The 57,671-nt window shown below is 69.5% G+C and carries 43 protein-coding genes, 2 tRNA genes and 1 pseudogene (1 of these 46 running past the window's edge); 32 read left to right on the forward strand and 14 right to left on the reverse strand.

The features are described 5' to 3' along the window. Nucleotides 1-110: 110 nt before the first annotated feature. Complete coding sequence (gene pepN, locus ABT001_RS14935; RefSeq protein WP_351276807.1) at nt 111-2,699, reverse strand: aminopeptidase N; 2,589 nt, start codon at nt 2,697-2,699, stop codon at nt 111-113. Nucleotides 2,700-2,832: 133 nt separating this feature from the next. Between pepN and ABT001_RS14940 the strand changes: the two genes are divergently transcribed. Beyond that, a complete protein-coding gene (locus ABT001_RS14940) occupies nt 2,833-3,483 on the forward strand; it encodes a mycothiol-dependent nitroreductase Rv2466c family protein (RefSeq protein ID WP_351276809.1) in 651 nt (216 codons plus the stop codon). Nucleotides 3,484-3,546: 63 nt separating this feature from the next. On the opposite strand, the gene ABT001_RS14945 is transcribed toward ABT001_RS14940, so the two are convergent. Both ABT001_RS14945 and ABT001_RS14950 read right to left on the reverse strand, forming a co-directional pair. Then, complete coding sequence (locus ABT001_RS14945; RefSeq protein WP_351276812.1) at nt 3,547-3,756, reverse strand: tautomerase family protein; 210 nt, start codon at nt 3,754-3,756, stop codon at nt 3,547-3,549. Nucleotides 3,757-3,858: 102 nt separating this feature from the next. Further along, nucleotides 3,859-4,620 (reverse strand): SDR family oxidoreductase, encoded by a 762-nt coding sequence (locus tag ABT001_RS14950; protein WP_351276815.1) that lies wholly within the window; start codon nt 4,618-4,620, stop codon nt 3,859-3,861. Between the two features lie 86 nt (nt 4,621-4,706). On the opposite strand from ABT001_RS14950, the gene ABT001_RS14955 reads away from it, so the two are divergent. Further along, on the forward strand, nt 4,707-5,567 hold the full coding sequence (locus ABT001_RS14955; RefSeq protein ID WP_351276818.1) for a helix-turn-helix transcriptional regulator: 861 nt from the start codon (nt 4,707-4,709) through the stop codon (nt 5,565-5,567). A 130-nt stretch (nt 5,568-5,697) separates the two neighbouring features. Here ABT001_RS14955 and ABT001_RS14960 read toward each other — a convergent pair whose 3' ends face one another. Together ABT001_RS14960 and ABT001_RS14965 are read right to left on the reverse strand one after the other, a co-directional pair. Next, a complete protein-coding gene (locus ABT001_RS14960) occupies nt 5,698-6,339 on the reverse strand; it encodes a superoxide dismutase (RefSeq protein WP_351276821.1) in 642 nt (213 codons plus the stop codon). A gap of 97 nt (nt 6,340-6,436) precedes the next feature. Then, nucleotides 6,437-7,501, reverse strand: a complete 1,065-nt coding sequence (locus ABT001_RS14965) for a glycerophosphodiester phosphodiesterase family protein (protein ID WP_351276823.1) — start codon at nt 7,499-7,501, stop codon at nt 6,437-6,439. A 126-nt stretch (nt 7,502-7,627) separates the two neighbouring features. On the opposite strand from ABT001_RS14965, the pseudogene ABT001_RS14970 reads away from it, so the two are divergent. Then, nucleotides 7,628-7,813 (forward strand): annotated as a pseudogene (locus ABT001_RS14970) (GNAT family N-acetyltransferase); the annotation flags it as partial. Between the two features lie 45 nt (nt 7,814-7,858). On the opposite strand, the gene ABT001_RS14975 reads toward ABT001_RS14970, so the two are convergent. The 3 genes from ABT001_RS14975 to ABT001_RS14985 all read right to left on the reverse strand — a co-directional run bounded on the left by ABT001_RS14975 (nt 7,859) and on the right by ABT001_RS14985 (nt 11,461). Next, on the reverse strand, nt 7,859-8,506 hold the full coding sequence (locus tag ABT001_RS14975) for a CatB-related O-acetyltransferase (protein WP_351276826.1): 648 nt from the start codon (nt 8,504-8,506) through the stop codon (nt 7,859-7,861). Between the two features lie 36 nt (nt 8,507-8,542). Further along, nucleotides 8,543-9,949 (reverse strand): amino acid permease, encoded by a 1,407-nt coding sequence (locus ABT001_RS14980; protein WP_351276828.1) that lies wholly within the window; start codon nt 9,947-9,949, stop codon nt 8,543-8,545. Nucleotides 9,950-10,069: 120 nt separating this feature from the next. After that, nucleotides 10,070-11,461, reverse strand: a complete 1,392-nt coding sequence (locus ABT001_RS14985) for an amino acid permease (RefSeq protein WP_351276830.1) — start codon at nt 11,459-11,461, stop codon at nt 10,070-10,072. 264 nt (nt 11,462-11,725) lie between these two features. Between ABT001_RS14985 and ABT001_RS14990 the strand changes: the two genes are divergently transcribed. Continuing rightward, nucleotides 11,726-12,319: a biotin transporter BioY gene (locus ABT001_RS14990; protein ID WP_351276833.1), complete on the forward strand. Its 594-nt coding sequence runs from the start codon at nt 11,726-11,728 to the stop codon at nt 12,317-12,319. 96 nt (nt 12,320-12,415) lie between these two features. Here the strand turns inward: ABT001_RS14990 and ABT001_RS14995 are convergent, their stop codons facing one another. Further along, nucleotides 12,416-13,861, reverse strand: a complete 1,446-nt coding sequence (locus tag ABT001_RS14995) for an amino acid permease (protein ID WP_351276835.1) — start codon at nt 13,859-13,861, stop codon at nt 12,416-12,418. 238 nt (nt 13,862-14,099) lie between these two features. Here ABT001_RS14995 and ABT001_RS15000 point away from each other — a divergent pair, with 238 nt between their 5' ends. Together ABT001_RS15000 and ABT001_RS15005 are read left to right on the forward strand one after the other, a co-directional pair. Next, nucleotides 14,100-14,588, forward strand: a complete 489-nt coding sequence (locus ABT001_RS15000) for a ribose-5-phosphate isomerase (protein WP_351276837.1) — start codon at nt 14,100-14,102, stop codon at nt 14,586-14,588. Between the two features lie 74 nt (nt 14,589-14,662). Continuing rightward, on the forward strand, nt 14,663-15,469 hold the full coding sequence (locus tag ABT001_RS15005) for an Fpg/Nei family DNA glycosylase (RefSeq protein ID WP_351276840.1): 807 nt from the start codon (nt 14,663-14,665) through the stop codon (nt 15,467-15,469). 173 nt (nt 15,470-15,642) lie between these two features. On the opposite strand, the gene ABT001_RS15010 is transcribed toward ABT001_RS15005, so the two are convergent. Then, nucleotides 15,643-16,875, reverse strand: coding sequence for a GNAT family N-acetyltransferase (locus tag ABT001_RS15010; RefSeq protein WP_351276843.1), 1,233 nt, complete (start codon nt 16,873-16,875; stop codon nt 15,643-15,645). Nucleotides 16,876-16,980: 105 nt separating this feature from the next. On the opposite strand from ABT001_RS15010, the gene ABT001_RS15015 reads away from it, so the two are divergent. Next, nucleotides 16,981-18,126 carry a PP2C family protein-serine/threonine phosphatase gene (locus tag ABT001_RS15015; protein ID WP_351276845.1) on the forward strand — a complete coding sequence of 382 codons (1,146 nt, stop codon included), beginning with the start codon at nt 16,981-16,983 and terminating at the stop codon, nt 18,124-18,126. 146 nt (nt 18,127-18,272) lie between these two features. Here ABT001_RS15015 and ABT001_RS15020 read toward each other — a convergent pair whose 3' ends face one another. Then, entirely contained in the window at nt 18,273-19,451 is a 1,179-nt protein-coding gene (locus ABT001_RS15020) for a cation:proton antiporter (protein ID WP_351276848.1), read from the reverse strand. Nucleotides 19,452-19,604: 153 nt separating this feature from the next. Between ABT001_RS15020 and ABT001_RS15025 the strand changes: the two genes are divergently transcribed. Then, nucleotides 19,605-20,105, forward strand: coding sequence for an HD domain-containing protein (locus ABT001_RS15025; protein WP_351276851.1), 501 nt, complete (start codon nt 19,605-19,607; stop codon nt 20,103-20,105). Between the two features lie 48 nt (nt 20,106-20,153). Here the strand turns inward: ABT001_RS15025 and ABT001_RS15030 are convergent, their stop codons facing one another. Then, nucleotides 20,154-21,314, reverse strand: coding sequence for an acyltransferase family protein (locus ABT001_RS15030; protein ID WP_351276853.1), 1,161 nt, complete (start codon nt 21,312-21,314; stop codon nt 20,154-20,156). Nucleotides 21,315-21,792: 478 nt separating this feature from the next. On the opposite strand from ABT001_RS15030, the gene ABT001_RS15035 reads away from it, so the two are divergent. Next, nucleotides 21,793-21,987, forward strand: a complete 195-nt coding sequence (locus tag ABT001_RS15035) for a hypothetical protein (RefSeq protein WP_069172794.1) — start codon at nt 21,793-21,795, stop codon at nt 21,985-21,987. A 230-nt stretch (nt 21,988-22,217) separates the two neighbouring features. Here ABT001_RS15035 and ABT001_RS15040 read toward each other — a convergent pair. Continuing rightward, nucleotides 22,218-22,291: transfer RNA gene (locus ABT001_RS15040), tRNA-Gly, on the reverse strand. Between the two features lie 179 nt (nt 22,292-22,470). On the opposite strand from ABT001_RS15040, the gene ABT001_RS15045 reads away from it, so the two are divergent. The 5 genes from ABT001_RS15045 (at nt 22,471) to clpX (ending at nt 27,207) form a co-directional block, all read left to right on the forward strand. Next, nucleotides 22,471-22,547 (forward strand) — tRNA-Pro (locus tag ABT001_RS15045). A gap of 150 nt (nt 22,548-22,697) precedes the next feature. Beyond that, nucleotides 22,698-24,113, forward strand: coding sequence for a trigger factor (tig, locus tag ABT001_RS15050; protein WP_351276856.1), 1,416 nt, complete (start codon nt 22,698-22,700; stop codon nt 24,111-24,113). Between the two features lie 282 nt (nt 24,114-24,395). Beyond that, on the forward strand, nt 24,396-25,001 hold the full coding sequence (locus ABT001_RS15055) for an ATP-dependent Clp protease proteolytic subunit (RefSeq protein ID WP_351277207.1): 606 nt from the start codon (nt 24,396-24,398) through the stop codon (nt 24,999-25,001). 67 nt (nt 25,002-25,068) lie between these two features. Next, a complete protein-coding gene (locus tag ABT001_RS15060; protein WP_030122564.1) occupies nt 25,069-25,752 on the forward strand; it encodes an ATP-dependent Clp protease proteolytic subunit in 684 nt (227 codons plus the stop codon). 156 nt (nt 25,753-25,908) lie between these two features. Beyond that, on the forward strand, nt 25,909-27,207 hold the full coding sequence (gene clpX / locus ABT001_RS15065; RefSeq protein ID WP_351276859.1) for an ATP-dependent Clp protease ATP-binding subunit ClpX: 1,299 nt from the start codon (nt 25,909-25,911) through the stop codon (nt 27,205-27,207). Nucleotides 27,208-27,954: 747 nt separating this feature from the next. On the opposite strand, the gene ABT001_RS15070 is transcribed toward clpX, so the two are convergent. Then, entirely contained in the window at nt 27,955-28,917 is a 963-nt protein-coding gene (locus ABT001_RS15070) for a hypothetical protein (protein WP_351276862.1), read from the reverse strand. A 137-nt stretch (nt 28,918-29,054) separates the two neighbouring features. Between ABT001_RS15070 and ABT001_RS15075 the strand changes: the two genes are divergently transcribed. The 18 genes from ABT001_RS15075 to ABT001_RS15160 form a co-directional block, all read left to right on the forward strand. After that, nucleotides 29,055-31,676, forward strand: a complete 2,622-nt coding sequence (locus ABT001_RS15075; RefSeq protein WP_351276864.1) for a valine--tRNA ligase — start codon at nt 29,055-29,057, stop codon at nt 31,674-31,676. 123 nt (nt 31,677-31,799) lie between these two features. Continuing rightward, the gene (folC, locus tag ABT001_RS15080; protein WP_351276866.1) at nt 31,800-33,323 is read left to right on the forward strand and encodes a bifunctional tetrahydrofolate synthase/dihydrofolate synthase; all 1,524 of its coding nucleotides are present in this window, start codon (nt 31,800-31,802) and stop codon (nt 33,321-33,323) included. Nucleotides 33,324-33,326: 3 nt separating this feature from the next. Continuing rightward, nucleotides 33,327-33,695, forward strand: a complete 369-nt coding sequence (locus ABT001_RS15085; RefSeq protein ID WP_351276868.1) for a DUF4233 domain-containing protein — start codon at nt 33,327-33,329, stop codon at nt 33,693-33,695. Between the two features lie 86 nt (nt 33,696-33,781). Then, complete coding sequence (gene ndk / locus ABT001_RS15090) at nt 33,782-34,195, forward strand: nucleoside-diphosphate kinase (protein WP_351276870.1); 414 nt, start codon at nt 33,782-33,784, stop codon at nt 34,193-34,195. Nucleotides 34,196-34,488: 293 nt separating this feature from the next. Continuing rightward, nucleotides 34,489-35,508 carry a rod shape-determining protein gene (locus ABT001_RS15095; protein WP_351276872.1) on the forward strand — a complete coding sequence of 340 codons (1,020 nt, stop codon included), beginning with the start codon at nt 34,489-34,491 and terminating at the stop codon, nt 35,506-35,508. Nucleotides 35,509-35,605: 97 nt separating this feature from the next. Beyond that, nucleotides 35,606-36,649: a rod shape-determining protein MreC gene (gene mreC / locus ABT001_RS15100; RefSeq protein WP_351276874.1), complete on the forward strand. Its 1,044-nt coding sequence runs from the start codon at nt 35,606-35,608 to the stop codon at nt 36,647-36,649. A 10-nt stretch (nt 36,650-36,659) separates the two neighbouring features. After that, a complete protein-coding gene (gene mreD / locus ABT001_RS15105) occupies nt 36,660-37,322 on the forward strand; it encodes a rod shape-determining protein MreD (RefSeq protein ID WP_351276876.1) in 663 nt (220 codons plus the stop codon). Nucleotides 37,323-37,386: 64 nt separating this feature from the next. Next, entirely contained in the window at nt 37,387-39,561 is a 2,175-nt protein-coding gene (gene mrdA / locus ABT001_RS15110) for a penicillin-binding protein 2 (protein ID WP_351276879.1), read from the forward strand. Further along, nucleotides 39,561-40,754: a rod shape-determining protein RodA gene (gene rodA, locus ABT001_RS15115; protein WP_351276881.1), complete on the forward strand. Its 1,194-nt coding sequence runs from the start codon at nt 39,561-39,563 to the stop codon at nt 40,752-40,754. Before mrdA ends, rodA begins: the two co-directional genes overlap by 1 nt. 51 nt (nt 40,755-40,805) lie before the next feature. Beyond that, a complete protein-coding gene (locus ABT001_RS15120) occupies nt 40,806-42,344 on the forward strand; it encodes a CYTH and CHAD domain-containing protein (protein WP_351276883.1) in 1,539 nt (512 codons plus the stop codon). A 50-nt stretch (nt 42,345-42,394) separates the two neighbouring features. Next, complete coding sequence (locus tag ABT001_RS15125; RefSeq protein WP_351276885.1) at nt 42,395-44,320, forward strand: TIGR03960 family B12-binding radical SAM protein; 1,926 nt, start codon at nt 42,395-42,397, stop codon at nt 44,318-44,320. A gap of 397 nt (nt 44,321-44,717) precedes the next feature. Next, nucleotides 44,718-45,497 (forward strand): TIGR03936 family radical SAM-associated protein, encoded by a 780-nt coding sequence (locus ABT001_RS15130; protein ID WP_351276888.1) that lies wholly within the window; start codon nt 44,718-44,720, stop codon nt 45,495-45,497. 229 nt (nt 45,498-45,726) lie between these two features. Continuing rightward, complete coding sequence (locus ABT001_RS15135; RefSeq protein WP_351276891.1) at nt 45,727-49,992, forward strand: Rne/Rng family ribonuclease; 4,266 nt, start codon at nt 45,727-45,729, stop codon at nt 49,990-49,992. Between the two features lie 330 nt (nt 49,993-50,322). After that, complete coding sequence (locus ABT001_RS15140) at nt 50,323-51,441, forward strand: DegT/DnrJ/EryC1/StrS family aminotransferase (protein ID WP_351276894.1); 1,119 nt, start codon at nt 50,323-50,325, stop codon at nt 51,439-51,441. After that, a complete protein-coding gene (locus ABT001_RS15145) occupies nt 51,438-52,451 on the forward strand; it encodes a Gfo/Idh/MocA family protein (protein WP_351276896.1) in 1,014 nt (337 codons plus the stop codon). The genes ABT001_RS15140 and ABT001_RS15145 overlap by 4 nt, the downstream gene beginning before the upstream one ends. Nucleotides 52,452-52,556: 105 nt before the next feature. After that, the gene (locus ABT001_RS15150; protein WP_351276899.1) at nt 52,557-55,145 is read left to right on the forward strand and encodes a glycosyltransferase family 4 protein; all 2,589 of its coding nucleotides are present in this window, start codon (nt 52,557-52,559) and stop codon (nt 55,143-55,145) included. 23 nt (nt 55,146-55,168) lie between these two features. Beyond that, nucleotides 55,169-56,755 (forward strand): glycosyltransferase family 4 protein, encoded by a 1,587-nt coding sequence (locus tag ABT001_RS15155; protein ID WP_351276902.1) that lies wholly within the window; start codon nt 55,169-55,171, stop codon nt 56,753-56,755. Continuing rightward, nucleotides 56,752-57,671 carry the 5' portion of a glycosyltransferase family 2 protein gene (locus ABT001_RS15160; protein ID WP_351276904.1) on the forward strand. It continues 712 nt past the right edge of the window, so only the first 920 of its 1,632 coding nucleotides appear in the window; its start codon is at nt 56,752-56,754; its stop codon lies off the right edge, out of view. Before ABT001_RS15155 ends, ABT001_RS15160 begins: the two co-directional genes overlap by 4 nt.

The raw sequence follows: 57,671 nt of genomic DNA on the forward strand, positions 1-57,671 counted from the left end.
TCCACACCCCCCTCATATTGCGGGGCTTTTGTTTGGCCGATCGGGGGGGCCCCCCCCGGGTTGGGGCGGCGCGCCCCCCCCCGGGGGGGGGGGGCCCCGCGCCCGGAGAGTCATGCCCTCGCGTCGCGCTCCTGACCCCGCAGCGCGCGGGCCAGATCGTCCCGCGCCTCCAGGACCAGCCGCCGCAGCGCCGGTGCCGCGTCCGGGTGCGAGGTCAGCCACGCGTCCGTCGCGGCGAGGGTCGCGGGGTCGTCCTGCAGACCGGGGAACAGGCCCCTGACCACGTCCATGCCGATCTGGATGGACCGCTCGGCCCACACCCGCTCGATCGCCTCGAAGTACGAGGCCGTGTACGGCGCCAGCAGCTCCCGCTGCGAGGGCTGCCCGAAGCCCGAGATCGTCGCCTCGACGAGCGCGTTGGACAGCTTGTCCGACTCCACGACCACCGCCCATGCCTGCGCCTTGACCGCGGCCGAGGGCCTGGAGGCCAGGCACCGCACGTGGTGCCGCTTGCCCGACGCCGTGTCGTCCCGGGCGAGTTCGGCGTCGATCACCGCCTCGTCGGCCTTGCCGTGCGAGGCCAGCGGGGCCAGGAACGCCCACCGCAGCTCCTGGTCGACGTCCAGACCGTCGATCACGGCCGAGCCGTCGAGCAGCCCGCCCAGCAGCTTGAAGTCCGCGTCCGACACCGCGACGGCGGCGAAGAACCGGGCCCACGTCAGCTGGTGCTGGCTGCCCGGCTCCGCGCGCCGCAGCTCCGCCAGCGCGCCCTCGGCCAGTGCCCGGCCGCCCTCCTCGCGCCAGGCCGGCGCCGCGTAGTGCACCAGTGCCGACTGCGCCCAGGCGTGCAGCATCTGGAGCACGCCGATGTCGCTCTCCCGGCCGGCGTGCGCCAGCACCAGGGCGACGAAGTCCCGGGCGGGCAGAGCGGCGTCCCGCGTCATGTTCCACAGCGCGGACCAGCAGAGCGCCCTGGCGAGGGGGTCGCCGATGTCACCGAGGTGCGCGCGCAGGGCGGCCAGGGACCCCTCGTCGAAGCGGATCTTGCAGTAGGTGAGGTCGTCGTCGTTGACCAGCACCAGGTCGGGCCTCTCCGACCCGGCCAGCTCCGCGACCACGCTGCGCTCCCCGGCCACATCGGTCTCGGCGCGGGCGTACCGCACCAGCCCGCCCTCCGGGGACAGCCGGTACAGACCGACCGCGACCCGGTGCGGCCGCAGTTCCGGGTGCGAGGCGGCGGCCTCCTGGGTCACCGCGAGCTCCGCGACGCGGCCCTCGTCGTCGTACGTCACGACCGGGGTCAGGACGTTGACCCCCGCGGTCTGCAGCCATGCGCGCGACCAGGCCGTCATGTCGCGCCCCGACGTCTCGGCCAGCACCGAGAGCAGGTCCCCCAGCCGGGTGTTGCCGAAGGCGTGCTGCTTGAAGTAGCGGCGGGCGCCCTCCAGGAACGCGTCCCGTCCGACGTACGCCACGAGCTGCTTGAGCACCGAGGCGCCCTTGGCGTACGTGATGCCGTCGAAGTTCAGCTTGGCGTCCTCCAGGTCACGGATGTCGGCCGTGATCGGGTGCGTGGACGGCAGCTGGTCGGCGCGGTAGGCCCAGGCCTTGCGGTTGTTGGCGAAGGTGATCCAGCCGTTGGTGAAGCGGGTCGCCTCGACCATCGAGAACGACCCCATGAAGTCGGCGAAGGACTCCTTCAGCCACAGGTCGTCCCACCACTGCATGGTGACCAGGTCGCCGAACCACATGTGCGCCATCTCGTGCAGGATGACGTTGGCGCGGCGCTCGTAGGAGGCCGAGGTGACCTTGCCGCGGTAGATGTACTCCTCGCGGAAGGTGACCAGGCCCGGGTTCTCCATCGCGCCGAGGTTGTACTCCGGCACGAACGCCTGGTCGTACTTCCCGAAGGGGTACGGGTAGTCGAAGTGGTCGTGGAAGAAGTCCAGGCCCTGCTTGGTGATCTGGAAGACGTCGTCCGCGTCGAAGTGGCGCGCGAGCCCCTTGCGGCACATCGCGCCGAGCGGGATCTCCAGCGTGGTGCCGTCGTCGAAGGTGCGGGAGTAGTGGTCGCTCACGTAGTGGTACGGGCCCGCGACGACCACCGTGATGTACGTCGAGATCGGCAGGGTCTCCGCGAACCGGTGGACCTCGCCCTCCTGGGACTCCTCCGCGCCGTTGCTCCAGACCCGCCAGCCCTCGGGGGCCGTCACTTCGAAGCGGTACGGCGCCTTGAGGTCGGGCTGTTCGAAGTTGGCGAAGACGCGCCGGGCGTCGGCCGGTTCGTACTGCGTGTAGAGGTAGACCTCGCCGTCCTCCGGGTCGACGAAGCGGTGCATGCCCTCGCCGGTCCGGCTGTAGGCGCACCGCGCGTCCACCACCAGGACGTTCTCCCCGGCGGCGAGGTCCTCCAGCGCGATCCGGGTGCCGTCGAAGACGGCCGCGGGGTCGAGGTCCTCGCCGTTCAGCGTGACGGCGTCCACGGACGGGGCCAGCAGATCGGCGAAGGTCGAGGCCCCGGCGCGGGCGGCGCGGAAGCGGATCGTGGTCTGCGAGCGGAAGGTGCGCGGACCGGCGTCGTCGCCCCCGTCGGGCTCACCGACGGCGGAGCGGAGGTCGAGGGCGACCTCGTAACCGTCGACGGTCAGCAGCTCGGCCCTCTCGCGGGCCTCGTCGCGGGACAGGTTCTCACCGGGCACGGAGCACTCCTTTGTGTCTCGATCGAAGACCTTTGATCCTCCCATGCGGCAATCGGCGCCGGCGCGCGGGAATGGCGGGAGGGGCCCATGGTGTTCCGCCTCACAGGCGCAGACCGACCTCACGAGGAGAGACATGCCCGAGAACAGCACGGCCGCGAGCAAGGTCCCGGCCGATTTCTGGTTCGACCCGCTCTGCCCTTGGGCCTGGATGACCTCCCGCTGGATGCTGGAGGTCGAGAAGGTCCGCGACGTGGAGGTGCGCTGGCACGTGATGAGCCTGGCGGTGCTCAATGAGCCCAGGCTCGACGAGCTGCCCGAGGAGTACCAGGAGATGATGCGCACCCAGGCGTGGGCACCGGTCCGCGTCGTCGTCGCCGCCCAGCAGAAGCACGGCGACGAGATCGTCGGTCCGCTCTACACGGCCCTCGGCACCCGCTTCCACAACAACGGCGAGGGCCCCACCCGTGAGGCGATCGCGGGCGCGCTCGCCGACGTCGGCCTGCCGGCCGAGCTCCTGGAGTACGCCGACTCCGACGCGTACGACAAGGAGCTGCGCGCCTCCCACCAGGAGGGCATCGACAAGGTCGGCCAGGACGTCGGCACCCCGGTCATCGCGGTGCCCGGCGCCGACGGGGAGCAGATCGCGTTCTTCGGCCCGGTCGTCACCCCCGCCCCGAAGGGCGAGGAGGCCGCGAAGCTCTGGGACGGCACACTGCTGGTGGCGTCGATCCCCGGCTTCTACGAGATCAAGCGGACCCGCACGCAGGGCCCCGTCTTCGACTGACCCGGCCGACCGGCACGATCAGGCCCCTGGTGACTCACCGGGGGCCTTCCTCGCGGGTGAGGGTCAGGCGTCGCCGTTGAGCAGGGCGGCGGTCAGGACCTCGCCGCCGACACCCCAGCCGCCGTCGACGACTTCGTCGACGAGCACGACAGTCGTGGGACGTGCACGCTCACCGAAGATCTCCACGTACAGATCGGTGGTGCGCTCGACGATCTTCTTCTTGTCCTCGGCGGTGACGGTGTGCGCGGGGACCTTGAAGTGGGCGAAGGGCATGGGTGTCTCTCTCCTGGAGTGGGTCTTCTCCCCGGGCGGAAGCCCGAGGGCATGGTCACGGGGCTGTTCGTCCGCTGAGGCCGGTGCCGTCCGGCCGTGTCGTCACACCAGGCCCCCGTTGGCCCGCAGGATCTGGCCGTTCACCCAGCGCCCCGCCGGGCCGGTGAGGAAGGCGACCACTCCGGCGATGTCCTCCGGGGTGCCCAGCCTCTCCAGCGGCGGTGCCGCGGCGAGCTGGTCGATCTGCTCGGGCGTCTTGCCTTCGAGGAACAGGTCCGTGGCGGTGGGACCGGGAGCCACGGTGTTCACGGTGATGTCCCGTCCGCGCAGCTCGCGGGCGAGGATCAGCGTGATCGACTCGACGGCTCCCTTGCCGGCCGCGTAGGCGCCGTACCCGGGGAGCTGGGTGCCGACCACGGAGGTCGAGAACCCTACGAACGAGCCGCCCGCACGCAGGCGCCGGGCGGCCTGCTGGGCGACGACGAAGGTGCCGCGGATGTTGGTGCGGTGCAGGGCGTCGAGCACCGCCAGGTCGAGATCGGCGATGGGCGACAGGGCGAGCCGGCCGGCGCAGTTGACGACGACGTCCACGCCGCCGAACTCCTGCTCCGCCCGGTCGAACAGCGCGGCGACCGCATGCTCGTCCGCCACGTCGGCCCGCACGCTGATCGCCCGCCCGCCGGCGGCGGTGATCGCCGACACCGTCTCCTCGGCCGCAGCCGCGTCGCGGGCGTAGTTCACCACGACGGCCAGGCCGTCCCGGGCCAGCCGGCAGGAGACCGCCCGGCCGATGCCGCGTGATCCGCCGGTGACGATGGCGACCCGTACGGTCGCAGGTGTGTGAGCGGGGTGATTCGTGGTCATGCCCTCCACGATGCGCCGCATCGGCCGGCGGAGCCAGGGGACGCCATCCCCTGGGTCGGGGGCCCGGCCCGGCGCACAATGGGGACATGGGTTCTGTGAAGTACACCGAGCTGGGAGCCTTCCTGCGTTCGCGGCGTGACCGCATCCGCCCGGCCGACGTGGGCCTTCCCTCCGGGCCACGGCGCCGGGTGTCCGGGCTGCGCCGCGACGAGGTCGCCCAGCTGGCCGGAGCATCGGTGGACTACTACAACGAACTCGAACGCGGAGCCGGCTCCCAGCCGTCCGAGCAGATGATCGCCGCGCTGTCGAGGGCACTGCGCCTGACCGCTGACGAGCGCGACTACCTCTATCGCCTGGCGGACCGCCCGGTGCCCGTGCACAGCACGCCCGCCGCACACGTCCATCCCGGCATGCTCGATCTGCTCACCCGTCTGACATCGACGCCCGCACAGGTCATCACCGACCTGCACGTCACCCTCGTGCAGAACCCGCTCGCCGTGGCGCTGCTCGGGGACCACTCCGGCCTCCGCGGCCTCCGGGCCAGCTTCGTCCACCGGTGGTTCACCGACCCCGACTCCCGTCGGCTGTATCCCGAGGCCGACCATGAGCGTCAGTCGCGGGCCTTCGTCGCCGACCTGCGGGCCGCTGCCGCCAGACGGAGTGCCAAGGACACCGAAGCCCGCTCGATGATCGACGCGCTGCTCGGCATCTCCCCCGAGTTCGCCGCTCTGTGGGCCGACCACGACGTGGCGTTCCGGCGCGATGACCGCAAGCGCCTCCAACACCCCACCCTCGGCCTGATCGAGGTCAACTGCCTCCACCTGTTCAGCGAGGACGGACGGCAGCGGCTGCTCTGGTTCACTCCCGCGGTCGGCGCCGACAGCGCCTCTCTCCTCGAGCTGCTCGCCGTCATCGGGACCCAGGAGATGGCCGAACCGGCACGCTGAAGCTGTCGGCGCGGGCGCGGTCATGGGAGAGCCCCCGCGAGTCATGTCCTCGCGGGGGCTCTCCGTCCATCCGCCTGCCCGGTGAAGGTTGAGAAGACGATCACGAGGCAGGACGCCCGGGGGCTCGCCGTCAGGGGGCGAGCAGCAGCACGTCCGCGCGCTCCTTGGCGGCGGCGTAGCGCTTCGCCACGTCCTGCCAGTTGACGACGCGCCACATGGCCTCGATGAAGTCCACCTTCTGGTTCTTGTACTGCAGGTAGAAGGCGTGCTCCCAGGCGTCGAAGACCAGGATCGGGACCGAGCCCTGGCCGACGTTGCCCTGGTGGTCGTAGACCTGCTCGACGATCAGCTTGCCGCTGACCGGTTCGTAGGCGAGGACGCCCCAGCCGGAGCCCTGCGTGGTCGCCGCGGCCTTCGTCAGCTGGGAGGTGAAGCCGGCGTAGGAGCCGAAGGACTCCGCGATCGCGTCGGCCAGGTCGCCCACACCGTCCGCCGCGAGGGGCTCACCGCCGCCGTCACCGCTCATGTTGTGCCAGTAGATGGAGTGCAGGATGTGGCCGGAGAGATGGAACGCGAGGTTCTTCTGGAGGCCGTTGATCGCGCCCCAGGCCCCCTTGTCGCGGGCCTCCTCCAACTGCTCCAGGGTGTCGTTCGCACCCTTGACGTACGCGGCGTGGTGCTTGTCGTGGTGGAGCTCGACGATCTGCGGGTTGATGACCGGTTCGAGCGCCGCGTAGTCGTAGGGGAGTTCCGGGAGCGTGTACGTGGCCATGAGTTCGAACCCTCCAACTGCTCACTGATTGTTATTGCAAGTCGTTCGCAATTGCAGGCTAGCAGGAGGAGGGGCCGGAAGTGATCAGTCCTCGGTCCTAGGCGCGCAGACCGTCGCGTGCGTCCGCGGCCAGGTCGGGGAAGTCCGTCACGACGGCGTCCACGCCCCGGCCGAAGTGGAAGGCGTACTCGGCGAAGGCGTCACCGAAGCCGTTCGGCGCCGTGCCCTTCCGGTACGCGGCCGGGAGGTACTGGTTCTCGGCACGGAAGGTGTACGCCCCGACCTTGAGCCCCGCCGCATGGGCGTCCTCCAGCAGGGTCGACGGCGGCACCAGCGAGGACTTGTCCGGACCGATCCACCCCGCGTACGAGGCGATCTCACGCAGCCCGGCCGGCGTCATCATCTCCTTGTACGTCGCCGGGTGGCCGTACGGTCCGCCGCTCGTCCCGAGCGCCTGCCACAGCGGGAGGCCGAGGCGCGCCGCGGCCACCTCTCGGAGGCTGGACGGGTCGAAGGACTGGACCACGCAGTCGCGGGCGGTCAGCCGGTTGCGGCGGACGAGCCGGATGAGCTCCGGCTCCAGCGGCAGGCCGATCGAACGGAAGTACACCGGGTGCTTCGTCTCCGGGAAGACCGTGATCCGGCGGCCGTGCTCCTTCGAGAGGGAGCGGGCCAGATCGACGACCTCCTGGAAGGTCATGACCCCCTCGCGGCCGTCGAAGACCGTGTTGCGGTCGCGGACCAGGGGGAGGCGCTCCACGGCACGCAGCGTCTTCAGCTCGGCGAGGGTGAAGTCCTCGGTGAACCAGCCGGTGACGGCGCGCCCGTCCACCGTCTTCGTGGTGCGGCGGCCGGCGAACTCCGGGTGCCGGGCCACATCCGTGGTGCCGGAGATCTCGTTCTCGTGGCGGACCACCAGGACGTGGTCCTTCGTCGGGACCAGGTCGGGCTCGATCCAGTCGGCCCCGGCCCGCACAGCGAAGGTGTAGGCGGACGCGGTGTGTTCGGGCCGCCACCCGGCGGCGCCCCGGTGGCCGATGACGAGCGGGCCCTTCCTCCCGCCCCCGTGCGGGGCGGAGGCGACGGCGGGGGCCGCCGCGGCGGCGGAGACGGCCGCTGTGGCCAGAAGGATCGAACGGCGGCGCGGATGCTGGAATGACATGCGGGCTCCTCGGTTGGCGCGGAGCAACCACCAAAGCCACACGGGGTTACGCCGGGGCGGACGGAACCTTGCTGCCTCATGTACGGGCACGCGTACGGTACTCGGCAGGCTACGGAGGAGGAAGGTATGCAACTGCGGCCCGGGCGGCCCTCGGAGGCCGAGGCCCTGACGGAGCTGGCCCTGCGGTCCAAGGCGCACTGGGGGTACGACGAGGCCTTTCTGGCTGCCTGCCGTGACGAGCTGACCATGCGTCCGGGCGACCTGCGCGAGGGGCGCACGGTGGTCGCGGAGAAGGACGGCCGTGTCCTCGGCGATCCCGGGGCGTGAGCTGCCCCTGCTCAGGGTCGTGCTCGTTGCTCAGTCCGGTTGAGGCGCCGCTGCCTCCAGGTCGTCGACGCTGCCCGACATCAGGGTGCGGACGTGCGCGGTGACGTGTTCGGCCGGCCAGTCCCACCAGGCGACGGCGAGGAGCCGGACGATGTCCGCCTCGTCGTAGCGGGTGCGGAGCAGCTTCGCCGGATTGCCGCCGACGATGCCGTAGTCCGGTACGTCGGACGTGACGACGGAGCCGGCGGCGATGATCGCGCCGTTCCCGATCCGCACGCCCGGCATCACGGTCGCCCGGTAGCCGAACCACACGTCGTGGCCGACCACGGTGTCGCCCCGGCCGGGCAGCCCGGCCAGCAGGTCGAAGTGGTCGGCCCAGGAGCCGCCCATGGTGGGGAACGGAAAGGTGGACGGGCCGTCCATGCGGTGGTTGGCGCCGTTCATGATGAACCGAACCCCGGTGCCCAGCGCGCAGTATCGGCCGATGACGAGCTTCTCCGGGCCGTAGTGGTACAGCACGTTGCGGGTCTCGAACGCGGTCGCGTCATCGGGGTCGTCGTAGTACGAGTACGCGCCGACCTCGATGAGCGGGGACGTGACCAGCGGCTGGAGCTGTACGACGCGTGGCTGTCCGGGCATGGGGTGCAGCACGGTCGGATCAGGGGGGAGGGGACTCATGGGAGCACCCTCGCAGAACGACCGTGCCGCACGCACTCAGTTTCCGCCGCGCCCGGCCCGCCTCTGCCGCACCAGGCCGGTCACGATCAGCAGCGCGGTCAGGGCTCCGGTGGCCAGCAGCTGGTCGCGGGTGTCGGGCTGGCGCAGCATCAGGACGAAGATGCCGGCCATGGCCGCCAGCGCCACGATCGTCAGGCCGGGGAAGAGCCACATCCGGACGACGAGCCGGTCCGGTGCCTCGCGCTCCAGGCGCTTGCGCAGGATCAGCTGGGAGACGGCGATGAAGATCCAGACGACCAGGATCACGGCGCCGATCATGTTGAGGAGCCAGGGGAAGACGTCCTCGGGGCGCCAGTAGCTGAGCAGCACGCACAGGAAGCCGAAGACGGAGGAGGCGAGCACGGCGTTGCGCGGGACGCCCCCGGAGATCCTGCCGAGCACCTTCGGGCCCTGGCCGCGGGCGACGAGCGAGCAGGCCATCCGTGAGGAGCCGTAGATGTTGGCGTTCATCGCGGAGAGCAGGGCGACCAGGATGACCACGTTCATGATCTCGGCGGCGCCGCTGATGCCGAGGTGGTCGAGCATCGCGTAGAAGGGGCCGACCTCGGCGACCGCGGGGTCGTCCCACGGCACGAGGGTCACGATGACCGCCATCGAACCGATGTAGAAGACGGCGATGCGCCACATCGCCGTACGCACCGCCTTGGCGACGCCCTGCACCGGGTTCTCGGACTCGGCGGCCGCGATGGTGACGGTCTCCAGACCGCCGTACGCGAAGACGGAGGCGAGCAGACCGATGATGAGGCCTTCGGAGCCGTGCGGCATGAAGCCGCCGTCCCCGGTGAGGTTCGTGGTGCCGGGGGAGTCCGTGCCGGGCAGCACGCCCAGGATCGCGAGGACGCCCAGCACCAGGAAGAGCGTGATCGCGATGACCTTGAGCGCGGCGAACCAGAACTCGAACTCGCCGAAGTTCTTCACGGCGGCGAGATTCGTGCCGAGGAAGATCACCATGAACAGGGCGACCCAGGCCCACTCCGGCGTACCGGGCAGCCAGCCCGTGACGATCTGAGCGGCACCGATGCCCTCCAGGCCCACGGCGACGCAGAGCAGTACCCAGAAGGACCACCCGGCGGTGAAGCCCGCCCACGGCCCGATCGCCCGTTCCGCGTGGACGGAGAAGGAACCGGACGCGGGGTTGGCCGCCGACATCTCGCCGAGCATCCGCATCACGAACATGACCAGCAGTCCGGAGACGGCGTACGCGACGACGATCGAGGGTCCGGCCGCGGCGATGCCCGCACCCGAGCCGACGAACAGTCCGGCCCCGATCACTCCGCCCAGGGCGATCATCGACAGGTGGCGCTGTTTGAGTCCGTGGGTGAGAGCGGAGTCGGGGGTGGGGGCGGCGGCGTCCGTGGGGGGCGGCGCGGAGGTCCGGGACATGGGACAGGCTCAGTTCACTGGTCGGGACAGAGATCGGCCCACAGTCTGGCCACCGGCCCCGCCCACGGGGAACGGCTGTCCGCTATACGGTCACCGGGCTCACACAAGGTGCTCACCCGCCTACGGCTTCGCCCGCAGCTCCCGGGCGCCCGCCACGAGCAGCACCAGCGCGGTGGCCCCCGCCGACCACAGCACCTGCGTACGGGCCACGTCGTCGGTGAGCATCAGCAGCAGGACGGTCAGCAGACCGGCCAGGGTCACCCAGGTCAGATAGGGGAAGAGCCACATCCGCAGCGTCAGGGCGTCGGGCGCCTCCCTTTCCAGCCGGCGCCGCAGCCGCAGCTGCGAGGCGGCGATCAGGCCCCAGACGAACAGCAGGACCGCCCCGACCGAGTTGAGCATGTAGAGGAAGACGGTGTCGGGCCACAGGAGATTGAGCAGGACGGAGACGAATCCGAAGGCCACCGAGGCCAGGACGGCCCGCCGGGGCACACCGGCGCCCCGCGCGCCCGACACCTTCAGCAGCCCGCGCGGCGCCTCGCCGCGCTCGGCCAGCGAGAAGATCATCCGGGACGAGCCGTACAGATTGGCGTTGAGTGCCGAGAGCAGCGCCACGAACACCACGATGTTCATGAGCTGCCCGGCCGACGGCACCCCGATCGAATCCAGGACCTTCACGTACGGGCTGAGCCCGGCCCGCTGGGCGGTCCACGGCAGCACGGTCACGATGACCAGCATCGAACCGACGTAGAAGAAGAGGATGCGCACCACCGCGCTGCGCACCGCACGCCCCACGGCGCGTGCCGGATCGTCGGTCTCGGCCGCCGCGATCGTGACGACCTCCAGCCCGCCGAAGGCGAACACCACGCTGAGCACGCCGGAGACCACGCCGTCCCAGCCGTTCGGCAGGAAGCCGCCCCGGCCGGTGAGGTTCGTCAGCCCCACCGGATCGGTGTCCGGCAGGACGCCCAGGACGGCCAGCAGGCCGAGCGCCAGAAAGGCCACGATCGCGGCCACCTTCAGCGAGGCGAACCAGAACTCGAACTCGCCGAAGTTCTTCACGGCCGTCAGGTTGGCCACGGTGAACACCACCATGAACAGCAGCACCGAGAGCCACTGGTCCATGGCGGGCACCCACCCGTGGGCGATCCGCGCGGCAGCCGTCGCCTCCACGGCGAGCACCACCACCAGCATGAACCAGTAGAGCCAGCCCACGCTGAATCCGGCCCAGCGGCCCAGCGCGCGTTCCGCGTGGACGGAGAAGGACCCGGACGCGGGCATCGCCGCCGACATCTCGCCGAGCATCCGCATCACCAGCATCGCGAGCGTGCCCGCGATCAGGTACGAGACGACGACGGCGGGCCCGGCGACCGCGATCCCGGCGCCCGACCCGACGAAGAGACCGGCGCCGATCACCCCGCCCAGACCGAGCATCGTCAGATGGCGCTGCTTCAGGCCGTGTGCCAGGGGCTCGGACGGTACGGGGGAGTGCGTGGGGGGCGCGTCGCGCATGAGCTGTGGATCACTCTCGGATCATTTTATGGGGAACCTACAGTCTCACGGGGCGGTTCCCCTTCCCGAACGGCGGGCCGGGCACACCTCCACCTCCGTGACCAGCATCACGTCGATCGGTGATTGCGTCACGCTCTTTGTCCGAACCCGACTACCGGCTCAACCGCCGCTTTGTGGGCGGCTGCTGGTGAACGGGCGCGGTGCCGTCGGCTAACGTCACCTTCAGATCCGTCCCTGCCTGCCGACCTCACCCGCGGAGTCCCGATGAGCACTGCTGCCGCCCCCACCCGTACCGGAGCGGTCCTCGCCGACCTGCTGCCCGCAGCCCGGCACCGATACGCCGTGGACACGGCCCTGGTCGTCGGCGGCGCCGCGCTCACCGGCATCGCGGCCCAGATAGCCGTGCCCGTCCCCGGTTCCCCGGTCCCGGTCACGGGCCAGACCTTCGCCGCGCTGCTCGTCGGCACCGCGCTCGGTGCCCGCCGGGGCTTCCTCTCCCTCACCCTGTACGCGCTCGTCGGCATGGCCGGCATGCCGTGGTTCTCCGAGGGCACCTCAGGCCCGGGCGGAGCCTCGTTCGGCTACGTGCTGGGCATGCTGCTCGCCGCCACGGTCGTGGGCGGCCTGGCCCGCCGCGGCGGCGACCGGTCCATGCTGCGCACCGCCGGAACCATGGCCGTCGGCTCCCTCGTCATCTACGCCGTCGGCGTGCCCTACCTCGCACTCTCGACCGGCATGTCGATGGGCGCCGCCGTCGCGGCCGGCCTCGTGCCGTTCCTGATCGGTGACGCCCTGAAGGCCGCGCTGGCCATGGGGGCGCTGCCCGCCTCCTGGAAGCTCGCAGGGCGTCGCGGCTGACACCGCCGGCACCACCGAAGAGGCTCGCCGGGTCCTGATGACGGACCGGCGAGCCTCTCGCGTTCTCCCGCCCCCGCCGTCAGGGACGTGTACGGGTCACTCTCCCGGTGCCGCCGCCTTCGCCTTCCGGCCGCGGGCCTCGCGCACCAGCGAGACCCCCACGACCAGGGCGGCGACCAGCAGCGACAGCAGGACCTGCTCGCGCCCGGCGTCGTCGGTCAGCATGTAGACGAGGACGAACGAGATCATCGCGATCGTCGCCCAGGTCAGATACGGGAAGAACCACATCCGTACGACGAGCTTCTCCGGGGACTCGCGCAGGATGATGCCGCGCATCCGCAGCTGGGTGAAGCAGATCACCAGCCACACGAACAGGGCGACCGCGCCCGAGGAGTTCAGCAGGAACGCGAACACCGTGTCGGGCCACTGGTAGTTGAAGAACACGGCGACGAAACCGAACACGACGGACGACAGGATCGCCGCCCGCGGCACGCCCCGCTTGTTGACCTTGGCGAACGCCTTGGGCGCGTCGCCCCGCTGCCCGAGGGAGAAGGCCATGCGAGAGGCCGTGTAGAGGCCCGAGTTGAGACAGGACAGCACGGCCGTCAGCACGATGACGTCCATGACCTGGCCGGCGTGCGGGATGCCGATGACGTTCAGCGCGGCGACGTACGAACCGTCCTCGACGATCGACGGGTCGTTCCACGGCAGCAGCGTCAGGACGACGAAGATCGAGCCCAGGTAGAAGATCGCGATCCGCCAGATCACGCTGTTGGTGGCCTTGGAGACGGCGCGCCGAGGATCCTCGGACTCACCGGCCGCCAGGGTCACGATCTCGCTTCCCATGAAGGAGAAGACGACCATCAGCACGCCCGTGAGGATCGCCCCCGGCCCTTCGGGGAAGAACCCGCCGGTGTCCGTGAGGTGGGAGAGACCCGAACCCGCGTTGTCCGTGCCCGGCAGCAGACCGAAGACGGCGAGCAGGCCGACGACGACGAACGCGCCGATCGCCACGACCTTGATCCCGGCGAACCAGAATTCGAACTCTCCGTACGAGCCGACGGAGACCAGATTGGTCGCCGTGAGCACCACCATGACGATCAGGGCCCAGGCCCACTGCGGTACGCCGGGTATCCAGCTCTCCAGGATCTTGGCACCCGCCGTGGCCTCGACGGCGAGCACCACGACCCAGAAGAACCAGTACAGCCAGCCGATGGAGAAGCCGGCCCAGCGCCCCAGTGCCTGGTCGGCGTAGGCGGAGAAGGAGCCGGAGCTCGGCCGGGCCACGGCCATCTCGCCGAGCATCCGCATGACGAAGACGACCATCAGACCGACCAGCGCGTACGACAGGAGAATGGCCGGTCCCGCGGCGGCGATGCCGGCGCCCGAGCCGACGAAGAGGCCGGCTCCGATCACGCCGCCGATGGCGATCATCGAGAGGTGACGGTTCTTGAGCCCGGCCTGGAGCCCGCCGGAGGAGTCCGGCTCGTCCGGCTCGCCGGGCTGTTGGCCCGGTCCGGCCAGAGTCGTGTGCGACGTCATGGATCGAATCCTTACGTTTTCTGATCACGTGTGTCAGGTTCTTGCCTCCGCGGGGGTGCTGCGAAGGCAAGGCCACGCATTCAAGCCCGCACGACACCAGAACCGGAACCCCTTCATCCGCTTCTTTGACCCGATCGTTGCCCGAGTGGCGTCGCCCACAGTTCCGGCTCCCGCACAGGGCTACGCCTGCCGACCCCGCTGACGGATACCCGGCCCCGCTCGTGTCACACTTCGCTCCATGCGCGTGTACCTCGGCTCCGACCATGCCGGCTACGAACTGAAGAACCACCTCGTCACGTGGCTCACGGCCCAAGGCCACGAGCCCGTCGACTGCGGTCCCCACATCTACGACGCCCAGGACGACTACCCGCCGTTCTGCCTCCGCGCCGCCGAGGGGGCGGCCGCGGACAAGGGCAGCCTCGGCATCGTCATCGGTGGTTCCGGCAACGGTGAGCAGATCGCCGCGAACAAGGTCAAGGGCGTCCGCGCCGCGCTGGCCTGGAGCGAGCAGACCGCGGCGCTCGGCCGTGAGCACAACGACGCCAACGTGGTGGCCATCGGCGGCCGGATGCACACGGTGGAGGAGTCCACCAAGTTCGTCGAGATCTTCCTCAACACCCCGTACTCGGGTGAGGAGCGCCACACCCGCCGCATCGAGATGCTGGCGAGGTACGAGGACACCGGCGAGCTCCCCCCGATCCCGGCCCACCACCCCCAGCAGGGCTGAACGGCCCGCACCCGCTTCCCCTGTGCCGCCGGGCGGACACCCGGCGGCACGCACGCGTTACCAGGAGACCCGCCGTGCCCGAAGGGCATACGATCCACCGCCTCGCCGCGGACCACCACGAGCGGTTCGCCGGCCGTCCGGTGCGGGTGAGCAGCCCCCAGGGGAAGTTCTCCGACAGCGCGGCACTCCTGGACGGCAGGACCTTCACCGGCGTCGACGCCCACGGCAAGCACCTCTTCCTGGGCTTCGAGGGATCGGCCTGGGTCCACATCCACCTCGGCCTCTTCGGCAAGCTCGGCTTCGGCACGGTACCGGCGCACCCGCCCACCGACACGGTCCGGCTGCGCCTGCTCAACGAAGCCCACCACGCCGATCTGCGCGGGCCCACCACGTGCGCCCTGATCACCGGCCCCGAGAAGCGCGCGATACACGACCGGCTCGGCCCGGACCCGCTGCGCGCCGACGAGGACGGGGAGCGGGCCTGGCAGCGGATCTCCCGCAGCCGCGTCACCGTCGCCGCCCTGCTGATGGACCAGAAGGTCGTCGCCGGCGTCGGCAACGTCTACCGTGCCGAGGTCCTCTTCCGGCACGGCATCGACCCTTACCGCCCGGGCAAGGACCTCACCCGGGGCGAGTGGGACGCGCTCTGGGCCGATCTCGGTGTCCTGATGCGCGAGGGCGTACGGAACAACCGGATCGACACCGTCCGCCCCGAACACCTGCCGGAGGCGATGGGCCGGCCCCCGAGGGTCGACGACCACGGTGGCGAGGTGTACGTCTACCGCCGGGCCAGGCAGGCGTGCCACATCTGCGGCACCGAGATCCGTACGGCCGAACTGGCGGCCCGCAACCTGTTCTGGTGCCCGGCCTGCCAACCCTGAGGGCTGCCCCGTAATCCCTGGTGGATCAGCGCGCGGCGTCAGATGCGGTGCATCGCAAGGCGGAGGGACGTCCGCATACCGGATGTATTCGGGCGTGCCGACAACGCGGCGAGGTGCCGTAGCTGTCGTCGTGCGCCCGCCAGGGGTTACGGGACAGCCCTGAGGGCCGGGACTCAGAAACCGTGCGGGCACCACGGCTGCACGTCCGAGGAGAACGCGAGCGCGGCCCCGTCCAGCGCGCCCGGCCGCGTCTCCCGCACCTGCCCGGCGGCCGCAAGCGTCGTGAGCGACACCCCGCCCAGGTAGGCGGCCCCCAACGCCGACACGGAGAGGGCCAGTTCGGGCTCGTCATCCGTCCGTCGGCAGACGGCTGCGCCCTTCGCGTCGGCGGTCAGCCGCCAACGCCCCGCGTTCCACGGGCAGAAGGTGTCCTCCACCTCCAGCACCACGTCGACCGGCGTCCGGTAGGTCCGGGCCTCCAGCGCCGCGCCCAGCTCGACCAGCCGCACGTACAGCCCGTCCCGCAGCCGTACGTCGCAGCGCCGGACGTCGGAGACCATCCGGAGCACGGCGTCGTCCGCCGGCCGGTTGTGGCACTCGACCACCGACATCAGATCGATCCCGAACAGGAAGCGCCACAACGCCGCGTACGAGGCGGGGTCGAGCGCCGCCAGGTCACGCACCGCCACCGTGCCCCGGGGACTGGCATCGTCCCAGGACGGCCGTAGGCTGAACGTGGCGTACCCCGTCACCTCGCCGTCCCGCTCCGCGAGGACGCACTGCAACGGGGAGCCTCCGTCCCGTCCGCTCTCCGGGTCGCTCACGGGCATCCGCTCCCAGCCCGGTCGGCGCAGGGGCGTCCCGGGCCGGGTCTCCGCCAGCCGCGCGTACACCGCCTCGCAGGCGTCGAGCGCCTCCGGCGGGGAGGACCGGCGGACCCGCACCGTGTCCGTGCCCGGGGGGAGGGCCAGGCGGACCCGGGAGGTGTCGATCCGCAGGTTCATCTCCGCCGTGGCCGCACCGTAGCCGAACCGTCCGTAGATGCCGGGCTCCGACGCCAGCAGCACCGCGAGCGGCTCACCCCATGAGCGGACGTCGTCCAACTGGCGCCGCATCATCGACGTCAGCAGTCCCCGCCTGCGGTGCGTCGCTGCCACGCTCACCATGGTGACTCCCGCGGCGGGGACCGCCGCGCCGCCCGGCACGGTGACCCGGAAGTCGTGGGCACCGGCCGTCCCCACGCACTCCGCACCGTCCCAGTGGCCGATGGCGCGCTGCGGCTCGGTCAGCGCCGCGTACAACTCGCGCTTCTCCGGGGAGAGCGGAACGCCGCCGAAGGCCAACTCGGCGCAGCCGAGCCAGGTGTCCCATTCCGACTCCGACAACCTGCGCAATTCCGTGGTCATGCACCCTGCTTACCAGGAACGAACCACCCAGGGCGACCCACTTTCGAACACATTGCCACGAGGTCCCCCTGCACCGGAGGCCGTCGGATGGATAAGGTCCCGACAATGGCACGTCGCAGAGGACCAGACACCTACCCCGCCCGGTGGCGCCGATCAGCGCACCGGGCGCGCATCGCGCTGCGCAGATCCGGTGTCGACTACTTCCGCGGTGACGGCTCCGACTGGATAGCCCTGGCCGGTCTGCTGGTCACCATCCCGGTGATCACCTGCGGCACTCTGCTCGACCCGGTGTGGTGCTCACCGGCCGCCCTGGCCCTGCCGATCGTGGCGGGCGGTCTGCTGCTGCGGCCGGCCAGTCTGCTGAGTCTCTACGCGACCGCGGCCGCCGCCCTGATAGTGGAGTCCGTCGTCCTCGGCCCCTACGCGGAAGGCCCTGCCCGGGTCACCCCGGGCACCGTCCTGGTCGTAGCGGCCTGCGGCTTGTTCGGTCTGGTCATCGCCCAGTTCCGGGCCAGGGTGGGGGTGCCGTGGCGACGCGGCGGCACGATGCTCTTCGACCTGCGCGAGCGGATCCGGGTCCAGAGCGCGCTGCCCAGGCTTCCCGAGGGCTGGCACCGTGAGATGGCGCTCCGCCCGGCCGGCGGCCAGTCCTTCTCCGGCGACTTCGTCGTCGCCGCCCGCACCAACGGCGGGCGCACCCTGGAGGTCGTGCTCACCGACGTCTCGGGCAAGGGCATGGACGCGGGTTCCCGCGCCCTGCTGCTGTCCGGAGCCTTCGGCGGACTCCTGGGATCCCTGCCGCCGAACGGCTTCCTGCCCGCGGCGAACGCCTACCTGTTGCGCCAGGACTGGGACGAGGGCTTCGCCACCTCCATCCACCTCGTGCTCGATCTGGAGTCCGGCGACTACGAACTCCTCTCCGCCGGACATCCCCCCGCCCTGCAACTGCACTCGGGCAGTGGCCAGTGGGAGGAGCAGGCCGCCGAGGGCCCCCTGCTGGGTGTCTACGACGGGGCGGAGTTCGACGCCGTGAAGGGCTCACTGGCGCCCGGCGACGTCCTGATGCTCTTCACCGACGGTCTGGTGGAGGCGTCCGACCGCGACATCTCCGACGGCATCGACCGCCTGACCGGGGAGGCCGACCGCTATGTGGCGACGGGCTTCGAGGGCGCGGCCTGGCATCTGATCGAGGCCTGCGCGAAGGACGTCAACGACGACCGTGCGCTCCTGCTGCTGTCCCGTCGTCCCTGAACCGTACGGAAGCGGTTGAAACGGTACAGGCGTCAAGCGGGACGTTCGCCGCTCACCCGAACGTGAGATCTTTCCGGGGATGTACCGGGTACACGGGCCCGCCCCCGCACCCGGTACATCCGTCCGGTGTTCGTCGCGCACGCTCCTCAGACGGGTACCGCCTCTTTGTCGGCCTCCCGGTCCCGCGTACGCCCTCCGGGCAGGATCCGGGCGAGCCAGTGCGAGCGTCCGGCCGCCAGTGGGGAGAGGACGGCGAGGAGCAGTACGTACCCGGCGATGAACGGGGAGAGCCGTTCGTCCAGGCCCGCGGCCGCGGCCATCGTGGCGAGGATCAGCGCGAACTCACCGCGCGCCAGCAGCGTCGTGGAGATGTTCGCCGTGGCCTGCGGCCCGAAGCTGTAGATCCTGGCCGAGACCATCCCGGCGAAGACGTTCATCGCGACGGTCACGGCGACGGCCGCGAGGACCGGCCAGACCACGCTCGGAAGGTCGCCGGGGTTGATGGACAGTCCGAAGGCGAAGAAGAAGATCGCACCGAACGCGTCACGCAGCGGATGCACCAGCTTCAGGATGCGGTCGCCCGACGAGGTGCTGCCGAGCATCAGACCGACCATGAACGCGCCGATCGCGTCGGCGACACCGAACCACTCCGAGACCCCGGCCACGAAGACGGCGGCACCGAGGAAGGAGATGACGAGCAGCTCGTCGTCCTTGGTGTCGAACAGCTTGCCGATGACCTTCGTGCCGAACCTGGCCAGGAGGGCGAGCAGCAGCAGGAACCCGAAGGCCTTGCCGCCGTCGAGCACCGCCGCCCCGAGACTGTCCGCACCGGACAGGATCGGCTGCAGGGCGGCCAGGTAGAGGGCGAGGAAGACGTCCTCGACGACGATGATGCCCAGGATGGGCCGCGTCTCGGGATTGCCGATCCGGCCGAGGTCGACCAGGACCTTCGTGACGATGGCCGACGACGAGATGCCGAGCACACCCGCGAGCACCAGCGCTTCCGAGGTGCCCCAGCCCAGCGCGAAGCCGAAGCCGAGACCGGCGCCGACGTTCAGAGCGAGGTAGGCGCCGCCGGCGAGCGCCATCTTGCGCCCGCCCGTCTTCAGGTCGTCCAGGTGGAATTCGAGGCCGAGGTAGAAGAGCAGCAGCACCAGACCGAGCGCGGAGAGCATCTCCAGGTCGTGCGGGTCGTCGAGAAGGACGACCCCTGGTGTGTGTGGGCCGAGCAGGATCCCGGCAAGGATGAACAGGGGGATGGTCGGTAGTCCGATGCGTCCGCCGAGGCGGGCGAGGACGGCGGCGGCGAGGAACGCGCCCCCCATGGCGATGAGCGTGTCTGCGTGTCCGATGAGCCCGTCTCCTTCATGTCGGTCAAGAGTGCGTCAAGGAATCGTCAGTAATTAGTTTACCGAACGATCCGGGCCGCAGGTGTGGACCCCTCGAAGGAGCGAGGTTCTCCGGCGTAGAGTCGGCCCATGCCGATGCCGCATCTGACCCTGGCCCAGGTGGAGACGATCGCCCGAGAGGCCCATCGCGGGCAGACCGACAAGGCGGGGCGCCCCTACACGGAACACCTGGCCGCGGTGGCCGAGGGGGTGCGGGTCCGCGGCGGCGACGAGGAGCAGCGGGCCGCGGCCTGGCTGCACGACGCGGTGGAGGACGGAGCCCTGCCCCGGCAGTGGCTGGAGGAGGCCCCGTTGACCCGGCGGGTCAAAGACATGGTCCTTGCCGTCACCAAGCGGGACGGCGAGGACCTCCGCGCCTACACCGGGCGGATTCTCGCCACGCCCGGTGCGTTGCTGATCAAGGAGGCGGATCTGGCGCACAACGCGGACCCGGACCGGCTCGCGGTCCTGGAGCCGGCCACCCGTACCCGGTTGACGGCGAAGTATGCGCAGGTGCGCGGCCTGTTGGGGCTCGACGGGGGTGCGAGGGCCGACCAACGGCGGGATCAAGCCAACCCCGGAGCGGGCTGACGTCCGGACGGGACCGGCCCCCTCGGAAGGGGGCCGATCCGGACAGGCTCAGCGCTTGGCGGGGTTCCGGCGGAACGCCCAGTTCATGTCCGGCTCGGTGGCGAACCGCAGCGCGCGCCGGACCGGTGGGGAGCACAGCAGGGTCACGGCGGCGGCCGCGACGACGGAGACGGCGACGAGACCCGCGGGGCCCGAGAGCCACTCGTAACGGTCGAACAGGCCGTAGTACCCGGCGCCCTTCACCAGGAAGCCGTGCAGCAGGTAGCCGCAGATCGTTCCGGCGCCCAGCACGGTGAACCACATGTGGCGGCGCGGCACCCAGGCGAGGAACGCGACCGTGAGCAGCAGCGCGCATCCGAACATGGCCAGGGTCATCACGGGCCCCGTCCACCACTGGAAGTCCATCTCCTGGGCGCTGTTGCTGCGGTAGAACCAGCCGAGCCGCATGTGCGGCGCGGCCCAGTAGGCGAAGGCCAGGGCTCCGGCGAACAGCGGCAGGGACAGCAGCCGCACCTCCCGCCGCCGGACCAGCTGGAAGTGCTCCGGCTTCATCAGGAGGCCGAGCACGAAGAACGGCAGGAGCTGGCAGACGCGCTGCAGGTCCAGGTCGTCGGTGATGCCGGGTGTCACCGAGGCGAGCATGGCGATCACGAGGGCGACCGGGAGCGGGTGGCGCAGCGACTGCCACAGGGGGGTGGTGACCCGCCAGATGAACAGGGCGATCAGGAACCAGGTGAGGAACAGCGGATCGAGCAGGGTGATGTCCGTGGCGTCGCCGCCGGCGTACCGCTTGAAGAGCGAGTACGCGGTCTCGAAGAGCACGTAGGGCACCACGACCCCGGTGACGAGCCGCTTCACCTTGGCCGGGCTCATGTCGAACGACCGCGAGAAATAGCCCGAGACGAGGATGAACGCCGGCATGTGGAACGTGTACACGACCATGTACAGCGCCCGCGTCGTACGGCTGCCGTCCATCACCGGCTCCCACGCGTGGGCCACGGCGACGAGCACGATCGCGAGGTACTTCACATTGTCGAAGTACGCGTCACGGCGCTTGGCCGGTACGGGCGTCCCGGTGCGGGCCGGCGCGGTCCGGGAGGCGGGGGAGGGCGCCCCCGGGGCCGTCAGGGTCTGCTCGTGTCTCGGCTCCGACTCCCGGCTCTCCGGGGTGATCGGGGCCCGCTGAATTTCACTCGGAGCTTTGGACATCTGCTGCACCATAGACCCGCCGATCGGCCTGCGTAAAACCCCCGAGGGATATTGCGTGTTCCCGGCCATTCGGAAGTCAAACCGTCGACGATCGCCCGTTAGGTGATGATTCATCCCGTTTAAATGGTGCATATCGGCGGGAGGTTGGTGAGAGTGAAATTCGTCGCACGAACTCCTGGCATTTCGCTGTGAATGAAGTGTGGGGATATAGAAACGATCACATCGATCGATATTCGAACTACCTTGCGCACAGCGGAGGCACAGGAAATGCGCGGCCCGTGCTGCCGCCGTCGAGCGCCCGTCCCGCGCCGGAGCGCACCCGGCGCGCGCGGGCGCGAGGTTGGCGGAATCCCGCCGTCCCGCCCCATCACCCGGCAGCAAGCACAGGGGAGTTGGTGGCACGATGGGCGCGACGGGGGTGTGCTGGGCCGCACGCCGCCGGGCCGGCAAGGCGGACCGACCAAGGGTGTGATCAGTCGTGGCCATTTCACTGTCTGTGGTGCTTCTGCTGGGGATCGTCCTGGTGGTGTTCATCCGCGGCGGATCCCTCAAGGGAGGGCCGGCGGTCGTCGCCGTGCTCTTCGGCTTCTTCCTCGCCTCGACGGGCATGGCGCCGTCCATCAACAGATTCATGAACTCGATAGCCGACACGATCAACCAGATCAGCTTCTGACGCCCGCGCGCGTACGGGCGTCCGCCCCCGGCCCGGCGATGCCGGCCGGGCGCGCACGCATGTCCTCGCACGCCGAGCGCCCGGAAAGCCGTCGAGCGGAAGGACGGTCATACCCGCCTGCGCCATGACCCATCAGCGAGAGGCCGGCCGGGCCGCCGGGCGGTGACGAGTACCGGAGAAACCGGAAGGGCCGGTCCGGAGGATCACTCCTCCGGACCGGCCCTTCCGTATGGAGCGGGCGACGGGAATCGAACCCGCGTAGCTAGTTTGGAAGACTAGGGCTCTACCATTGAGCTACGCCCGCAAGCACCGCACCACGGGCCTCGTGGACCGCGGTACGGACAGCATCGTAGCGGGTCGGGGGAGGTGCGCGCACACCCGTATCGGCGTGCTCCCACCGGTGCGCGGTGACGAGCTCGGTGCCGGACCGGGCGAAGCGGCCGAAGCGAGGCCCGGCGGCATGTACCCTACGTGTCGCACCGACGGGGTGTGGCGCAGCTTGGTAGCGCGTCCGCTTTGGGAGCGGAAGGTCGTCGGTTCGAATCCGGCCACCCCGACCACCAGCAAGATCGCATTGTGGGAGTCCTCCCCCTTGCCGTTACTATGCAAATTGCGTGCCCGTGTGTCTGATGTACCGGGCTCGATCCGCGAAGCCGCCTCTCGGCGGCCCAGCAGAACCCAAAGAAGTCAGCCACCAAGGAGACCGAACCGTGAAGAGCGCCGTGGAGACCCTGAACCCGACTCGGGTTCGGCTCAGCATCGAGGTGCCCTTCGAGGAGCTCAAGGACAGCCTCGACGCGGCGTACAAGAAGATCAACCAGCAGGTCACGGTGAAGGGCTTCCGTAAGGGCAAGATCCCCAACCGCGTCATCGACCAGCGGTTCGGCCGTGGTGCTGTGCTGGAGGAGGCCGTCAACGACGCCCTTCCGAAGTTCTACACCGAGGCTGTCAACGAGGGTGAGCTCAACGTTCTGGGCCAGCCCGAGGTTGACATCACCGAACTCAAGGACGGCGAACTGCTGGCCTTCACCGCCGAGGTGGATGTCCGTCCCGAGATCGAGATTCCGGACTACTCCGGCATCGAGGTCACCGTGGACGCACTCGAAGTCACCGAAGAAGAGATCGACAAGGCCGTGGAGCAGCTCCGCGAGCGCTTCGCCTCGACCGACCCGGTCGAGCGCGCCGCCGCCGAGGGCGACGTCGTGACGATCGACCTGGAGGCCAAGGTCGACGGAGAGGTCCTCGAGGACGGCGTGGCCGCGGGTGTCTCGTACACCATCGGTTCCGGTGAGCTCCTCGAAGGCATCGACGAGGCCGTGACCGGCCTGGAGGCCGGTGGCGAGGCCACCTTCACCTCCGAGCTGAAGGGCGGCTCCGCCGAGGGCAAGGAAGCGGAGGTCACCGTCAAGGTCACCGCCGTATCCTCGCGCGAACTGCCTGAGCTGGACGACGACTTCGCGCAGATGGCGAGCGAGTTCGATACGCTCGCCGAGCTCCGTGAGGACAGCCGCAAGCGCCTCGAGAACACCAAGCAGTACGACCAGGCCACCCAGGCCCAGGAGCGTGTCCTCGAGGAGCTGCTGAAGCTGGCCGAGGTCCCGATCCCCGAGAAGCTTCTCGCGGACGAGGTCCAGACCCGCAAGCACAACCTCGAGCACCACCAGCTCGGCCAGATGGGTCTCGACCTCGAGAAGTACCTCGAGATCCAGGGCAAGACCCTGGAGGAGTTCGAGAACGAGACCTCCGAGCAGGCGATCAAGGGCATCAAGACCCAGTTCATCCTTGACGAGCTCGTCAACAAGGAGAAGCTGAACGTCAACCAGGAGGAGCTCACCGAGCACCTCATGCGGCGTGCGCAGTCCTCCGGCATGAGCCCCGACCAGTTCGCCCAGGCCGTCGTCGAAGGCGGCCAGGTGCCGATGCTCGTCGGCGAGGTCGCCCGCGGCAAGGCGCTCGCCGTCGTCGTCGAGGCCGCCAAGGTCGTCGACACCAACGGTGAGGTCGTCGACCTCGAGGACGAGGAAGAGGCAGGGGACGCCACGGAGGCGGCCACCGAGACGGTCGAGGCCGCCGAGGAGACCACCGAGGCAGCCGACGAGAAGAAGGACGAGAAGAACGAGGCCTGAGCCTCGCTCCGCTCGCTGATCTGATCCTCACGGCGGGCCCCGGACGTATCACGTCCGGGGCCCGCCGCCGTATCGCCCGCGCCCCGGGCAACCCGGGAACCCTTGTGCGGACTGCTCACCTTGCGCTCCCAGCGAACAGTTGGGGAAGCGGGATGGCGTTGTCCCACCTGCGCGTTAGGGTCCATGAAGAGGAAGGGTCGGGTAGTCCCGGCCCACCCGGTACGAAGACGCTGAGACGGCCGGAGCCGTCAGAGACGAGCAGGTGGATACGTGACGAATCTGATGCCCTACGCCGCCGGAGAGCCGTCCCTCGGTGGAGGCCTCGGTGACCAGGTCTACAGCCGACTGCTCGGCGAGCGCATCATCTTCCTCGGCCAGCAGGTCGACGATGACATCGCCAACAAGATCACCGCACAGCTTCTGCTCCTTGCCGCGGAACCCGACAAGGACATCTACCTCTACATCAACAGCCCCGGTGGCTCGGTGACGGCCGGCATGGCCGTCTACGACACCATGCAGTACATCCCGAACGACGTGGTCACCATCGGTATGGGCATGGCGGCCTCGATGGGCCAGTTCCTGCTCACCGGTGGCACGGCGGGCAAGCGCTTCGCGCTCCCGAACACCGACATCCTCATGCACCAGGGTTCGGCCGGCATCGGCGGCACGGCCTCGGACATCAAGATCCAGGCGCAGTACCTGCTCCGTACGAAGACGCGCATGGCCGAGATCACCGCCCGCCACTCCGGCCAGACCGTGGAGACGATCATCCGCGACGGCGACCGCGACCGCTGGTACACGGCGGAGGAGGCCAAGGACTACGGCCTCATCGACGAGATCATCTCGGCCGCGTCGGGCATCCCGGGTGGCGGCGGCACCGGGGCCTGATCCGGGCGTGCACCACCCCGCACCCTCTCGTACGCCGAGACCTCCAGCCCATATGAACGCCACCAGGATGGTGAAGACCCACATGAACAACTTCTCCGGCGCCTCCGCGAGCGGCCTCTACACCGGCCCGCAGGTGGACAACCGCTACGTCGTCCCGCGCTTCGTGGAGCGCACCTCGCAGGGTGTGCGCGAGTACGACCCGTACGCGAAGCTCTTCGAGGAGCGCGTGATCTTCCTCGGCGTCCAGATCGACGACGCCTCGGCCAACGACGTCATGGCGCAGCTGCTGTGCCTGGAGTCGATGGACCCGGACCGCGACATCTCGATCTACATCAACAGCCCCGGCGGCTCGTTCACCGCGCTCACCGCGATCTACGACACGATGCAGTTCGTGAAGCCGGACATCCAGACGGTCTGCATGGGCCAGGCGGCCTCCGCCGCCGCCGTCCTGCTGGCGGCGGGCACCCCGGGCAAGCGCATGGCGCTCCCGCACGCCCGTGTGCTGATCCACCAGCCGTCCTCGCAGACCGGCCGCGAGCAGCTCTCCGACCTGGAGATCGCGGCCAACGAGATCCTGCGGATGCGCACCCAGCTCGAGGAGATGCTGGCCAAGCACTCCACGACCCCGCTGGAGAAGATCAGCGAGGACATCGAGCGCGACAAGATCCTTACCGCTGACGACGCACTGGCGTACGGTCTGGTGGACCAGATCGTCTCCACCCGTAAGACCACCGCAGGCGCGTCCGTCTGACGTCGGTCTTTCCCCTTGGCACATTCCGTTTCCACGGCCTCGGCCGTGTGAACCGTGCCAAGGGGGGCCCGAACGGGGGGCCAGGCAAGGTACCGTCGGATAGAGGCACCAGGAGCCGCTGAACCAGGCTGCTCCCAGGCGAAGGGGAAGCACCTCGTGGCACGCATCGGTGATGGCGGCGACCTGCTCAAGTGCTCGTTCTGCGGAAAGAGCCAGAAGCAGGTGAAGAAGCTCATCGCGGGACCCGGTGTGTACATCTGCGACGAGTGCATCGATCTCTGCAACGAGATCATCGAGGAGGAGCTCGCCGAGACCTCCGAGGTGCGGTGGGAGGAGCTCCCCAAGCCGCGCGAGATCTACGAGTTCCTCGAGGGGTACGTCGTCGGGCAGGAGCCCGCGAAGAAGGCCCTCTCGGTCGCTGTGTACAACCACTACAAGCGGGTCCAGGCCGGGGAGAACGGCGGCGGCGCGAATCGCGAGGACGCGATCGAGCTCGCCAAGTCCAACATCCTGCTGCTGGGCCCCACGGGTTCCGGCAAGACGCTCCTCGCGCAGACGCTGGCCCGCATGCTCAACGTCCCGTTCGCCATCGCGGACGCGACGGCGCTGACGGAGGCCGGCTACGTCGGCGAGGACGTCGAGAACATCCTGCTGAAGCTGATCCAGGCCGCTGACTACGACGTCAAGAAGGCCGAGACCGGCATCATCTACATCGACGAGATCGACAAGGTCGCCCGCAAGAGCGAGAACCCGTCGATCACGCGCGACGTCTCCGGCGAGGGCGTCCAGCAGGCCCTGCTGAAGATCCTGGAGGGGACGACCGCCTCCGTACCGCCGCAGGGCGGACGGAAGCACCCGCACCAGGAGTTCATCCAGATCGACACGACGAACGTGCTGTTCATCGTGGGCGGTGCCTTCTCGGGCCTGGAGAAGATCATCGAGTCGCGGGCCGGCGCCAAGGGCATCGGCTTCGGCGCGACGATCCGTTCCAAGTTGGAGATCCAGGCGAGCGACCAGTTCCAGGAGGTCATGCCGGAGGACCTGGTGAAGTTCGGGATGATCCCCGAGTTCATCGGCCGTCTGCCCGTGCTGACCTCGGTCCACAACCTGGACCGCGAGGCGCTGCTGCAGATCCTGATCGAGCCCCGCAACGCGCTGGTGAAGCAGTACCAGCGCCTGTTCGAACTCGACGGTGTGGAGCTGGAGTTCGAGCGGGAGGCGCTGGAGGCCATCGCCGACCAGGCGATCCTCCGCCAGACGGGCGCGCGCGGTCTGCGGGCCATCATGGAGGAAGTCCTCCAGTCCGTGATGTACGACGTACCGTCCCGCAAGGACGTGGCGCGCGTGGTCATCACCCCGGACGTCGTCCGCAACAACGTCAACCCGACACTGGTCCCGCGCGAACCGCGCACGATCGGCAAGAACGACGGCGGTCGCCACGAGAAGTCCGCGTAGCGACGGCGACAACGACACACACGAAGGGGCGCCCGGCCGACGGCCGGGCGCCCCTTCGTGTGCGCCTCGCAAAGTGAGCGGGGCGATCACGTAGTCGTTGCCCGCGGTCGGGGAACTTGGGGAGCAGACCCGTGGAAGGCATTTCCGTCAAAGTGAACAGGTGAAGGCTGAGATCAAGCCAAGGTTGCGACATTACTCGATCAGTAGATCGAATTTTTGATTTACTTTCGGTTCAGATGAATCACGCTCAAGTATGAGGTTGTTATGAAGATGCTTAAAGTTCGAAATCTTGTTGCTGTCGTCAGTGTAGTTGTCGGGGCGATTGCGCTTCCGGTCGCCGCTGCAGGAGTGGCTAATGCGAGCCCGCAGCGGTGTGAAATATCAATGCACAACAATGGATACATCGTTGGCGCCAAGGTGAAGGCGGCTTGTTCCCTCGCGGACACCAGCGCGAGTAGTCCGTTGGCCGCCCTGCACCGGGCGTTGTGTCAGCAGCAGATGCTGGACCTCGGGGTAAAGAGCCAGGACGCTTACGCCGCCTGCTTCTCGTACTAGAGTGGTGGGTCGCTGGCCATGAACTCTCCGGTTTGGAGGGTTGGGTGGGCTAAGGTTACAGTGCCCCCGCCCTGTGGTAACGACCGTACGCACAATTCGGCCTCCATCATCAATATATTCAGATGGTGGAGGCCGAACTGTGCGTACGGAAGTCAGAGCGTCTAACCGAACGGACCCTCTGATTTCTTGCAGCTAGACCTTGGTGCGGGAATTGTTATACAGCTTGGCGGCGAGGGTGGCCACGTCGTTCTGGGGCATGGACTTGCCAGCCAGCAGTGCGCCGCGGTCGGCGCCCACGACGATCGCCAGGGTGCTGTGGTCGGACCACACACAGACGGGTGTGACGATTTCCTTAGGCCCGTTCTCGGGTGTGCCGTCGCTGTCCTTGTTGATCACCTTGGCGGTCCGGCACTTCATCAGCGCGCCTTCGAAGCCGTCGGGTTCAACGGCCTCGGCATCGCCGACGAACGTTGCGTCATCACCCTGCCCCGCCTGCTTGGGATCGCTGAGGGCGAGGTCGAGGGTCTTCGCGGGGTCGTTGATCTCGCCCCAGTAGCCCGTGAACCCGAGAGCCTTTGCCACCGCCTTGGCGTCACCGCTCAAGTATGTGGCGTTCACACGGTTCGCGTTCTGGATCCCCAGGGCCTCGGCCTGGGTCTTGGTAGTGCCCGTCAGGGCGGTGGACTTCGTTGGCGCTGCCCTTTTGTAGTCGTCCACCGAAGCGGCCGGCGTCAGCTTGTACCCCTTGGTGGAGTCCGCCACTTCGCCGCTGCTGCCCGACGTCAGGAAGTACACCCCGCCCGCGACGACGGCCAGCGCCACCACGGCCGCGCCGATGATCAGCCCCGTCTTCTTCTTCGGGGCGCCCTGCTGCGGAGGCATGCCGGGGTAGGCCTGCTGCCCGCCGTACGGCGGGGCGGGCGGCTGCTGGCCGTACGGGCCAGGCTGCTGGCCCTGCGGGTAGCCGTAGCCCTGCGGGGGCTGCTGCTGCGGCGGGACGCCCTGAGGGGCCTGCTGCGGGTAGCCGTAGCCCGGCTGGCCCTGCGGCGGACCCTGCGGCGGCAGACCGCCGTACGGGCCCGGCTGCTGGCCGTACGGTCCGGGCTGGCCCTGCGGCGGCTGCTGACCGTACGGGCCCGGCTGGTTGTAGCTCATGGCGCTGTCCCCTCCAGAATGCTTATGCGTTGCGAACATCCTGACGGAAAGGGCTCTTGCGCAGGGCATCGCAGCTCACACCGTTACCGAACAAACCGGTTTCAGTGCACGACTGTGACGGCCCTAAACTGTCCCCCGTGACCGAGAACACTCAGCAGCAGACAGCAAGCAACCCCGAACTGCCGACCCAGTACGCGCCGGCCGAGGTGGAGGGGACGCTGTACGAGCGCTGGGTAGAACGTGGGTATTTCGAAGCCGACGAGCACAGCGACAAGCCGCCGTACAGCATCGTCATCCCCCCGCCGAACGTCACCGGCAGCCTCCACCTGGGGCACGCCTTCGAGCACACCCTGATCGACGCCCTCGTCCGCCGTAAGCGGATGCAGGGCTTCGAGGCGCTGTACCAGCCGGGCATGGACCACGCGGGCATCGCCACCCAGAACGTCGTCGAGCGCGAACTCGCCAAGGAGGGGAAGTCCCGCCACGACCTCGGCCGGGAGGCGTTCGTCGAGCGTGTCTGGCAGTGGAAGAACGAGTCCGGCGGCCAGATCTCCGGCCAGATGCGCCGTCTCGGCGAGGGCGTCGCCTGGTCACGTGAACGCTTCACGATGGACGAGGGCCTGTCCAAGGCCGTCCAGACCGTCTTCAAGCAGATGTACGACGACGGGCTGATCTACCGCGCCGAGCGCATCATCAACTGGTGCCCCCGCTGTCTCACCGCGATCTCCGACATCGAGGTCGAGTACCAGGAGGACGACGGCGAGCTCGTCTCGATGACGTACGGCGAGGGCGACGAGACGATCGTCGTCGCCACCACCCGCGCCGAGACGATGCTCGGTGACACGGCGGTCGCCGTCCACCCCGACGACGAGCGCTACAAGCACCTGGTCGGCAAGCAGATCAAGCTGCCGCTCACCGACCGCACGATCCCCGTCGTCGCCGACCACCACGTCGACCCGGAGTTCGGCACCGGTGCCGTCAAGGTGACGCCCGCCCACGACCCGAACGACTTCGAGATCGGCAGGCGCCACGACCTGCCGTTCCTCACGGTCATGGACGAGCGGGCCGTCATCACCGTCCCCGGTCCCTTCGAGGGCCTGGACCGCCTGGAGGCTCGCTCCGCCATCGTCGCCGCCCTGCGCGCCGAGGGCCGGATCGTCGCCGAGAAGCGCCCGTACGCCCATTCCGTGGGCCACTGCTCGCGCTGCAAGACGACCATCGAGCCGCGTCTCTCCCTCCAGTGGTGGGTCAAGGTCGAACCGCTCGCCAAGGCGGCCGGCGACGCCGTCCGCGACGGCCGCGTCAAGATCCACCCGCAGGAGATGGAGAAGCGGTACTTCGACTGGGTCGACAACCTCCACGACTGGACGATCTCGCGCCAGCTCTGGTGGGGCCACCGCATCCCCGTCTGGTACGGGCCGAACGGCGAGGTCGTCTGTGTCGGACCGGACGACGAGGCGCCCACGGGTGAGGGCTGGACGCAGGACAGCGACGTCCTGGACACCTGGTTCTCCTCCGGCCTGTGGCCGTTCTCGACGCTCGGCTGGCCCGAACAGACCGACAGCCTCGCGAAGTTCTATCCGAACTCGGTCCTGGTCACCGGCTACGACATCCTCTTCTTCTGGGTCGCCCGGATGATGATGTTCGGCCTGTACGTCAACGACGGCGTCCCGCCGTTCGGCACCATCGTCCTGCACGGCATGGTCCGCGACGAGCACGGCAAGAAGATGTCGAAGTCCTTCGGCAACGTGGTCAACCCGCTGGACTGGATGGACAAGTACGGCTCCGACGCCCTGCGCTTCACCCTCGCGCGCGGCGCCAACCCGGGGACCGACGTCCCGATCGGCGAGGACTGGGTCCAGGGCTCGGCGAAGTTCTCCAACAAGATCTGGAACGCCACCCGCTTCGCCCTGATGAACGGCGCCACGATCGAGGGCGAACTGCCGTCCGCCGACGAGATGTCGGTGACCGACCGCTGGATCCTGTCGCGCCTGGGCAAGACGGTCGCGGACGTCGACGCGTACTACGACGACTTCCAGTTCGCCAAGATCAGCGAGTCCCTGCGCCACTTCGCCTGGGACGAGGTCTTCGACTGGTACGTCGAGTTGTCCAAGACCACCTTCTTCGCGGGCGGCCGCCCGGCCGAGGTCTCGGGCCGGGTCCTCGGCGAGGTCCTGGACGTGATGCTGCGGCTGCTGCACCCGATCGTCCCGTTCGTCACGGAGGCGCTGTGGACCGCGCTCACCGGGCGCGAGTCGATCGTCATCGCCGAGTGGCCGGGTGACTCCGGCTTCCGCGACGAGGCGGCCGAGAAGGAGATCGAGCTCGTCCAGCAGGTCGTCACCGAGGTCCGCCGCTTCCGTAACGACCAGGGCCTCCAGCCCGGCCAGAAGGTCCCGGCCGAGCTCACCCTGACCGGCACGGCGCTCGCCCCGCACGAGGCGGCGATGCGTCAGCTCGCGCGGCTCCAGCCCGCCGGCGAGGGCTTCCACGCCACCGCCACGCTGCCGGTCGCCGGTGCCACCGTCGCTCTCGACCTCTCCGGCACGATCGACGTCGCGGCCGAGCGCAAGCGCCTGACCAAGGACCTGGAGGCCGCTCGGAAGGAGAAGGCCCAGGCCACCGGCAAGCTGGGCAACGAGGCCTTCCTTGCCAAGGCCCCGGACAACGTGGTCGACAAGATCCGCGGCCGGCTCGCCAAGGCGGAGGCCGACATCGAGCGGATCTCCGCCCAGCTGGCGAACCTGCCCGCGGCCTGATCATCTGATCACGGAGCCCCCGCACCCCCGACCGACCGGGAGTGCGGGGGCTCCGCCGTGCCCGGAGGGGGCGGGGCGCCGGGCGCTGCGCGCGATGTCCGCGGCCATCCGTAGACTGGCCCTGTGAGTGAGCCCCGCCCTTCAGACCGGCACGACGCGTCCGATCCCGACGACACCTTCGCGGAGATCGTCGACGAAGAGACCCAGCGCGACCCCGACCTGGCGGTGATCGAGGCCGGGAGCCGCACACTGCGCACCCAGTCGGGCCCGCCCCAGGGTGAGGCGGTCCCCGATCGCCCCGCCGACCCCGAGACCGACCGTGCGTTGCGCGAGGTGGAGCAGGAGCTCGCCGGACGCTGGGGCGAGACCAAGCTCGAACCCTCGGTGACCCGTATCGCCGCCCTGATGGACGTGCTGGGCGAGCCCCAGCGTGCCTACCCCTCGATCCACATCACGGGGACGAACGGCAAGACCAGCACGGCCCGCATGATCGAGGCGCTGCTGAGCGCCTTCGAGCTCCGCACCGGCCGCTACACCTCCCCGCACGTCCAGTCGATCACCGAGCGGATCAGCCTGGACGGCGCCCCGATCGAGGCCGAGCGCTTCGTCGAGACGTACAACGACATCAAGCCGTACGTCGAGATGGTCGACTCCCAGCAGCCCTACCGGCTCTCGTTCTTCGAGGTGCTGACGGGCATGGCGTACGCGGCCTTCGCCGACGCGCCGGTCGACGTCGCGGTCGTCGAGGTCGGCATGGGAGGCACCTGGGACGCGACGAACGTCATCGACTCCACGGTCGCCGTCGTCACCCCCATCTCGCTGGACCACACCGACCGCCTCGGCTCCACGCCCGCCGAGATCGCCGGTGAGAAGGCCGGCGTCGTCAAGCAGGGCGCGACGGTGATCCTGGCGCAGCAGCCGGTCGACGCCGCGCAGGTCATGCTGAAGAAGGCCGTCGAGGTGGACGCCACGGTCGCCCGCGAGGGCATGGAGTTCGGCGTGGTCTCCCGTGAGATCGCGGTCGGCGGCCAGCTGCTGACCCTCCGGGGCCTGGGCGGCGAGTACGACAACATCTTCCTTCCGCTCTACGGGGCGCACCAGGCGCACAACGCGGCGGTGGCGCTCGCCGCCGTCGAGGCGTTCTTCGGTATCGGCGCGGAGCAGGCCCGCAGCCTCGACGGGGACGTGGTCCGCAAGGCCTTCCTCTCGGTGCTCTCGCCGGGCCGGCTGGAGGTCGTCCGGTCGAGCCCGACCGTCGTCCTGGACGCGGCGCACAACCCGGCCGGCGGTCTGGCCGCCGCCGAGGGGATCTCCGAGGCGTTCAGCTTCTCCCGGCTGATCGGCGTCGTCGGCGCCAGCGACGGCAAGGACGTCCGGGGGCTCCTCGAAGCCTTCGAGCCGATCTTCGCCGAGGTCGTCGTCACCCAGAACTCCAGCCCGCGAGCCATGGACGCGGACGCGCTCGCCGCGGTCGCCGTCGAGGTCTTCGGCAACGACCGCGTGCAGGTCGAGCCGCGCCTGGACGACGCGCTGGAGGCGGCGATCACCCTCGCCGAGGAAGAGGCCGAATACGCGGGCGCCGGTGTCCTGGTGACCGGATCCGTGATCACGGTCGGCGAGGCCCGGCTGCTTCTGGGAAGGCGCTGACCCGTGCGTATGCTCTGCGCCTCGACGCTGATCGGTGAGTTCTTCGTCATCGGCTTCGCCGGACTCGTGGCGATGAAGTCCGACGACCTCTCCATGGCTACGGTCTGGACGGTCTGCGGCATCGGCATGCTGCTGTCCGTCCTGCTCTGCGGTGTGATCACCCGGCCGGGTGGCGTCCAGCTGGGCTGGGGTCTGCAGATCCTGCTGGTGCTGAGCGGCTTCTTCGTGCCGATGATGTTCATCCTCGGCCTGCTCTTCGGTGCCCTGTGGTGGGCCTCGGTGCACTATGGCCGACGGATCGACGAGGCCAAGGCCCGGTGGGCGGCCCAGGCCGAGGCACAGGAGAGCACGGAGGCTCCGGCCCAAGGATGACGCGGAGTAAACCCGGCCGTAGGGCCGTCCGCGTACCCCTGTAATCTCGCCCTCACCCGCACCGAACAGCCCGCAAGGAGCCGCACATGACTCAGCGCACCCTCGTCCTTCTCAAGCCCGACGCCGTCCGGCGTGGGCTGATCGGCGAGATCGTCGGCCGCATCGAACGCAAGGCCGGCTGGACGATCACCGCGCTGGAGATGCGCACGCTCGACCAGGAGACCCTGGAACAGCACTACGGCGAGCACAAGGGCCGCCCGTTCTACGAGCCGCTCGTCGAGTTCATGGCCTCCGGCCCCGTCGTCGCCCTGGTGGCCGAAGGCGAGCGGGTCATCGAGGGCGTCCGTGCCCTGGCCGGCCCGACCGACCCGATCGCCGCCGCGCCCGGCTCGATCCGTGGCGACTTCGGCACGATCACCCGGGAGAACCTCATCCACGCCTCGGACTCCGAGGAGTCCGCAGAGCGAGAACTGAAGCTGTTCTTTCCCGGACTTTCCTGACTTCGGCTCCGCCAAACAGCGCTCATGACCTGGGGCGACCGAAGTAATTCGGTCGCCCCTCGGCATAGGGTCACGTATCGCGGGAACGCATCCCACCGACGTAACGTCACCATGGGTGGAACGGGCTACTGTTCCACTCGCAAAGGCGAAGGACCCTCGCGCTGTGTCCGTGCATACGGCACTACGATGGAAGCCTCCACGCCCGCAGCGCCAACCCTCGCCTACCTGGAACAAGCCATTTTCAGCTTCCTGGGAAGGCCCGACGCATCCTCATGGGGAACAAGGGGAACTCAATGTCGTTCATCGGCCGTGACATGGCTATCGACCTCGGGACTGCCAACACGCTGGTGTACGTCAGGGGGCGCGGCATCGTGATGAACGAGCCGTCCGTCGTGGCCATCAACACCAACACCGGCGGAATCCTGGCGGTCGGCGCCGAGGCCAAGAAGATGATCGGGCGTACGCCCGGCAACATCGTTGCCGTGCGTCCGCTGAAGGACGGCGTGATCGCCGACTTCGAGATCACGGAGCGCATGCTCCGCTACTTCATCCTCAAGGTGCACAAGCGCCGCTACCTGGCCCGTCCGAGGGTCGTCGTCTGCGTGCCGTCCGGTATCACCGGGGTCGAGCGACGCGCCGTCATCGAGGCGTCGACCCAGGCCGGGGCACGCCAGGTGCACATCATCGAGGAGCCCATGGCCGCCGCCATCGGCTCCGGGCTGCCGGTCCACGAGGCCACCGGCAACATGGTCGTCGACATCGGTGGCGGCACGACCGAGGTCGCGGTGATCTCGCTCGGTGGAATCGTCACCGCCCAGTCGATCCGGGTGGCCGGTGACGAGCTGGACAACGCGATCATCCAGCACATCAAGAAGGAGTACTCCCTCCTCCTCGGTGAGCGCACCGCGGAACAGATCAAGATCACGATCGGATCCGCGTACGACCTCGGCAAGGACGAGCACACCGAGATCCGCGGACGTGACCTGGTCTCCGGGCTGCCGAAGACCGTGGTCGTCTCCGCAGGTGAGGTCCGCAAGGCCATCGAGGAGCCGGTCAACGCGATCGTCGACGCCGTGAAGACGACGCTCGACAAGTGCCCGCCGGAGCTCTCCGGCGACATCATGGACCGCGGCATCGTCCTCACCGGTGGCGGCGCGCTCCTGCGCGGGCTCGACGAGCGCCTCCGCCACGAGACGGGCATGCCGATCCACATCGCCGAGGACCCCCTGGACTCGGTGGCGCTCGGATCCGGTAAGTGCGTCGAGGAGTTCGAGGCGCTCCAGCAGGTGCTGGACGCCCAGCCCCGACGCTAGAACACGACGTTCCGCCGTACGGGCACTGACGCCCCGTACGGCGGAACGTCGGCATACAGGCACGAACATTCCGACAAGGAAGGCACGGCCGCCGCACGTGAGGGACACACGAGAGAGCCGGCTGCTCCTGGTGCTGCTGATCGCCATCGCATTCGCCCTGATCACGGTCGATATCCGCGGTGGCGAGGAGTCACCGGTGGACGGAGCCCGGCAGGCCGCCGCCACGGTCCTCGGACCGGTGGAGAACGGTGTCGCGGCCGCGGTGGATCCGGTGGGCAACGCCATCGGCGCCGTACGGGACTCCGGTGACCGGCACGACCGGATCGCGGCCCTGGAGCAGGAGAACGCCGAGCTGAAGACGAGGCTGGGCAGCGACGACCGCAACGCCAGCAAGGTCCGCCAGCTCGACACGATGCTGAAGAGCGCGGGAGCCGGCCAGTACGGCATCAAGGGCGCCCAGGTCATCGCCATAGGAGCGGCCCAGGGCTTCTCCTGGACCATCACCATCGACGCGGGGGCCGACGACGGCCTCCAGCGCGACATGACCGTACTGAACGGCGAGGGGCTCGTCGGCAGGGTCACCACCGTCGGCCCGAACACCGCGACCGTCCTGCTGGCCAACGACCCCGACTTCACCGTCGGCACCCGGATGGAGAAGACCGACGAGCTCGGCTTCGCCACCGGCCAGGGTGCCCGGCCGCTGTCGGTCCAGTTCCTGAACGGCAAGGCCGACGTCAAGAAGGGCGACCGGCTGGTCACCTTCGGCTCCAGCGGGGACAAGCCCTTCGTCCCCGGCGTGCCGGTCGGCGAGGTGGTCCGCGTGGACCCGTCGGGCGGCGACCTCACCCGGACGGTCTACGTCGAGCCGTACGTCGGCTTCACCAAGCTCGACATCGTGGGAGTGGTCGTCCAGGCGCCCCGCGACGACCCCCGGGACACGGTCCTCCCGGCCCAGCCCAAGAAGCCGGAGAAGCCCAAGCCCACCCCGACCGTCACCGTCACCGCCCAGCCGAACGGCGACCTCGTCGACAGCAGCGGACAGGTCGTCGGAAACATCAACGAGCCTGACGCGTCCGCTTCCCCGGATGCCCCGGGGAACACCGACACGGCCGCCGGTGACGCGGCGAACGAGCAGGAATAGAGCTGACCTCATGCGCTTGAACAGGATTCTGCTCTCCGTCGCCCTGGTCGTGGTCGCCCTCGTCATCCAGGTCTCCGTCCTCGCCCGCCTCCAGCTCCCCGGGGCCACCCCCGACCTGCTGCTCCTCGTCGTCCTCGGACTCGCCTTCGTGTACGGGCCCGTCAGCGGCGCCCTCATCGGCTTCGGCGCGGGCCTCCTCGCCGACCTGGCGCCGCCCGCCGACCACGCCGCCGGACGCTACGCCCTGGTCCTCTGCGTCATCGGCTACCTCGCCGGAATGGCCCGCCCCGAGAAGGGCCAGCTGAAGTCTGCCTTCGCCCCGATGGCCTTCGTCGTCGTCGCGGCGCTCGGATCGACCCTGCTGTACGCCGGGGTCGGCTCCCTCGTCGGAGACACGGCCGCCCGCCACGTGGGCCTGGGCAGCCTGCTGTTCACCGCCGTGGTGTACGACCTGCTCCTCGCACCCTTCACCGTTCCGTTGATCATGGCGCTGGCCAGGCGCACCGAGAACGACCCGGTCGCCGACAGCTCCGGCAGCGGTGATGTCGCCGCTGGCTGGCTGGCCTCCGGCACCGGACTGCGGATCGGCAGTCAGCGGAACGGGATGCGGCTGAGAGCGGCCCGCAGCCGCGCCGCACGCGCAGGAAGGATCAAGGGGGTCAAGCGACTGTGAGGCCGTACCCCACCGGGAGCGACCCCCGTACTCCAGGCCGACCCACCAGCACCGGGGGCACCCCGTGAGCAACATTCCGGAGACGGGCCGGACCCCGCGGGTCCAGATCCGTCTCGTCGTCATCCAGGTCCTCGTCTTCTCCCTGCTCCTGACGCTCGGCGGCCGGCTCTGGTACCTCCAGATCCGCAACGGGCAGGAGTACACCGACGAGGCCAAGAACAACCACGTCCAGCAGGTGGTGCAGCCCGCCGTCCGCGGTTCCATCCTCGACGCGCGCGGAGTGCCCCTCGCCGACAACGAGACCCGCCTCGTCGTCTCCGCCAGCCGTACCGAGCTGATGAAGATGAAGGACGACGGCGTGGGCGTCCTCACTCGTCTGGCCGACGTCCTCGACATGAAGCCCAAGGACGTCCAGGACAAGGTCCGGCTCTGCGACGCCGAGACCCCCCAGCCCTGCTGGAACGGCTCGCCCTACCAGCCGATCCCGGTCACCGACGAGGCCACCACCCAGCAGGCCCTCACGATCCGTGAACGCGCCGAGGACTTCCCCGGCATCACGGCCGAACCCACCGCCGTACGCCGCTACGCCGCGCCCGGCAAGGCCAACACCGCCCAGGTCCTCGGCTACCTCTCGCCCGTCACCGACGAAGAGGTCACCAAGGCGCAGGACACCGACTCGCCCTACCTCCGCTCCGACCAGGTCGGCCGCTCCGGCCTGGAGCGCACCTACGACAAGGAACTGCGCGGCAAGGCCGGCGTCACCCGCTACGAGGTCGACAACCTCGGCCGCGTCATCGGCGAGGCGCAGAACGACGAGGCCCAGCCCGGTTCCAGCGTCGTCACCTCCATCGACGCCCGGGTCCAGGCCGTCGCCGAGTACGAGCTCAACAAGGCGATGGAGACGGCCCGCAAGGAGATGGACCGCAACACCAACGAGCTGTACAAGGCGGACTCCGGTGCCGTCGTGGTCATGGAGTCCAAGACCGGACGCATCGTGTCCATGGCGTCCCTGCCGACGTACGACCCCAACGCCTGGATCGGCGGCATCTCCGCCAAGGACTACGCGAAGCTCACCGGCAAGAAGTCCAACTTCCCGCTGCTGAACCGGGCCATCCAGGGCACCGCCGCACCCGGGTCGATCTTCAAGGTCATCTCCTCGACCGCCGCGGTCAACGCCGGGTACGACTTCGACGGCAACTACCCCTGCCCGAGCTCGTACTCCATCGGCGGCCAGGTCTTCAAGAACTTCGAGTCCCAGGGCTACGGCAGCATCAACCTCGGGCGTGCCCTCGAGGTCTCCTGCGACACCGTCTACTACGGCCTGGCGCACAAGGAATGGGCGAAGGACGGCGGCAACAAGCCGAAGAGCAAGCCGGCGGACTGGTTCTACAAGACGGCCCATCAGTTCGGACTCGGCAAGGAGACCGGCATCGACCTCCCCAACGAGGTCGCCGGCCGCGTTCCCGACCGCCAGTGGAAGCAGGACTTCTACGACGCCAACAAGGCGGCCTGGTGCAAGCAGGGCAAGAAGGACGGCACGTACGTCGAGAAGATCGCGTACGAAGGCTGCATCGAGGGCAACAAGATGCGCGCCGGTGACTCCGTCAACTACTCCATCGGCCAGGGCGACACGCTCGTCACCCCGATCCAGATGGCGACCATCTACGCCGCGATCTCCAACGGCGGCACCCTGTACGACCCGACCGTCGGGAAGGCGGTCGTCAGCGGCGACGGCAAGACCGTCCAGGAGATCGCACCCCGCGCCCACGGCAAACTGCCGTTCACGGGAGACACGCGCGACAAGATAGACGAAGCCCTCGCGGGAGTCGCGACCCGGGGCAGCGCCGCCTGGCGGTTCGGCGGATGGCCCCAGGACAAGATCCCGATGCACGCCAAGACGGGCACCGCCGAGGTCTACGGCAAGCAGACGACCTCGTGGTTCGCCACGTACACCAAGGACTACTCGATCGTCATGACGATCTCCCAGGGCGGTACGGGTTCCGGCGCCTCAGGACCGGCCGTGCGCAACATCTACAACGCCCTCTACGGCCTCGACGCCAGCGGCAAGCAGGACCTCAAGAAGGCGCTGCTGCCCGCGCCGCAGAAGAAGCTGCCCACGATCAGGCCCGACGGCCAGATCGAGTCGCCCAAGATCAAGCCGTACACCCCCGCACCCGTCGACGACGGCACACAGGCGCTCGCGGGCGCACTCCCCGTCACCCCGGGGAGGCGTGACTGATGGCAGGCTTCTCGGTCTCGCGCTACGCCCCCGAACAGCGCTCCACCTGGACCAGGCTCACCGCCCGCGACTCCGTCGTGCGGCGGCTGGACTGGCCCCTGCTCGGATCGGCCCTCGCGCTGTCCTTCGTCGGCTCACTGCTGGTCTGGTCGGCGACCCGGGGCCGCGATTCGCTCACCCACGGCGACCCGTACTACTTCCTCTTCCGCCACGCGCTCAACACCGGCATCGGCCTCGTGCTGATGATCGGCACCATCTGGCTCGGGCACCGCACCCTGCGGGGAGCGGTCCCGGTCCTGTACGGCCTCTCGGTCGTGCTCGTCCTCGCGGTCCTCACGCCGCTCGGCGCGACAGTCAACGGCGCGCACGCCTGGATCGTCCTTCCCGCGGGCTTCTCCCTCCAGCCCTCCGAGTTCACCAAGATCACGATCATCCTCGGCATGGCGATGCTGCTCGCCGCCAGGGTCGACGCCGGTGACCAGGCGCACCCCGACCACCGGACCGTCGCCAAGGCGCTCGGCCTGGCACTCGTCCCGATGGCGATCGTCATGCTGATGCCCGACCTCGGCTCCGTCATGGTCATGGTCGTCATCGTCCTCGGCGTGCTCCTCGCCTCCGGTGCCTCCAACCGCTGGATCTTCGGGCTCCTCGGGGCGGGAGCGGCCGGCGCGGTGGCCGTCTGGCAGCTCGGCGTGCTCGACGACTACCAGATCGCCCGCTTCGCGGCCTTCGCCAATCCGGCGCTCGACCCGGCGGGCGTCGGCTACAACACCAACCAGGCCCGCATCGCCATCGGCTCGGGCGGGCTCACGGGAACGGGACTCTTCAACGGATCCCAGACCACCGGCCAGTTCGTCCCGGAACAGCAGACCGACTTCGTCTTCACCGTCGCGGGGGAGGAGCTCGGCTTCCTCGGTGCCGGGCTGATCATCGTCCTGCTCGGCGTCGTCCTGTGGCGGGCCTGCCGTATCGCCCGCGGCACGACCGAGCTGTACGGGACGGTCGTGGCCGCCGGCATCATCGCCTGGTTCGCCTTCCAGTCCTTCGAGAACATCGGGATGACACTCGGGATCATGCCGGTGGCGGGACTGCCGCTGCCGTTCGTGTCGTACGGGGGCTCGTCGATGTTCGCCGTCTGGGTGGCGATCGGCCTGCTCCAGTCGATCAAGGTGCAACGGCCGATGTCGGCCTGACCCCTCCGCGCCGCCCTGCATACCCGCGGACATCGCGGTTAGGTTCGTCATATGGCGGACTCCAAGCGCGAGGTAGAACGAAAGTACGAAGCGACTCCCGAGACCCGGCTGCCCGATCTGACCCGTGCGGCCGGGGTCTCGGCCGTCGTCCACCGGGGCCTGAGCGAACTCGACGCGGTCTACTACGACACCGAGGACCTCCGGCTGGCCGCGGCCTCCCTCACGCTCCGCCGCAGAACGGGCGGGGACGACGCAGGGTGGCACCTCAAGATCCCCGTGTCCTCCGGCGTCCGGGACGAGATCCGGGCCCCGCTCACCGACACCCTGCCGCCCGACCTCGACGCGCTGCTCCGCTCCCGCGTGCGGAACACCCGGCTGGCCCCCGTCGTGCGGATCCTCTCCGCCCGCGACGTCCACCACCTCCTCGACGAGGACGGTGCCCTGCTCGCCGAGGTGAGCGTCGACGAGGTCCTCGCGGAGCGCCTCACCGGGAAGGGGCGCGGCGCCACCTCGGCGTGGACCGAGCTGGAGGTCGAGCTCGCCGACGACGGCGACCCCGCCCTCCTCGACGCCGTCGAGCGGCGGCTGCGCAAGGCCGGCGTCCGGCCCTCCGACGCACCCTCCAAGCTGTCCAGGGCCCTGGCTGAGACCGCCCCGGAGAAGCGCGCCAGGAAGGTGGGGAAGGCGAAGCCCGCCGCCGCCCCGCACACCGCGGGCGCCCATGTGCTCGCCTACGTACGCCGCCAGGCCGAGGCCCTCGTCGAGCTGGACCCCGCCGTACGCCGCGACCTGCCCGACAGCGTGCACCGCATGCGGGTCGCCACCCGCCGGCTCCGCAGCGCCTTCAGGACGTACCGCGCACTGCTCGACCGGACCGTCACCGACCCCCTCCGCGAGGAGCTGAAGTGGCTCGCAGCCGAGCTGGGGGCCGACCGTGACCAGGAAGTCCTCGACGCACGGCTCCGCTCCCACCTCGCCGCTGTGCCCACGCCCCTGCTCCTGGGCCCCGTGAAGGCCAGGCGGAAGCTCACCTCCGTCTCCAGGCGCACCGGCTCCCGGCGGCGGGCCACCTCCGTGCTCGACACGGAGCGCTACCTGGCCCTGCTGGACTCCCTGGACGCCCTCCTCGTCGACCCGCCCCTGCGCCCCGCCGCCGCACGGCCGCCGCGGGACGCCCTGCCCCGCGCCGTGCTCAAGGACTACGCACGCCTCGCCGCCCGCGTCGGGCACGCCCTGGAACAGCCGCCAGGCGAGGACCGTGACCTGGCCATGCACGAGGCGCGCAAGGCCGCCAAGCGCGTCCGCTACGCCGCCGAGGCCGCCAGGCCGGCCCTCGGGAAGCCGGCCAAGAGGTTCGCCAAGCGGATGAAGTCCGTGCAGTCGGTCCTCGGCGATCACCAGGACAGCGTCGTCACCCGGGACGCGCTGCGCACCCTCGCGGTCCAGGCCCACGGCGCGGGGGAGTCCGCGTTCACCTGGGGTCTCCTGTACGGCAGGGAGGAAGCCGCGGCGGGCGCACGGGAACGCGAGCTTCCCGAGGTCTGGGCCAGGGCGTCCCGCCCAGGACTGCGCGCGGCGCTGAAGGGCTGAGCACCGGGTTACGCTTGATGGTCACCCCTGCCAGCTACGAAGGTCCACAGATGTCTGCCGAGTCGGTCTTCCCGCAGCTCGAAGCTCTGCTCCCGCATGTGCAGAAGCCCATCCAGTACGTCGGCGGTGAGCTGAACTCCACCGTCAAACCGTGGGACGAATGCGACGTCCGCTGGGCACTCATGTACCCGGACGCCTACGAGGTCGGGCTCCCCAACCAGGGCGTCATGATCCTCTACGAGGTGCTCAACGAACGCGAAGGCGTCCTCGCCGAGCGCACGTACAGCGTGTGGCCGGACCTCGAGGCGCTGATGCGCGAGCACGAGGTGCCGCAGTTCACCGTGGACAGCCACCGCCCCGTCGGCGCCTTCGACGTGTTCGGCCTCAGCTTCTCCACCGAGCTCGGCTACACCAACATGTTCACGGCCCTGGACCTCGCGGGCATCCCGCTGGAGTCCAAGGACCGCACCGTCGATCACCCGATCGTGCTGGCGGGCGGCCACGCCGCGTTCAACCCCGAGCCGATCGCGGACTTCATCGACTGCGCGGTCATCGGCGACGGTGAACAGGCCGTCCTGGAGATCACCGAGATCATCCGCGCCTGGAAGGCCGAGGGCCGGCCCGGCGGCCGTGAGGAGGTCCTGTTCCGCCTCGCGAGGACGGGCGGCGTCTACGTGCCCGGCTTCTACGACGTCGAGTACCTCCCCGACGGCCGCATCGGCCGCGTCGTGCCCAACAGGTCCGGCGTGCCGTGGCGCGTGTCCAAGCACACTGTCATGGACCTCGACGAATGGCCGTACCCCAAGCAGCCGCTCGTCCCCCTCGCCGAGACCGTCCACGAGCGGATGTCCGTGGAGATCTTCCGCGGCTGCACCCGTGGCTGCCGTTTCTGCCAGGCCGGCATGATCACGCGCCCCGTGCGGGAGCGAAGCATCACCGGCATCGGCGAGATGGTGGAGAAGGGGCTCAAGGCCACCGGCTTCGAGGAGGTCGGCCTCCTGTCGCTCTCCTCCGCGGACCACTCCGAGATCGGTGAGATCGCCAAGGGCCTCGCCGACCGGTACACCGACGACAAGATCGGCCTCTCGCTGCCCTCCACCCGCGTCGACGCGTTCAACGTGGACCTGGCCAACGAGCTGACCCGCAACGGCCGCAGGTCCGGCCTCACCTTCGCCCCCGAGGGCGGCTCCGAGCGCATGCGCAAGGTCATCAACAAGATGGTCTCGGAGGAGGACCTGATCCGCACCGTCGCCACCGCCTACGGCAACGGCTGGCGCCAGGTGAAGCTGTACTTCATGTGCGGCCTGCCCACCGAGACGGACGAGGACGTCCTCCAGATCGGCGACATGGCGGTCAACGTCATCGCAAAGGGCCGTGAGGTCTCCGGGCAGAACGACATCCGCTGCACCGTCTCCATCGGCGGCTTCGTGCCCAAGCCGCACACCCCCTTCCAGTGGGCCCCGCAGCTCAGCGCCGAGGACACCGACGCCAGGCTGAAGAAGCTCCGGGACAAGATCCGCGACGACAAGAAGTACGGCCGCTCCATCGGCTTCCGCTACCACGACGGCAAGCCCGGCATCGTCGAGGGACTGCTCTCCCGCGGTGACCGCCGGGTCGGCGCCGTCATCCGCGAGGTCTACGAGTCCGGCGGCCGTTTCGACGGCTGGCGCGAGCACTTCAGCTACGACCTCTGGATGAGGAGCGCCGAGAAGACGCTGCCCGCCTTCGGGGTCGACGTCGACTGGTACACCACCCGCGAGCGGACGTACGAGGAGGTCCTGCCCTGGGACCACCTGGACTCCGGTCTCGACAAGGACTGGCTCTGGGAGGACTGGCAGGACTCGCTCGACGAGACCGAGGTCGAGGACTGCCGCTGGACGCCCTGTTTCGACTGCGGCGTGTGCCCGCAGCTCGACCTGGACATCCAGATCGGCCCCACCGGCAAGAAGCTCCTGCCGCTGACGGTCGTGAAGTAGGTCCTTCGGGCGACAGCCCGGTGACGAGAGCCCGGCCCGGGAAACTCCGGGCCGGGCTCTCGCGTCCTTCCCGGCACGGACCCCGACGAGCAGCACCGCACACCCGCGTCGCGCAGTGGCGCGTGGCGGGTGCGGGTGGGTACGCCGCAGGTCACGGGCGTGCGGGAACTCGGAGGGTCCGCTGCGCGTACCCTGGGTAGAACAACGACTGTCCCCAGCGCGGCGCCCGCGTCCGAGATCTCCCCGCTTGCCGACGAAACGGCCAGGCGGGGGTGAGCCGGAGCGGCACCCCGGGGCACCCCGTATTTCGTGGGCGTCCGCCACCGCGGCCGCCCCGCACCGAGGAGAAGAACCACTGGGCAAGCGACAGCCCGAAGGCCCGCCGCCCGCACCGGCGGTGCAGCGCATCCGACTGCGCTACACCAAGCGGGGCCGCCTCCGGTTCACCAGCCACAGAGACTTCCAGCGCGCCTTCGAGCGGGCACTGCGCCGCTCCCAGGTGCCCATGGCCTACTCGGCCGGCTTCACCCCGCACCCGAAGGTGTCGTACGCCAATGCCGCACCCACCGGCACGGGCAGCGAGGCCGAGTTCCTGGAGATCGCCCTCACCGAGGCGCGCGATCCGGACACCCTGCGCGTGCTGCTCGACGCGTCGATGCCGGACGGCCTCGACGTCATCGACGCGGTGGAGGCCCGCACCTCAGGCCTCGCCGAGCGGCTGACCGCCTCCGTATGGGAGATGCGGCTGGACGGGGTCGCCGTCCAGGACGCCGAGAAGGCCGTCGCGGCGTTCCTGGCCGCCGAGACCGTCGAGGTCCAGCGCCGTGCCAAGAACGGCGTGCGGACCTTCGACGCCCGCGCGGCCGTCGTCGGCCTCGAGGCTCTTGATCCACAGCCTGATAGGTCCGGGGACCGGCCCTGTGCGATACTGCGGCTGGTAGTACGGCACATGACACCTGCCGTGCGACCCGACGACGTCCTGTCCGGTCTCCGAGCTGTGGCCGACCTGAAGCCGCCGGTCCCCGCAGCGGTGACCAGGCTGGCGCAGGGGCTCTTCGACGAGGAGTCCGGCACGGTGACCGACCCGCTCGCGCCCGACCGCGAGGCAGCCCCGGCCGTTTCCACGGCCGATCCGGCCGCCGCCGCGACGGCGCCGGAAGGTGCAGGTTCCGCGTAAGGCGGTCGTTGTAGCGCAGCCCTTGGACTCGGGAGCCACCTGGGTCGGGCCGCGCACCGCCCCATAAGACTTTCGCCAGGCCGTGCGTAGCGCGTACGGAACCGGCGAGCCAGACATCAGCTCCCGTGCGGCGCCCGCGCCCCGGACGGCGGTATCGCGCACATCGCGCGAATCGCGTCGGACCGGAATCAGGCGTGGCGCCCGGGAGCGCGACGGGAGAACCGCCCGCATGCACGAGCCGAACGAATCCGGTAACACCGGAACCCCCGCAAACACGGACGACAACACCGCCCCCGGGGACAAGCTCCCCCCGCGCCGCAGGCGCCGCGCGGCATCCCGCCCCGCAGGACCGCCGGGCGCGCCGAGTGCGGCCGTCCCCGCCGAGGACACCACCCCGGCCGTACCGGCCGCCGCCGAGGAAGAGACCGAGCCCGAGGTCGAGGCCGCGCCGCCGGTGCGTGCCCGTCGTCGTGCGGTCCGTAAGGCGACGGCTCCGGCCGGTGCGCCGCAGGCCGCCGAGGTCGTGGAACCGGTCGTGGAGGCCGCCCCCGCCGAGGAGGAGGCCGAGGAAGAGGCCGAGCCCGAGGTCGAGGCCGCGCCGCCGGTGCGTGCCCGTCGTCGTGCGGTCCGTAAGGCGACGGCTCCGGCCGGTGCGCCGCAGGCCGCCGAGGTCGTGGAGCCCGTCGTGGAGGCCGCCCCCGCCGAGGAGGAGGCCGAGGCCCCCGTCGTCGAGGCACCCCGTGGCCGTCGCCGCGCCACCCGTAAGGCCACCGCTCCCGCGGGTGCCCCGCAGCCGGCCGAGGCCGTCGCACAGGACACCGTCGTGGCGGAGCCGGTGAAGGCCCCTGAGCCCGCCGCCCCCGTGGAGCAGACCGAGCCCGCCGCCGCGCCGCGAGGCCGTGCCCGCAGGCGTGCGTCGGCTCCGGCCGGCACGCCGCAGGCCGCGCAGAGCACGGAGGTCCCGGCTGGGATCGTCGCCGAGCCCGTCTCCGCCGAGCCCGCCCCGGCCGAGGAGATCACCGAGGAGCCCGCCGCCGAGGCCGCTCCCACGTCGCGCCCCCGCCGTCGCGCCTCCCGTAAGGCGAGCGCTCCCGCAGGCTCCCCGCAGCCCGTCGAGGAGGTCGCCGAGGCGGCCGCCGAGAAGGGCGAGAGCCTGCCCGCCGCAGTGGCGGAGGAACTGGCGACCGAGACCGAGCAGGTCGAGGAGGCCGCACCGCGCGGCCGTCAGCGCCGCCGTGCCACCTCGGCCGCGGGCCGCCCCGAGTTCACCACCAAGACCGAGGAGCCGACCCGCAAGGGCCGTCGCGCGACGCGCCCCGCCGTTGCCGTGTTCCAGGCCCCGGTCTTCGCCGAGCCCATGTTCCAGACCCCGGAGACCGCTGCTGTCGCCGCGGCCGCCGCGGGTGCCTCCTCGGAGTACGACGAGGACGACGACTACGAGGAGCAGCAGCCTGCGGAGCGCGCGGTCCGTGCGGACCGCGCCACGCGCAAGGCCGAGGCCAGGCAGACCGCTGAGGCGGCCGCGCCCGCCGAAACCGCCGAGGCCGCGCCTCAGGGCGGTTCGCGCCGTCGCCGCCGCCGTCGTGGCGAGGCCGTCGAGACCGAGCCGGCCTCGACCCCGGTGACGCTTCCGGCCGAGCAGCCGGCCGCAGCTCCGGCAACCGCCGTCTCCGGCTCCGCCTCCGTCGAGGACGACCACGAGGCTGAGCACGAGGCCGACGCCGAGCACGAGGGCGACGAGACGGATGAGTACGGGGACCGTCCCTCGCGCCGCCGTCGCCGTGGTGGCCGCCGTCGCCGTCGTGGCGAGGCCAATGACACGGACGATGCCGAGCAGCAGGACGACACGTCCGCGGACCGCGCCGAGGACGAGCGGCAGGCCCAGGACGACGAGGACGACGAGGACCACGAGTCCTCCGCCGGATCCAGCAGCAGCCGTCGGCGCCGTCGTCGTCGCCGCCGCAGCGGGGAGCCCTCGGGTGAGGAGACGGTCACGGGCGCGGACGACCCGGAGCGCACGGTCGTCAAGGTCCGCGAGCCGCGTGAGCGGCGCAAGGAAGCAGCCGAGCGCGAGCTCGGAACCGGCTTCGACGAGGTCCAGTCCATCAAGGGCTCGACCCGTATGGAGGCCAAGAAGCAGCGCCGCCGCGAGGGGCGTGAGCAGGGCCGCCGCCGTGTGCCGATCATCACCGAGGCGGAGTTCCTGGCCCGCCGCGAGGCCGTCGAGCGCGTCATGGTCGTCCGCCAGAGCGGCGAGCGCACCCAGATCGGCGTCCTCGAGGACAACGTGCTCGTCGAGCACTACGTCAACAAGGAGCAGGCCACCAGCTACGTCGGCAACGTCTACCTGGGCAAGGTGCAGAACGTACTGCCGTCCATGGAGGCCGCCTTCGTCGACATCGGCAAGGGCCGCAACGCCGTCCTGTACGCCGGCGAGGTCAACTTCGAGGCGCTCGGCATGGCCCACGGGCCGCGCCGCATCGAGACCGCGCTCAAGTCCGGCCAGTCCGTCCTCGTCCAGGTGACGAAGGACCCGATCGGCCACAAGGGTGCCCGTCTGACCAGCCAGGTCTCGCTGCCCGGCCGGTACCTGGTCTACGTGCCCGAGGGCTCGATGACCGGCATCAGCCGCAAGCTGCCCGACACCGAGCGCGCCCGGCTCAAGAGCATCCTCAAGAAGATCGTTCCCGAGGACGCGGGCGTCATCGTGCGCACCGCCGCCGAGGGCGCGAGCGAGGACGAGCTGCGCCGTGACGTCGAGCGGCTGCAGGGCCAGTGGGAAGAGATCCAGAAGAAGTCGAAGAACACCAGCAGCTCCAACGCGCCGACGCTGCTCTACGGCGAGCCGGACATGACCGTCCGGGTCGTCCGGGACATCTTCAACGAGGACTTCTCGAAGGTGATCGTCAGCGGTGACGACGCCTGGGAGACCATCCACGGCTATGTCTCGCACGTGGCACCGGACCTGACGGACCGGCTGTCGCGCTGGACCTCCGAGGTCGACGTCTTCGCGACGTACCGCATCGACGAGCAGCTGATGAAGGCGCTGGACCGCAAGGTCTACCTGCCGAGCGGCGGTTCGCTGGTGATCGACAAGACCGAGGCGATGGTCGTCGTCGACGTCAATACCGGCAAGTTCACCGGGCAGGGCGGGAACCTCGAGGAGACCGTCACCAAGAACAACCTGGAGGCGGCCGAGGAGATCGTGCGCCAGCTGCGGCTGCGCGACCTCGGTGGCATCGTCGTCGTCGACTTCATCGACATGGTGCTGGAGTCCAACCGGGACCTGGTGCTGCGGCGCCTGCTGGAGTGCCTGGGCCGTGACCGCACGAAGCACCAGGTCGCCGAGGTCACGTCGCTGGGACTGGTCCAGATGACGCGCAAGCGGGTGGGCCAGGGTCTGCTGGAGTCCTTCTCCGAGACCTGCGTCCACTGCAACGGGCGCGGTGTGATCGTCCACATGGAGCAGCCCACGGCCGTCGGTGGCGGCGGTGGCAAGCGGTCCAAGAAGCGCGGCCGCGGCGGCGCCGGACACGAGCACGAGCACGGCCAGGAGCACGAGCACGCCGAGCAGTCGGCCGAGGCCGAGACCGAGACCGAGGCCGAGGTGGCCGCCGAGGTCGCCGCCCCGGTGGCGCTGCCCGAGCCGGAGTTCGTCGCGGACGAGGAGCTGTACAGCAGCCCGGCCGAGGCCGAGGCGGCGGCGTCGCGCGGCCGTGGCCGGCGACGTGCCACCCGTAAGGTGACGGCTCCGGCCGGTGCCCCTGTCTCTGTGGCCGAGGCCGCTCCGGCGGCCGAGGCGGAGCCGCAGCCCGAGCCCGTGGCCGAGACCCCGGTGGCGCCCGCAGCCCCCGAGGCGGAGGCCGCGGCCCCTGAGGCCGCGACCCCCGAGGCCGCGCTTCCGGCCCGTACGCGGCGCAGGGCGACCCGGAAGGCGACCGCCCCGGCGGGCTCGCCCAAGCAGGCCGACGTGACGCCGCCGGTCCAGCCGACCGAGCCCGCGGCGGAGCCCGTCGCGGTCGAGGACCCGGTCGTCGAGGCCCCCGCGGCCCCGGCGCCCGTCCCCTCGGAGGAGCCTGCGGCACCCGAGGCTCCGGCGGCCGAGGAGGAGTCCGCTCCGGCAGCCCCGCCGCGTGCCCGCCGCAGGGCGACCCGGAAGGCGACCGCCCCGGCGGGATCACCGGCCGGCACCGAGGAGGCAGCGGCCGTCGTGGTCACTGCCGCCGACTCCGACACGCCCGATGCCACCGGCACGGAAGAATCGGAATCGGAAACTCCGGTAAAGAAGACAGCGGCGCGGAAGACCGCGAAGAAGGCGACGGCGAAGAAGACGGCCACAAAGAAGACGGCCGCCAAGACGGTGGCGAAGAAGACCGCCGCGAAGAAGACGACGACGAAGAAGGCAGCGACGAAGAAGACCGTCGCCGCCGAGCAGTCGTCGCCTTCCGTGACGGCTTCGGCTTCTTCCGTCGATGCCGGGCCGACCGCCGACTGAGCATTTCGTAACCGGTTGTTCATCGATCCGTGTCCCGCTCCGAAGCCTTCGGGGCGGGACACGTGCTTTGTTTCAAAACTGATGCCTGAGCCGGTTAACGGGCCTGAAATGGGCTGAGAAATCCCTGATAATGTGACGGCGGTCGCTGCCTGTCAAGTTCCCGCAAGGGAACTACGGTCGGTGACCGACCCGGTTCAGGACCGGCCGGGTCCTGTTTCCTCGGCAGGGCGTCGGCAATCTGCCGGTGGGGTTATGCGCGGCCTCGTGAGACGTCCCGCACCCCGGACCTCTGCCTGTGAAGAGCTCTTGCGGTGTTCAAGGAGGACGTCCATGACGAGCATCAACGAGCAGCCGATTCCTGCTGCCCGCCCGGTCATCGGTGAAGAAGAGATCGAGGCAGCGGTACGCGTGCTGCGTAGCGGCCGTGTCGTACAGGGCCCCGAGGTCGCGGCCTTCGAGGAGGGCTTCTCCGAGCTGGTCGACGGCCGTCACTGCGTCGCCGTCAACTCCGGTACCTCCGCGCTGCACATGCTCCTGCTCGCCCTCGGTATCGGCCCGGGCGACGAGGTGATCGTCCCCTCCTTCTCCTTCGCGGCCTCCGCCAACGCCGTCCGCCTGGTCGGCGCGGACGTGGTCTTCGCCGACATCGAGCCCGGCAACTACGGCCTCGCCCCGGCCGCCGTCGAGGCAGCGGTCACGCCGCGTACCGCCGCCATCATGCCGGTGCACCTCTACGGCCACCCGGCGTCCATGGACAAGCTCATGCCCATCGCGCGGAAGCACAAACTCGCCGTGGTCGAGGACGCCTGCCAGGCGCACGCCGCGGCCCTGAACGGCACTCCCGTCGGCGCGTTCGGCGAAGGAGGAACGTTCAGCTTCTACCCGACGAAGAACATGCACGCGCTCGAGGGCGGCATGGTCACCACGGCCGACGCCGAACTCGCCCGCACCCTGCGCCTCCTGCGCAACCAGGGCATGGAGCAGCGGTACGCCAACGAGATCGTCGGCGCCAACATGCGCATGACCGACGTAGCCGCCGCCATCGGTCGCGTCCAGCTCACCAAGGTCGGCGGATGGACCGAGCAGCGCCGCGCCAACGCCGCGTACCTCGACGCGCACATCACCGCCCCGAACGTGACGACGCCGCCGGTAGCCGAGGGCGCCCGCCACGTCTACCACCAGTACACGATCCGGGTGCAGGGTGACCGCGAGGCCGTGATGGCCAAGCTCACCGAGGCGGGCATCGGCAACGCCGTCTACTACCCGACCCCGATCCACCGGCTGAAGCCCTACTGGGAGCCGGACCAGAAGGCCGGCCGCAGCTGGGACCTGCCGGAGACCGAGCGGGCCGCCGCCGAGGTCGTCTCGCTCCCGGTGCACCCGTCGCTCGGCGAGGGTGACCTCGAACGCATCGCCAACGCAGTGAACGCACTCGGGGAGAGCCTGTGACCGCCGCCGCACTGAAGGCCGGCCTCGTCGGCCTCGGTTCCATGGGACGCCACCACGCCCGGGTCCTCGCCGGACTCGAAGGCGTCGAGCTGGTCGGTGTCGTCGACCCGATGGGCGACAAGAACGGCTGGGCGCAGGGCGCACCCGTCCTGGCGACCGTCGAAGAGCTCATCGCGCTCGGCATCGACTACGCGGTCGTGGCCTGCCCCACCGCCCTGCACGAAGAGGTCGGCCTCCAGCTGGCCGACGCGGGCGTCTGCGCCCTGATCGAGAAGCCGTTGGCCGACACCGTCGAGGGGGCCCGACGCCTCGTCGAGGCGTTCGAGTCACGTGGCCTCGTGGCCGGCGTCGGACACATCGAGCGCTGCAACCCGGCCCTGCGCTCCCTGCGCAGCCGTCTGGAGGCAGGCGAGCTCGGCGACGTCTTCCAGGTCGTCACCCGACGTCAGGGGCCCTTCCCCCACCGCATCGCGGACGTCGGCGTGGTCAAGGACCTGGCCACGCACGACATCGACCTGACGGGCTGGGTGACGGGTCAGACGTACACCTCGATCGCGGCCCACACAGTCTCGAAGTCCGGCCGGCCGCACGAGGACATGGTCTCCGCGGTGGGCCAGCTCTCCGACGGCACCATGGTCAACCACCTGGTCAACTGGCTGAGCCCGCTCAAGGAGCGCTTCACGTCGGTCACCGGTGAGCGCGGCTGCTACATCGCCGACACCCTCACCGCCGACCTCACGTTCCACTCGAACGCCGCGGTGACCACCGAATGGGAGGCGCTGCGCGCGTTCCGCGGTGTCTCCGAGGGCGACATGATCCGCTACGCGATCCCGAAGCGCGAGCCGCTGCTGGTCGAGCACGAGCTCTTCCGGGACGCGGTGCTGGGCGAGTCGGCCGACATCTGCACATTGCGGCAGGGGCTGCGTACCGTCGAGGTGGCGGCGGCGGTTCTCGAGTCCGCCGTGAGCGGTACCACGGTCCGTCTGGACACCGAACATGCGGCGAGCTGAAATCCTGGCAGCTGACTCAGTGCTTCACCGTCAGGCCTGCGGCGTGCTCCGGACGAGTGCGGTTCAGGTGACGGCTCGTTCGTCTTCCACCGGAGGAATTGCAGTATGAAATCCCCTGCCCGCCGACCGCGGCTCGCGGTGATCGTCGCCAATGGCATCACAGGCGACTCGCGGGTCCAGAAGACGGCAGTGGCCGCAGCCCGTGACGGCTGGGACGTGACACTGATCGGCAGGAGTGAGACCAAGCGCGTGCAGCGGTCCAGGATGGGGCCGATCGAGGTGGTTCGCGTCCCCGTGGCGACGGAGTACGTGCGCTCGGTCAAAGCTCGCAGATCTCATCCGCTGCGCGGTGCGCTGACCCAGTTCCGCATCCAGGACCAGACGGCACTCAGCCACTACCGTGCCTCCTACCGTGCGTGGGTGCGTCAGACGTCGGCCGAGACGACCTGGTCGGGCGCACCCCGGCGGGCTTCGTTGAAAGCAGTACTGAGGGCGCGCCGAGCTATCTACAAACTGCGGGTGCGTGCCTTCAAATGGGAACAGCGCCGGGTGCCGAAGGATCCGGAGCCCGTTCGCGACTGGAGGCTGGACTGGCCTCAGCTGGTAGACCTCGATCTGGCGTTCGGCCCGGTGATCGAAGAGCTCAAGCCGGATGTCATTCACGCCAACGACGCCACCATGATCGTGACGGCTGCCCGCAGCGCCGCACGGCTCCGGGCGAGTGGTCACAGGTGCGCCTGGCTCTACGACGCCCACGAGTACATCCGTGGCGTGGAGTGGCCCAATCCGCGGCAGGCGTACGCCCTTCCCGCAGCCGAGGCCGAGTACATCGGGCGGGCCGATGCGGTGGTCACCGTGTCCCCGCAGCTGGCCGAGCTGCTCAAGGACGACCACAAGCTGTCCGAGCTCCCACTGGTGGTGGGGAACTCGCCCGTGCGCGAGGTGATCGGTGCTGGGTCCGTGCGGTCAACCGTCCGCGAGGTCTGCGGGCTCGGACCCGACGTCCCGCTCATGGTGTATTCGGGATGGCTCGGTCCCGAACGTGGCGTGGACGCCGTCATCGACGGCCTTCCTGAGCTGCCTGGTGTCCATCTGGCCCTGGTCTGCAGTCGGGTGACGCCCCTTCTGCAGCAGTTGCTGGAGACGGCCCAGACGCTCGGCGTACGCGACCGTATTCACCTGGTGCCGTATGTCGCGCAGCATGAGGTCGCCGACTACCTGTCGTCGGCGGACATCGGCCTGACCCCCTTCAAGCGGGTGCCCAACTGCGAGGTCTCCCTGCCCACGAAGGTGTCCGAGTACCTTCAAGCGGGCCTCCCGTTGGTCACCAGCGATGTGCGGGTGATCAAGGCGTATGTGGAGGAGAAGGGGCTCGGCGAAGTCTTCACCTGGGACGACCCGCGCACCTTCGCGGTGGCGGCGGCTCTGGCGTTGAAGCGTCGTACCGAACTCGCGGAGGCCATCACCGAGGATGTGCTCAAGGAGCTTTCCTGGGAACAGCAGAGCGCCGGGCTGCTGGAGCTGTACCGCACCCTGTCGAAGAAGACGCCGCCGGTTCCGGTCGACGTGGTGCCGTGGACGGTTCAGGAGACCCCCTGGATCGCGCGCATCGGTTCGAGCAGCGGAAAGTCCGGAGTGCCCGTCTGGACTCCGCTCGGGTCCACCCGGGTCAAGCTGGGTATCGGGCCGGCCAATTACGCGGGCCAGGGAGCCGCTTTCGCGCAGGCGCTGTCGCAGGTCAACCCGGACGTGTCGGTCGAAGTCGTCATGAATCAGCGTGTGGAAACGTTCGACTACCCGGCAGACGTCTACGTGGACGCCGCACGGCTCGGTGAGCTCGACATCCAGGTGCAGCAGGTCAAAAGGATCGTCGGCCGCTACACCCACATGATCGTCGATGCCTTCATGCCGGTCTTCGGCCGACTCAACGGGGACACCATCGCCGGCGACCTGGCCGCGCTGAGCAAGGCACGCATCAAGGTGGCGCTCCTGTCGCACGGGAGTGACATCCGGCACCCGGGGCGGCACCTGGAACGCCATGAGTACTCCCTGTTCCGGGACGCTCCTGACGGAGTTGCCGAGAAGCTGAGTACCAAGGCCGAGATCAACCGGCGCATCGCTGATGAATCCGGTCTGCCGCTCTTCGTCACGACGCCCGACCTGCTGGACGACCTGCCGGCAGCGAAATGGGCACCCTTGGTCGTGGACGTCGCCTCGTGGGCCTGCGAGGGCCCGGTGATGGAGCGCAAGCGGCCCATCGTGCTGCACGCTCCATCCAAGCGCTGGACCAAGGGGACGGACCGGATCATGCCCGTCCTCACCGAACTGCATGACAGTGGTGTGATCGACTTCAGGCTCGTCGAGGACATCCCCTGGGCCGAGATGCGGGCACTGGTCCAGGAGAGCGACCTGGTCCTGGACCAGTTCACCACCGGCAGTTACGGCACTTTCGCGGTCGAAGCGATGGCCGCGGGCAAGCCGGTGATCGGCTACATCAGTGATGCGGTAAGAGCCACGACGAACGGCGAACTGCCCATCGTCAGCGCTACGCCCGCCACTCTGCGCGAGGCCCTGGATTCCTTGATCAGCGATCGTGCAGGCGCCGCAGCCATCGGCCGCGCTTCGGTGGAATTCGCGCATACGTACCACGACGGACGCTGGACCGCGCAGGTATTGAGCGGATTCCTCAAGTGACGCGTCCGGGGGAAAGGTTGTTCATGGAGACGCAGGAATCCGGCATCGAGCAGCCCCACAGGGGCCGGGTCGTCATGCTCGTAGACAACAAGGTCGAAGGTGATTCGCGAGTCCAGAAGGCCGCCGAATCCATGGCCGCGGCGGGCTGGGACGTGACGTTGCTCGGGCTGGTGCGCTCGGGCAGTGGCCGTAGATGGAAGCTCGGCGATGCGGAGGTGCGGCTGCTGCCGCTGAAGACACCGCTGGCGAAGCGGCACGCCGAACGACACCGTTCGCTGCTACGGCGTCCTCTTGCGTACCCGCCCGGCCCGCTCGGGGCGTACCGACGGCAGTGGGCCAAGGCCTGGCGCGCCGACGTCGCGACACGACGTGCCGCACTCCAGGTCGTGCCGCAGGCGGTCGGTACGCCGGCTTTCCGCAGGGCTGAGCGGATGCGTCTCACGATGGCCGGTCCGGCCTCGAAGATAATGCAGCGTTGGATCGAACTGCGGTCCAGGCAGTCCACCGAGGCCCAGAAGGCCGGCCGCAGGCTCCAGGGCCCGATGGACCGGGTCTTCACCGCGACCTGGAAGGCCGCCAAGGGCAAGAGGGCCTGGCGCAGGCTCGAACCTGCCTTGTGGGACTACGAGCTGACCTATGGCAAGGAGATCGATGCGCTCAAGCCCGATCTGATCCATGCCAACGACTTCCGGATGCTGGGTGTCGGGGCTCGTGCCGCGGTCCGCGCCAGGGCCGCGGGCCGACAGGTGAAGCTGGTCTGGGACGCTCACGAGTTTCTGCCCGGAGTCCGTCCGTGGGAGGACAACGCGCACTGGATCCCCGGGAACACGGCTCACGAGAGCGAGTACGCCCCGTTCGCCGACGCGGTGGTGACCGTGTCCGAAGGTCTCGGCGACCTGCTGCGCGAGCGCCATTCTCTGGCCACGCAGCCCACGGTCGTACTCAACGCGCCCGACAGGCCGGTCGACAGGCAGGCCGGGGGCGAGGACGACGTGGTCCCGGACCTTCGCGAGCTGTGTGGCATCGGACCGGATGTCCCGCTGGTGGTCTACAGCGGCTCGCCCGGACCGCAGCGCGGCCTGGGGGACATGGTGGAAGCGCTGCCGCGGCTCGACGGTGTACACATGGCGTTCGTGGTGCCGAATCCGGCTGCGGCCTACATAAAGGGCCTGCTGGCACGGGCTGAGGAGCTGGGGGCAGGGGACCGGCTGCATGCCGTGCCTTACGTACCGCACTGGCAGGTCGTTCGATTCCTGTCCGCGGCGAACGCCGGTTGCATCCCGATCCACCATTGGCCGAACCACGAGATCGCTCTGATCACCAAGTTCTTCGAGTATTCGCACGCCAGGCTGCCGCTGGTCGTGAGCGATGTGAAGACCATGTCCGAGGTGACCCGTTCCACCGGGCAGGGCGAGGTCTGTAAGGCCGAGGACGTTTCCGACCTGGTCCGGGCCATCAAACAGGTGCTCGCGGAACCGGAGCGCTACCGCGCCGCGTACGACAAGCCCGGGCTGTTGGACACGTGGACGTGGGAAGCGCAGGCGGAAGTACTCGACGCGCTCTACTCCAATCTGCTCCCGGACCGCGAGAAGGCGGACAACAGACGATGACGACGGCTCCTGATGTCAGTGTGGTTGTCGCTGTTTACAACACGATGCCCTACCTGACGGAATGTCTGAACTCCCTCGTCGGGCAGAGCATCGGCCGCCAGCGGCTCGAGGTGGTCGCGGTCGACGATGGGTCCACGGACGAGAGCAGTGCCGAGCTCGACCGTTTCGCCGAGCGCTACCCCGGTACGGTCAAGGTCATTCATCAGGCCAACTCCGGTGGCCCCGCCGCGCCCAGCAACAGGGCGCTGGAGATCGCCACCGGCCGGTACGTCTACTTCATAGGGTCCGACGACTACCTCGGCGAGGAAGCGCTCGAGCGCATGGTCGGCTACGCGGACGAGCACGGCTCCGACGTGGTCATCGGCAGGATGGTCGGAACCAACGGCCGGTACGTCCATCAGAAGCTGTACACGAAGAACGACCCCGACATCAGCCTCTTCCACTCCAGCCTGCCCTTCACGCTGGCGAACACCAAGCTCTTCCGCCGCGAGCTGGTCGAGAAGCACGGGCTGCGTTTCCCGGAGGACCTGCCCGTCGGCAGCGATCAGCCGTTCACCATCGAGGCGTGTGTCCGGGCCCGGAAGATCTCCGTCCTCTCGGATTACACCTTCTACTACGCGGTGAAGCGCGGCGACGCCAGCAACATCACGTACCGGGCCAATCACCTGGCCCGGCTGCGCTGCACGGCCGCGATCATGAAGCACGCCGCCGCGTTGGTGCCGGCGGGGCCCGACCGTGACGCGCTCTTCAAGAGGCACTTCACCTGGGAGCTCGCCAAACTGGTCCAGGACGACTTCCTCGCGCTGGACACCGCTACCCGGCAGGAGGTCTGCGAGGGCCTCGCCGCCCTCGCGGACGAGTACCTCACCGACGGGCTCAGGGACTCCCTGGACGTCAAGCGGCGGGTGCGGATCTG

It is taken from the genome of Streptomyces sp. NPDC002793, assembly GCF_040295485.1.
Lineage (GTDB): Bacteria > Actinomycetota > Actinomycetes > Streptomycetales > Streptomycetaceae > Streptomyces.

Excerpts from the sequence above, each read along its gene's own strand:
- ABT001_RS14950 (WP_351276815.1), bottom strand. The coding sequence starts at position 4,620 with ATGACCACGAATCACCCCGCTCACACACCTGCGACCGTACGGGTCGCC.
- ABT001_RS15155 (WP_351276902.1), top strand. The coding sequence starts at position 55,169 with ATGGAGACGCAGGAATCCGGCATCGAGCAGCCCCACAGGGGCCGGGTC.
- ABT001_RS14965 (WP_351276823.1), bottom strand. The coding sequence starts at position 7,501 with ATGTCATTCCAGCATCCGCGCCGCCGTTCGATCCTTCTGGCCACAGCG.
- ABT001_RS15025 (WP_351276851.1), top strand. The coding sequence starts at position 19,605 with ATGCCGATGCCGCATCTGACCCTGGCCCAGGTGGAGACGATCGCCCGA.
- rodA (WP_351276881.1), top strand. The coding sequence starts at position 39,561 with ATGGCAGGCTTCTCGGTCTCGCGCTACGCCCCCGAACAGCGCTCCACC.
- ABT001_RS15120 (WP_351276883.1), top strand. The coding sequence starts at position 40,806 with ATGGCGGACTCCAAGCGCGAGGTAGAACGAAAGTACGAAGCGACTCCC.
- ABT001_RS15125 (WP_351276885.1), top strand. The coding sequence starts at position 42,395 with ATGTCTGCCGAGTCGGTCTTCCCGCAGCTCGAAGCTCTGCTCCCGCAT.
- ABT001_RS14985 (WP_351276830.1), bottom strand. The coding sequence starts at position 11,461 with ATGCGCGACGCGCCCCCCACGCACTCCCCCGTACCGTCCGAGCCCCTG.
- ABT001_RS15070 (WP_351276862.1), bottom strand. The coding sequence starts at position 28,917 with ATGAGCTACAACCAGCCGGGCCCGTACGGTCAGCAGCCGCCGCAGGGC.
- ABT001_RS14940 (WP_351276809.1), top strand. The coding sequence starts at position 2,833 with ATGCCCGAGAACAGCACGGCCGCGAGCAAGGTCCCGGCCGATTTCTGG.
- ABT001_RS14980 (WP_351276828.1), bottom strand. The coding sequence starts at position 9,949 with ATGTCCCGGACCTCCGCGCCGCCCCCCACGGACGCCGCCGCCCCCACC.
- ABT001_RS15140 (WP_351276894.1), top strand. The coding sequence starts at position 50,323 with ATGACGAGCATCAACGAGCAGCCGATTCCTGCTGCCCGCCCGGTCATC.
- ABT001_RS15055 (WP_351277207.1), top strand. The coding sequence starts at position 24,396 with ATGCCCTACGCCGCCGGAGAGCCGTCCCTCGGTGGAGGCCTCGGTGAC.
- ABT001_RS15060 (WP_030122564.1), top strand. The coding sequence starts at position 25,069 with ATGGTGAAGACCCACATGAACAACTTCTCCGGCGCCTCCGCGAGCGGC.
- ABT001_RS14995 (WP_351276835.1), bottom strand. The coding sequence starts at position 13,861 with ATGACGTCGCACACGACTCTGGCCGGACCGGGCCAACAGCCCGGCGAG.
- ABT001_RS14975 (WP_351276826.1), bottom strand. The coding sequence starts at position 8,506 with ATGAGTCCCCTCCCCCCTGATCCGACCGTGCTGCACCCCATGCCCGGA.
- ABT001_RS15150 (WP_351276899.1), top strand. The coding sequence starts at position 52,557 with ATGAAATCCCCTGCCCGCCGACCGCGGCTCGCGGTGATCGTCGCCAAT.
- ABT001_RS15020 (WP_351276848.1), bottom strand. The coding sequence starts at position 19,451 with ATGGGGGGCGCGTTCCTCGCCGCCGCCGTCCTCGCCCGCCTCGGCGGA.
- ABT001_RS15030 (WP_351276853.1), bottom strand. The coding sequence starts at position 21,314 with ATGTCCAAAGCTCCGAGTGAAATTCAGCGGGCCCCGATCACCCCGGAG.
- ABT001_RS14990 (WP_351276833.1), top strand. The coding sequence starts at position 11,726 with ATGAGCACTGCTGCCGCCCCCACCCGTACCGGAGCGGTCCTCGCCGAC.
- mreD (WP_351276876.1), top strand. The coding sequence starts at position 36,660 with ATGCGCTTGAACAGGATTCTGCTCTCCGTCGCCCTGGTCGTGGTCGCC.
- ABT001_RS15135 (WP_351276891.1), top strand. The coding sequence starts at position 45,727 with ATGCACGAGCCGAACGAATCCGGTAACACCGGAACCCCCGCAAACACG.
- ABT001_RS14960 (WP_351276821.1), bottom strand. The coding sequence starts at position 6,339 with ATGGCCACGTACACGCTCCCGGAACTCCCCTACGACTACGCGGCGCTC.
- ABT001_RS15015 (WP_351276845.1), top strand. The coding sequence starts at position 16,981 with ATGGCACGTCGCAGAGGACCAGACACCTACCCCGCCCGGTGGCGCCGA.
- ABT001_RS15095 (WP_351276872.1), top strand. The coding sequence starts at position 34,489 with ATGTCGTTCATCGGCCGTGACATGGCTATCGACCTCGGGACTGCCAAC.
- ABT001_RS15000 (WP_351276837.1), top strand. The coding sequence starts at position 14,100 with ATGCGCGTGTACCTCGGCTCCGACCATGCCGGCTACGAACTGAAGAAC.
- ABT001_RS15010 (WP_351276843.1), bottom strand. The coding sequence starts at position 16,875 with ATGACCACGGAATTGCGCAGGTTGTCGGAGTCGGAATGGGACACCTGG.
- ABT001_RS14945 (WP_351276812.1), bottom strand. The coding sequence starts at position 3,756 with ATGCCCTTCGCCCACTTCAAGGTCCCCGCGCACACCGTCACCGCCGAG.
- ABT001_RS14955 (WP_351276818.1), top strand. The coding sequence starts at position 4,707 with ATGGGTTCTGTGAAGTACACCGAGCTGGGAGCCTTCCTGCGTTCGCGG.
- ndk (WP_351276870.1), top strand. The coding sequence starts at position 33,782 with ATGACTCAGCGCACCCTCGTCCTTCTCAAGCCCGACGCCGTCCGGCGT.